Annotated in this window: 41 protein-coding genes and 1 tRNA gene (1 of these 42 cut by a window edge); 14 read left to right on the top strand and 28 right to left on the bottom strand. The window is 51.3% G+C overall.

Features of this window, described 5'->3' with window-relative positions:
* Positions 1–641: 641 nt before the first annotated feature.
* The 4 genes from cydB to RIC19_RS25170 all read right to left on the bottom strand — a co-directional run bounded on the left by cydB (position 642) and on the right by RIC19_RS25170 (position 4,158).
* Positions 642–1,676, bottom strand: a complete 1,035-nt coding sequence (gene cydB / locus RIC19_RS25185) for a cytochrome d ubiquinol oxidase subunit II (RefSeq protein WP_350181160.1) — start codon at positions 1,674–1,676, stop codon at positions 642–644.
* A 21-nt stretch (positions 1,677–1,697) separates the two neighbouring features.
* Complete coding sequence (locus RIC19_RS25180) at positions 1,698–3,077, bottom strand: cytochrome ubiquinol oxidase subunit I (protein WP_350181159.1); 1,380 nt, start codon at positions 3,075–3,077, stop codon at positions 1,698–1,700.
* 162 nt (positions 3,078–3,239) lie between these two features.
* Positions 3,240–3,695 carry a helix-turn-helix domain-containing protein gene (locus RIC19_RS25175; RefSeq protein WP_350181158.1) on the bottom strand — a complete coding sequence of 152 codons (456 nt, stop codon included), beginning with the start codon at positions 3,693–3,695 and terminating at the stop codon, positions 3,240–3,242.
* A 61-nt stretch (positions 3,696–3,756) separates the two neighbouring features.
* Positions 3,757–4,158: a hypothetical protein gene (locus RIC19_RS25170; protein ID WP_350181157.1), complete on the bottom strand. Its 402-nt coding sequence runs from the start codon at positions 4,156–4,158 to the stop codon at positions 3,757–3,759.
* A 103-nt stretch (positions 4,159–4,261) separates the two neighbouring features.
* Here RIC19_RS25170 and RIC19_RS25165 point away from each other — a divergent pair, with 103 nt between their 5' ends.
* Complete coding sequence (locus RIC19_RS25165) at positions 4,262–5,224, top strand: ion channel (RefSeq protein ID WP_350181156.1); 963 nt, start codon at positions 4,262–4,264, stop codon at positions 5,222–5,224.
* A gap of 223 nt (positions 5,225–5,447) precedes the next feature.
* Here the strand turns inward: RIC19_RS25165 and RIC19_RS25160 are convergent, their stop codons facing one another.
* The 10 genes from RIC19_RS25160 to RIC19_RS25115 form a co-directional block, all read right to left on the bottom strand.
* Complete coding sequence (locus RIC19_RS25160; RefSeq protein WP_350181155.1) at positions 5,448–7,166, bottom strand: SulP family inorganic anion transporter; 1,719 nt, start codon at positions 7,164–7,166, stop codon at positions 5,448–5,450.
* A gap of 166 nt (positions 7,167–7,332) precedes the next feature.
* Positions 7,333–7,986 (bottom strand): Crp/Fnr family transcriptional regulator, encoded by a 654-nt coding sequence (locus RIC19_RS25155; RefSeq protein ID WP_350181154.1) that lies wholly within the window; start codon positions 7,984–7,986, stop codon positions 7,333–7,335.
* 5 nt (positions 7,987–7,991) lie between these two features.
* The gene (locus tag RIC19_RS25150; protein WP_350181153.1) at positions 7,992–8,168 is read right to left on the bottom strand and encodes a hypothetical protein; all 177 of its coding nucleotides are present in this window, start codon (positions 8,166–8,168) and stop codon (positions 7,992–7,994) included.
* Positions 8,155–8,769 (bottom strand): class I SAM-dependent methyltransferase, encoded by a 615-nt coding sequence (locus tag RIC19_RS25145; RefSeq protein ID WP_350181152.1) that lies wholly within the window; start codon positions 8,767–8,769, stop codon positions 8,155–8,157. The genes RIC19_RS25150 and RIC19_RS25145 overlap by 14 nt, the downstream gene beginning before the upstream one ends.
* A gap of 81 nt (positions 8,770–8,850) precedes the next feature.
* Entirely contained in the window at positions 8,851–9,165 is a 315-nt protein-coding gene (locus RIC19_RS25140) for a rhodanese-like domain-containing protein (RefSeq protein ID WP_350181151.1), read from the bottom strand.
* 83 nt (positions 9,166–9,248) lie between these two features.
* A complete protein-coding gene (locus RIC19_RS25135) occupies positions 9,249–9,563 on the bottom strand; it encodes an ArsR/SmtB family transcription factor (RefSeq protein ID WP_350181150.1) in 315 nt (104 codons plus the stop codon).
* 126 nt (positions 9,564–9,689) lie between these two features.
* Entirely contained in the window at positions 9,690–10,007 is a 318-nt protein-coding gene (locus tag RIC19_RS25130) for a hypothetical protein (protein ID WP_350181149.1), read from the bottom strand.
* Between the two features lie 364 nt (positions 10,008–10,371).
* A tRNA-Leu gene (locus tag RIC19_RS25125) sits at positions 10,372–10,455 on the bottom strand.
* Positions 10,456–10,574: 119 nt separating this feature from the next.
* Entirely contained in the window at positions 10,575–11,588 is a 1,014-nt protein-coding gene (fbp, locus tag RIC19_RS25120; RefSeq protein ID WP_350181148.1) for a class 1 fructose-bisphosphatase, read from the bottom strand.
* A gap of 139 nt (positions 11,589–11,727) precedes the next feature.
* Positions 11,728–11,973 (bottom strand): hypothetical protein, encoded by a 246-nt coding sequence (locus tag RIC19_RS25115; protein WP_350181147.1) that lies wholly within the window; start codon positions 11,971–11,973, stop codon positions 11,728–11,730.
* Positions 11,974–12,237: 264 nt separating this feature from the next.
* Between RIC19_RS25115 and RIC19_RS25110 the strand changes: the two genes are divergently transcribed.
* The 7 genes from RIC19_RS25110 (at position 12,238) to RIC19_RS25080 (ending at position 21,872) form a co-directional block, all read left to right on the top strand.
* A complete protein-coding gene (locus tag RIC19_RS25110) occupies positions 12,238–12,801 on the top strand; it encodes an RNA polymerase sigma factor (protein ID WP_350181146.1) in 564 nt (187 codons plus the stop codon).
* Between the two features lie 3 nt (positions 12,802–12,804).
* On the top strand, positions 12,805–13,560 hold the full coding sequence (locus tag RIC19_RS25105; protein WP_350181145.1) for a tetratricopeptide repeat protein: 756 nt from the start codon (positions 12,805–12,807) through the stop codon (positions 13,558–13,560).
* Between the two features lie 106 nt (positions 13,561–13,666).
* On the top strand, positions 13,667–15,811 hold the full coding sequence (locus RIC19_RS25100; RefSeq protein ID WP_350181144.1) for a S8 family peptidase: 2,145 nt from the start codon (positions 13,667–13,669) through the stop codon (positions 15,809–15,811).
* Between the two features lie 84 nt (positions 15,812–15,895).
* Positions 15,896–18,631 carry a CHAT domain-containing protein gene (locus tag RIC19_RS25095; RefSeq protein WP_350181143.1) on the top strand — a complete coding sequence of 912 codons (2,736 nt, stop codon included), beginning with the start codon at positions 15,896–15,898 and terminating at the stop codon, positions 18,629–18,631.
* 73 nt (positions 18,632–18,704) lie between these two features.
* The gene (locus RIC19_RS25090) at positions 18,705–20,507 is read left to right on the top strand and encodes an ABC transporter ATP-binding protein (RefSeq protein WP_350181142.1); all 1,803 of its coding nucleotides are present in this window, start codon (positions 18,705–18,707) and stop codon (positions 20,505–20,507) included.
* Between the two features lie 150 nt (positions 20,508–20,657).
* On the top strand, positions 20,658–21,299 hold the full coding sequence (locus RIC19_RS25085; protein WP_350181141.1) for a hypothetical protein: 642 nt from the start codon (positions 20,658–20,660) through the stop codon (positions 21,297–21,299).
* A gap of 177 nt (positions 21,300–21,476) precedes the next feature.
* Positions 21,477–21,872 (top strand): DUF3276 family protein, encoded by a 396-nt coding sequence (locus tag RIC19_RS25080; protein ID WP_350181140.1) that lies wholly within the window; start codon positions 21,477–21,479, stop codon positions 21,870–21,872.
* A 297-nt stretch (positions 21,873–22,169) separates the two neighbouring features.
* Here RIC19_RS25080 and RIC19_RS25075 read toward each other — a convergent pair whose 3' ends face one another.
* Together RIC19_RS25075 and RIC19_RS25070 are read right to left on the bottom strand one after the other, a co-directional pair.
* A complete protein-coding gene (locus RIC19_RS25075) occupies positions 22,170–22,730 on the bottom strand; it encodes an outer membrane beta-barrel protein (protein ID WP_350181139.1) in 561 nt (186 codons plus the stop codon).
* 734 nt (positions 22,731–23,464) lie between these two features.
* The gene (locus RIC19_RS25070) at positions 23,465–25,561 is read right to left on the bottom strand and encodes a hypothetical protein (RefSeq protein WP_350181138.1); all 2,097 of its coding nucleotides are present in this window, start codon (positions 25,559–25,561) and stop codon (positions 23,465–23,467) included.
* Between the two features lie 231 nt (positions 25,562–25,792).
* Here RIC19_RS25070 and RIC19_RS25065 point away from each other — a divergent pair, with 231 nt between their 5' ends.
* The gene (locus RIC19_RS25065; RefSeq protein ID WP_350181137.1) at positions 25,793–27,070 is read left to right on the top strand and encodes an asparagine synthetase B; all 1,278 of its coding nucleotides are present in this window, start codon (positions 25,793–25,795) and stop codon (positions 27,068–27,070) included.
* 10 nt (positions 27,071–27,080) lie between these two features.
* Positions 27,081–28,250: a S1C family serine protease gene (locus RIC19_RS25060; protein WP_350181136.1), complete on the top strand. Its 1,170-nt coding sequence runs from the start codon at positions 27,081–27,083 to the stop codon at positions 28,248–28,250.
* Here RIC19_RS25060 and RIC19_RS25055 read toward each other — a convergent pair whose 3' ends face one another.
* The gene (locus RIC19_RS25055) at positions 28,251–28,850 is read right to left on the bottom strand and encodes a pyridoxamine 5'-phosphate oxidase family protein (RefSeq protein ID WP_350181135.1); all 600 of its coding nucleotides are present in this window, start codon (positions 28,848–28,850) and stop codon (positions 28,251–28,253) included. It abuts the gene before it with no gap.
* A gap of 552 nt (positions 28,851–29,402) precedes the next feature.
* Between RIC19_RS25055 and RIC19_RS25050 the strand changes: the two genes are divergently transcribed.
* On the top strand, positions 29,403–30,032 hold the full coding sequence (locus RIC19_RS25050) for a MarC family NAAT transporter (RefSeq protein ID WP_350181134.1): 630 nt from the start codon (positions 29,403–29,405) through the stop codon (positions 30,030–30,032).
* 18 nt (positions 30,033–30,050) lie between these two features.
* Here the strand turns inward: RIC19_RS25050 and RIC19_RS25045 are convergent, their stop codons facing one another.
* The 11 genes from RIC19_RS25045 to RIC19_RS24995 form a co-directional block, all read right to left on the bottom strand.
* The gene (locus RIC19_RS25045) at positions 30,051–37,733 is read right to left on the bottom strand and encodes a T9SS type B sorting domain-containing protein (RefSeq protein ID WP_350181133.1); all 7,683 of its coding nucleotides are present in this window, start codon (positions 37,731–37,733) and stop codon (positions 30,051–30,053) included.
* A gap of 322 nt (positions 37,734–38,055) precedes the next feature.
* On the bottom strand, positions 38,056–38,322 hold the full coding sequence (locus tag RIC19_RS25040; protein WP_350181132.1) for a hypothetical protein: 267 nt from the start codon (positions 38,320–38,322) through the stop codon (positions 38,056–38,058).
* Complete coding sequence (locus RIC19_RS25035; RefSeq protein WP_350181131.1) at positions 38,315–38,824, bottom strand: MOSC domain-containing protein; 510 nt, start codon at positions 38,822–38,824, stop codon at positions 38,315–38,317. Before RIC19_RS25035 ends, RIC19_RS25040 begins: the two co-directional genes overlap by 8 nt.
* Entirely contained in the window at positions 38,811–39,329 is a 519-nt protein-coding gene (locus RIC19_RS25030; RefSeq protein WP_350181130.1) for a hypothetical protein, read from the bottom strand. The genes RIC19_RS25035 and RIC19_RS25030 overlap by 14 nt, the downstream gene beginning before the upstream one ends.
* Positions 39,330–40,113: 784 nt before the next feature.
* Positions 40,114–40,851 carry a S24 family peptidase gene (locus RIC19_RS25025; protein ID WP_350181129.1) on the bottom strand — a complete coding sequence of 246 codons (738 nt, stop codon included), beginning with the start codon at positions 40,849–40,851 and terminating at the stop codon, positions 40,114–40,116.
* 112 nt (positions 40,852–40,963) lie between these two features.
* Entirely contained in the window at positions 40,964–41,521 is a 558-nt protein-coding gene (locus tag RIC19_RS25020) for a GNAT family N-acetyltransferase (RefSeq protein ID WP_350181128.1), read from the bottom strand.
* Positions 41,522–41,531: 10 nt separating this feature from the next.
* Entirely contained in the window at positions 41,532–42,716 is a 1,185-nt protein-coding gene (locus RIC19_RS25015; RefSeq protein ID WP_350181127.1) for an aminotransferase class V-fold PLP-dependent enzyme, read from the bottom strand.
* Positions 42,717–42,721: 5 nt separating this feature from the next.
* On the bottom strand, positions 42,722–43,954 hold the full coding sequence (locus RIC19_RS25010; protein WP_350181126.1) for an Nramp family divalent metal transporter: 1,233 nt from the start codon (positions 43,952–43,954) through the stop codon (positions 42,722–42,724).
* Positions 43,955–44,043: 89 nt separating this feature from the next.
* Positions 44,044–44,289 carry a YkoF family thiamine/hydroxymethylpyrimidine-binding protein gene (locus tag RIC19_RS25005; RefSeq protein WP_350181125.1) on the bottom strand — a complete coding sequence of 82 codons (246 nt, stop codon included), beginning with the start codon at positions 44,287–44,289 and terminating at the stop codon, positions 44,044–44,046.
* 127 nt (positions 44,290–44,416) lie between these two features.
* On the bottom strand, positions 44,417–45,172 hold the full coding sequence (locus tag RIC19_RS25000; protein ID WP_350181124.1) for a LytR/AlgR family response regulator transcription factor: 756 nt from the start codon (positions 45,170–45,172) through the stop codon (positions 44,417–44,419).
* Between the two features lie 10 nt (positions 45,173–45,182).
* Positions 45,183–47,531, bottom strand: a complete 2,349-nt coding sequence (locus RIC19_RS24995; protein ID WP_350181123.1) for an ATP-binding protein — start codon at positions 47,529–47,531, stop codon at positions 45,183–45,185.
* A gap of 4 nt (positions 47,532–47,535) precedes the next feature.
* On the opposite strand from RIC19_RS24995, the gene RIC19_RS24990 reads away from it, so the two are divergent.
* From RIC19_RS24990 to RIC19_RS24980, 3 genes are all read left to right on the top strand, one after another.
* Positions 47,536–47,715, top strand: coding sequence for a hypothetical protein (locus RIC19_RS24990; RefSeq protein WP_350181122.1), 180 nt, complete (start codon positions 47,536–47,538; stop codon positions 47,713–47,715).
* 279 nt (positions 47,716–47,994) lie between these two features.
* The gene (locus RIC19_RS24985) at positions 47,995–48,933 is read left to right on the top strand and encodes a DUF8740 domain-containing protein (protein ID WP_350181121.1); all 939 of its coding nucleotides are present in this window, start codon (positions 47,995–47,997) and stop codon (positions 48,931–48,933) included.
* Positions 48,934–48,994: 61 nt separating this feature from the next.
* A protein-coding gene (locus tag RIC19_RS24980) for a LamG-like jellyroll fold domain-containing protein (protein ID WP_350181120.1) crosses the window boundary here: on the top strand, positions 48,995–51,041 show its beginning. 5,186 nt of this gene lie beyond the right edge of the window; 2,047 of the gene's 7,233 nt are visible here — the first part of the coding sequence; its start codon is at positions 48,995–48,997; the stop codon falls past the right edge of the window.

The following is a 51,041-nucleotide window of genomic DNA, read 5'->3' as shown; positions in this document are numbered from 1 at the left end:
GTCTTAATCCTACTCTGGACTGGATATGTACTCTGACAGCAACCTTTGCAATTCACTGATAATCAAACCATTAATGTCAAAGAACGACAAATTTTAACACTTTTTAACAGGGGTTTTTTCAAAACACCCACTGCATAAAGCCATAGAATTGAAACCGAACAGCTGTACGGTTTACAACTGCCGGATATGAACAATATACGATAAATTCCGGGAAAAAGTTCCTGTCCGGCGCTGAAAATATTAGAGCTTGTTGGGATTTTGCTTTTGGAGCGAACGCAGCCAAATTTTGTTCTACTCAAGGCGTGATACATTCAAGAATGGGATTAAAGGGGCCCATTCTTGAATCACATAGCCTTAGCTACGTGACCGAAGAACAACAAAGAGCAGGACAAAATTTGGCAAGAGCAGCCCGAAGTGTAAAATCCCAACACGCTCTAAGCGCGGTAGCTGCTGGGGTAGAGCTTCCCGCTCTGCTCCAGCTTATCCACGAATGCTGCCAGGCTATTCAAGTAGTGCAATTTGTTATACACACCTATGTTTAGCATCCAAGCAATTTTTTTGAAAATTTCATAGATTAGCACTACCCAAAAAGGGGAGTTTTCGACTGGAAGACCAAAGTCCTGGCAGGCTCTTGATTTTTCTTAATAGCTGGTCTCATCCAGTTCCACTTTACCCCGGAAAGTCCAGAAGACAAAGGCGGTATAGGCGAGTACCAGCGGCGTGCCAATGGCCGCAATCGTCAACATGATGCCGAGCGACTTCTCGGAGGAAGCTGCATTGTAAATGGTAATATTATAGGCTTCATCCACCGTTGACAACAGCATTACCGGGTAGAGTTCAATGGCTACAACGATGAGCAGCAAACTCATGGTAATGGCGGAAAAAATAAACCCTTCCCGGAACCGCCGTTTGGAAATGAGGCGCGGGATATTGGCAATGCTCAGGAAGGCCAGTACGGGCACAATAAACAACCATGGGAGGTCCTTAAAGCGGTCGGTCAGGTGGGGAATGTAGATCAGGGTGTAGAGCGTAACCAGGCTGAAGGTCACAATAAAAAAAATGATTGCCCGCTTGGCCAGTATCGATAGCTTGGCGTACAGCCGCCCTTCTGTTTTCATCAGCAGGTAGAGTGCCCCGTGAGCCGAAAATAAGGCCAGTGTGGTCACGCCCACAAGCAGGGCATAAGGGTTGAGAAACTCCAGCCAGTGCCCCTGGAAGTTGCCCTGCGGGCCGATTTCGATACCAATCAGCACATTGCCCAGTACCACGCCCAGAAGTACCGATAGCGCGATACTCGCCACACTGTAGCTGATATCCCACATCTTACGCCACCATTTCATTTCTTCCTTACTCCGGAATTCAATGGAGACTGCCCGAAAGATCAGGAACAGCAGAAATAACATGAACGGGATGTACATACCGGAAAACAAACTCGCATAGACCACTGGAAAACCTGCAAATAAGGCACCTCCGCCGATGACAAGCCAGACCTCGTTCCCATCCCAGACCGGGCCTATCGCATTGAGCGCGATGCGGCGGCTTTTTTCTTTCTTGAAAAATAAATGTAATGCTCCGGCCCCCAGGTCAAATCCATCCAGTATGGCGTAGCCGCTAAACAGCCCGCCAATAATCAAAAACCAAAGAGTCGGATAGTCTAATCCAAACACAGTTGCCATATCTTTTTTTCTTAAGCTTTTCTAAAATTTTCCCGCTGCTTCTGCCATCTCCTCATGCCGGGAGCGGTGGTCTTGCAGTTGGTCCTCACTCGGGCCATGCTTGATCTTCTTGTTCAGCATATAGATGAACAGGGCGAACAGCAGGGCATAAACCAGGAAGAACATAATCAGGGAAAAAAGGACCTGATTGGCCTGTACGGCTGCCGATAGAGCATCACTCGTGCGCAGATGGCCGTAGACGACCCACGGTTGCCGGCCCATTTCGGCAGCAAACCAGCCAAACTGATTGGCCAGGTTGGGCAGGAGTACGGCAAAAACGAATACCCAGAGCAGCCAGCGTTGCTCAAATAATTTACCTCGCCACCATAGGAAGGATGCGTAAAGGGTCAGCGCAATCATGAGCATACCGAAAGCTACCATAAAGTGGTAAAACTGAAAGATCGCATTGAGTGCCGTGGGGCGGTCTTCTTCGGGGAAGGCATTCAGGCCGGTGACCGGCTCGTTGAAGTTGGAATGGAGCAGGAAGGAAAGGCCGCCGGGGATCGGGATGCCGGTCACCTCTTGTGATTCCTTATCTACCCAGCCCAAAAGGTACATATCGGCTGGCGCATGAGCTTCGAAGTGCCCCTCGAGCGCTGCTAATTTGGCCGGTTGGTTTTTCGAGACGCCATCTGCAGAAGCATGACCGACCACCAATTGGCCAAGGGAGACAATTGTAGCAACGACAAGGGCAATTTTGAAGGCTTTTTTAGACAATTCTACGTGGCGGTTGCGCAGCAGGTAGTACGCATGTACACTCATCACCAGAAAAGCCCCGGCCAGGAAAGCGCCCAGCCATACGTGTGTCAGCCGCTCTACACTTGAGGGGTTGAACACCATGGCCCAAAAGTCGGTGATTTCAGCCCGGGCGTCCAGCCCTTCCCCTACGATGTGAAAGCCGGCAGGGGTCTGCTGCCAGGAATTGGCCACCACAATCCATACGGCACTAAACATTGAGCCCAGCCATACGCCAAGGGTTGCAATGAAGTGTACCCGCGGGCTGACCCGGTTCCAGCCAAAGAGCAAAACGCCCAGGAAGCCGCTCTCCAGCGCAAAGGCAAAGATGCCCTCTGCCGCCAGTGCACTGCCGAATACATCGCCTACATAGCGGGAGTAAGTCGCCCAGTTGGTGCCAAACTCAAATTCCATTACGATACCTGTGGCAACCCCAATACCAAAAGTAAGCGCGAAGATTTTGGTCCAGAACTTGGCCAGCACATGGTACTCCTTGTTGCCGGTGCGCAGGTATTGCCCTTCAAGCGCTACCATGATCAAGCCCAGCCCAATACTGAGCGGAGGATAGATGTAGTGGAACGCGACGGTGAAGGCAAACTGAATCCTGGAAAGAATTTCAACATCCATCGTTATCGGTTTTTATGTAAAGATAGCACGCTTCCGGTAAAGAGCCTGCTAACATTAGAGCGTGTTGGGACTTTAGTAATCGGTTTGTCCTGGTGCACCGGGACACTTTGTTGCTTATACTTCGTCCAGGAAATCCTTCCCGCAAACGGCGGGACGGGCTATCTAACTCAGGCTAAACTCTGGTTTTCGTGCCTCGTCTAACCAAAAAACGGTTAGTTTTCGACTAGAAGACAAAAGTCCCAACACGCTCTTAGTGTTTTGTGTGATTGTGTATTTCCCTAACGGCCCCGGGCTAATGCCCTCGTGTTTTTTGAAAAACCGGCTGAAGCAGGAGTTGTTCAAAAAGCTGAGATAGTACCCGATTTCGGCGATGGTGCGGGCGTCGTGCAGCAGCATCCGACGGGCTTCCAGCGTAACCCGTTCCCAGATGAGCTCGCCCGCCGATTTGCCGGCTACCTTATTCCAAACGGCATTCAGGTAATGGGGCGTGAGCAACAGAAGCTCCGCATAATCGCGTACTGTTCTCTCTAAGCGCCGCACGATTAATACCATATTCTTATCTCTGGATTTGTAGGCAGCGGCTTCCCGGCCCTTGTAGAGCCGTTTGTATTCTTGCAAAACAATACTGAGGTAAGAGCGCCGGGTTTTCAGATAGTCCTCCGGGCGTATGTGGTACTTTTCACTTTTTCTCCTGCCGGCGCTGCAATTCCTGACTGATCATCTCGCCAACCCGGTCCAGGTGGCCCTGCCCTTTGAAAAAGGTATTCATAAAGTAGAGCCCGAAGAAGAATAGCAGAAAGGAAAACGGAAAGAGTGCCAGGAAGATAAACCCCAGGCGTGGCAGCCCAGCCTTAAGGCAAAGGCCCCAAAGGAGGAGCCAAATGGGGGAAGTGGCTACCGCACCAACGAAGAAACGCTGGAACTTCCTGAAAAGCGTATGCTTGATTTCCCATTGCCCACGCAGCCGCAACAGTTGCCCGGTTGGGTAGAAAGCAGCACCCAGGGATTCGAGTTCGGAGAGCTCGTCAGCGGCACCTTGTTCGAGGTTCTTCAGTAAATGGTCGAGTTCATCAGGGCGCATGGCTTGGTGGTATGGTCCGTATCTTTGTAAATAAACGGTAAGCCGGGCAAAGAGTTGAAAACCAGCGGTGCGGACTTTCGACCCTTTCTGCTAAATTAGAGGCATGAAACTCAGAGACCTCACTTCATCATTAACCGGCAGGGCGTCCCAGTCTGAGAATGACTTGGGTTTCGGCAGCGGGATCACTTCGGGCGAAGACCGGCTGATCAACCGCGATGGTTCTTACAATATCCTGCGCCGGGGCGGTAAAGCATGGCGGCCCTATCAGGTACTTGTAGAAATGTCCTGGTGGCGCTTCTTTGTGCTCATTACAGGGATCTATGTGGTTGTCAATGCTTTATTCGCAGCCATCTACCTGATGATCGGGCTGGAATATTTATCTGGTGCGCAGCCTGCCAATACACTGACCGGCGACTTTTTTGTGGCTTTTTTCTTTAGTGTGCAGACTTTCACCACCGTAGGGTACGGTGCGATTAGCCCTACCGGTATTGCCGCAAATATCGTAGCTTCAATTGATGCGCTCGTGGGCCTTATGGGGTTCGCATTGGCAACCGGGCTTTTCTTCGCCCGCTTTGCGCAACCACAGTCCAGTATTTTGTTCAGCAAAAAAGCTGTGATCCGCAGCTACCAGGATACGCCTTATCAAAGCTTTCAGTTCCAGATTGTCAATCAGCGCAACAATAAGCTGATCAACCTATCTGCTAAAGTCAGCATGTCCTGGGTGGCAGAAGACGAGAAAGGGCGCAAGGTCCGCCGCTTCACCCTGCTGGAGCTGGAACGGGAAAAGGTCTTCCTTTTCCCGCTCAACTGGATCCTGGTGCATATCATCGATAAAGACAGTCCGCTCTGGCAAAAAACGCCGGAAGAACTGGAGGCTATGCAGCCGGAGTTTTTGGTCCTGCTGCAGGGGTACGATGAGACGTTCGCACAGGATATACACGCCAATAGCTCTTACATCTTCCCAGACTTGACCTGGGGCAAAAAGTTCCGGCGCATGTATTTCCAGGAAGATGGGCATACGGTGCTGGAGTTAGACTGGATTGATGAGCTGGAGGAAGAAGCCTAAAAAAAATCGCCAGCCTGCTCCATAGAGCAGACGGGCGAAATTGAAAATTACTGATGTGTTATACTCCCCTCGGTCATGAGAGGTGAAATTTTGACGACTTTATTTTTGTGCCCCGCAAGGCAAAAAGCACAGGCATAGCCCAGCTACGACGAGCATTTTTAACGCCGCAGGGTGCAAAAAGAAAAAGTCAAAAATCACTTATTGTGCCCGAGGGGAGTATATATTAGCTGTTAGTCTGCAGCACATAGTCTTTATAGCGCTGCGGATTTTTTTGGTCATAATTGTCCATAGCGGTTTGGATGTGCATGAAGAATTTTTCCTTGCCCAGCTTTTCGTCAAAGTGAGCTTTCTGAAGGGTATCCCGCAGAGGCCCCTTTACACTCGTCATGTAAAAATCAATGTCTAAAGACTGCAGGTAGGTGTTGATTTCTTCCAGAGCATGCACTCCGCTGCTATCTACGCTGTTAATACTGTTAGCGTCAAGGATGAAGAGTTTGAGCTTATCTTTGCGGCGTTCAATTTCTGTTTCGATGGTTTCCTTAAAGAAGTTGACGTTCGCAAAGTAAAGCCTTGCATCGAAGCGCATAACGAGGACGTCATCGCGTTGCTCCAGATTGTCGAAGCGGGTAATGTTTTTGTAGTGGTCTTCGCCAGGAATACGGCCCAGTACTGCGAAGTGGGGGAGGGTAGTCCGGAAAATGACCACCCCTAAAGAAAGGGCTACACCAATCAGGATCCCCTGCTCAATACCCAGAGAAAGTGTGCCTGCAAAGGTAGCGACCAGCATCCAGAAGTCTGCCCGGTCGGTCTGCCAGAGGTGCTTGGCTTCTTTGATGTCAATGAGCCCAAACACCGCCACCATGATGACGGAAGCCAGGATGGCTTTGGGCAAATAGTAGAATAATGGCGTCAGGAACAACAGGGTCAGCGCAATCAGTACCGCACTGATAATCGCAGCCAGTCCGGTTTTGGCACCCGCCTGATCATTGACGGCCGTACGGCTGAACCCGCCGGTAGTAGGATAAGATTGAAAGAAAGAGCCGACAATATTAGCAGCACCCAGGCCAATCAGCTCCTGGTTGGAAGAGATTTTGTAGTTCTTATGTTTGGCCTGAATGGCTTTAGCCACTGCAATGCTTTCCATAAAACTCACCAGCGCAATCGTCAGCGCGATAGGGAGTAAAGCTGAGAAATCTTCACCAGAAAATGTTGGGATGACAAAGGAAGGCAGCCCCTCAGGAACCGTGCCCACAATTTTCACGCCCTGGTCCACCAGCCCTAAGCCATAAACCACAACAATACCAAAGAGGACTGCCAGGAGTGGCCCCGGGATCGCTTTATTGATTTTCTTCACCCCCTTGATCAGGAAGATACCACCAATGCCTACCCCGAAAGTGAACCAATTGACTGCACCAAATTGCTCAATAGCATTCAGCAGGATTTCGTGCACATGATGGCTTCTCGGAATATCGACACCCAGCAAGTGCTTGAGCTGTGATAAACCAATAATCAGTGCGGCCGCTGAGGTGAAACCGCTGATGACCGGGTGAGAAAGAAAGTTGACCAGGAAACCTAACCGGAAGGCACCGAGCAGGAATTGGATGATACCCACAAATAGCGCCAGGGCTACCGCCAGCATAATGTAAGTTTCCGTCCCTCCTTCTGCCAGTGCACCTATACCGGCTGCCGTCAGCAGAGATACCATGGCTACCGGCCCTACTGCTAACTGACGCGAAGTGCCCAGGATTGCGTAGATGATCAGAGGGATTGTTGAAGCGTAAAGCCCGTATATTGGAGGCAGGCCTGCAATCATAGCATAAGCCATACCCTGCGGGATGAGCATCACCCCAACGGTTAGCCCGGCGGATAGATCGCCCTGCAGGTTAGCCTTTTTATAATTTGGAAGCCAGTCCAGAATAGGTAGAAATTCTTTAATTCGCATCGTGGAAAACTATTTGAATTTGTCAAACACGCCTTGACAAATACTCATTAACAATTGGCTAATCAACAACACAAAAGTCTACCTTTTTGCTGGGGCTTGCAGTGACGAACATCACAATACCGTTTTTGCCCTGCTCCGGACCAGCATCTTGTTCCCTGTTGTGGGATTACAGGAGCTCAATACGGTTGCGGCCAAGTTTGACCACACCGTCTCGCTCCAACTGTTTGAGCAGGCGGGAAACCGCCTCCCGGGAAGCGTTGAGGTCGTAGGCTATTTCCTGATGAGTCGCGCTCAGGGTTCGGTTGTTGTTGGCTTTTGCTTTTTGCTCCAGGTATTCCAGCAGCCGCTCGTCCATCTTCTTGAAAGCAATGCTGTCAATAGTGCGGACGAGCTCCAGCAATCGGTTGTCGTAGGAGGTCATGACATAGTTTTTCCAGCTCGGGTAGCGGCTCATCCATTCATCCATAAACCGGGTAGGGATACCAATCAGGGTCGTATCTTCTTCCGCGACGGTCCGGATTTCGCTCTTCTTGTCCATCAGGCAACAGGTAAATGACATAGAGCAGGTCTCGCCCGGTGTGAGGTAATAGAGGAACAGTTCATTGCCCTCTTCGTCCTCCCGGGATACTTTGATGCTGCCTTTGATGATCAGCGGCATGATTTTAACATAAGCGCCGAAGTCCATGATCATGGAGCCGGATTTGAAGTGCATGATTGTACCTTCTTTGGCGATTTCCTCCTGTAGATTGCGCTCTGCCAGTTGGGGGTAATGCTGACGGATAAGCGATAGGATTTCGGGCCTGGCTTTTTCTGTAATCATAGATTTTAATCTTTTGCTTCTAGTTTTGCTTCAATTTGCTTTAGCCGCTCTTCCAGTTGAAGCAGCTTATCCAGGATGATAATGTGGGTTTTTTTGGCATCAATGCCGACCGGGCTTTGGTCGCTGTGGATTGCTTTGGCAATAGCGTCAAAGGTGGCTTTGGATACTTTAAGGTTTTCCATCATTGGTGTTTTTTGTTGCAATAATTCGGACGGTTTCGGCAGGGCCATTGTGATAAGGCCCTTCTCTTAAAATAACACGTTGTTGAGCTGCAAAGTCCAATGAAAGACCTTTAAAGTCCGGTTTTAGTTCTTCGAGGCTAAACAGCAGGGCTTCGTTCTTGGGGCCTCCTGACTCAAGGGAGAGCTGCCGCTTATGAAAGCCTTCCAGCAAGAGGACCCCGCCGGGGCGAAGAGCCTCGGCACAGGCGGCATGCAATTGCTGCCGGAGCAGTGGCGGCAGGTGCACAAAACACAAGGCAATCAGGTCGTACTGATGCTGTCCAAACGGGAACGTCTCTACCGAGGCCACCTGATAGTGCAGACTGACATTATTGGATTTTGCCAAATCCAGGGCTTTTCGCCGGGCGGCACTACTGTAGTCAAAGGCTTCCACTTCCCAGCCCAGGCGGGCGGCATAAACCGCATTACGCCCTTCTCCCTCAGCCGGGAAAAGGGCACGGCCGGGCTTCCGGTTATCTATCTCGGATTGCAGGAAAACATTAGGTGCTTTGCCGTAAGCATAACCCGCCGCTCCGTAGCGCTCTTCCCAGAATTGTTGCATATACTCTATTGCTTTTGGACAAAGGGGGAATCATTCCTTTTGGTTGTTTAAGCCTGAAAGTCAGGCTTTCGTACGGCTTTACTACTCGAAATCCTGAATTTCTTTTCGGCCGCCGACTAAATACGCGACTTGCCTGAAGCCAAGCCGGGCCATCAAAGAGGCGGCCAGTGGCGCCCTTTTACCGCCATCGTCGTACAGAAAATAAGGGCGGAGCCGGTCCATCTCCCGGATAGACTCATCGAAATCATCACTGAGGTAGTCCAGGTTCAGGGCATGGTCCATTAACTTATCCTTCCGGATTTCCCGTGGCGTCCTCAGGTCAATCAGAACGGCATCTGCAGTGAGTGCCAGTTCAACCATGAATAAATCCACGGGCAATGATCGGTAAGGAGCCATAGAGAATAAGGTTTAAATTCAAATATAGTTTGTTTTGTTCATGTAAAAAAGAAAAACAAAAGGGGTTTTTAAGGTTGTCTCTTTTACATATTGCAGTTGCAGTTCTCCAGGCAGGAAATGATGAGGGAAACGTCGCGCTCCTTGAGGCGGTAGAGCATGCTGCGGCCGTTGCGCTCCGCATGGAGGATGCCCTTGAGCCGCATATTTTGCAAGTGGTGGGAGGTCAGGGACTGTTCTGAGCCCAGCATAGTGCAGATTTCTGTGACAGAAAGTTGAGGGTGTTGCTCAAGCAGATGTACAATACCCAGCCGGATGGGGTGCGCCACTGTTTTGAGGATAAAAGCAATGCGCTCCAGTTTTGCTGCTTCTTTTTTGCCGATTACTTTTTTGTCTGGCATAGGTTCAGAAGTGTGAGGTGATTGAGGCAGGCAGCTCTGTCTGCCTGCGTAATGCCATGAAAAACGCAAGTGAGCCCTCATGGTTGAGGGGATATGGAAAAATCTACAAAAAAGGTAGGAAAATGATTAACGCTTAAACCATTTCTTCATCCGGTCTTTAATAGAACCATTAGGGGGAATGATAAAACTACGTATGCCAGATACCTGCCCCAACGTAACCCAGGCATTGTAGTGGCCTGGAGGCAACTGGCCAAGCCGGATCGCTACTTTGTGTGGACCGGAGGTCAGGCTTGCTTTGTGTGTGCGGTACGATTTGCCCTGTTCATTCAGGATATCGACATTGAGCTGCGCTCCTTCTGCACAAAAGCAGTGGAGGTGAGCTACCGTAGTTTGCGGCTCTGCCACTAGAAAGTTGCCAATTTTAGTTTCCGGAATTTTCTTCATTTAGATTAGGGTATCTGCTTAGTTGCTTTGTGCAACTTAATAAGATAGTTAGACATTACTTTGGACGGCACACCGCGTGCAGGGTCACATTTGATGTTGTACAGCACGGCAGGACTCATATGATGCCACAAAGCAGAAGCTGTAAGAAGTGTTGATTAGTGCAACCCGTTCGAAAGTGATCACTGCCGACTAGGAAACAATCAAAATGTGGGTTCGGTGTTGTAAAGAATTGAAGAAGAAGCTTAATGCTGCAGGAAAAAGTTATTTTCCTTATCGTATCATAAAAGTACAATTTTTTTGCGAATTCTCCAATTGGGGCAAGCCAAAAAAAAGCCTGATTACATCTAGGCAATCAGGCTTTAAGTGCCCAGAACAGGAGTCGAACCTGCACATCCGTAAGGATACTACCCCCTCAAGGTAGCGCGTCTACCAATTTCGCCATCTGGGCATGTGCTTAGTAGCGCTTATTTAAAAAGCGATGCAAATATACAGTTCCTGTTTGGACAAAAGCAAGGTTTTAAGGCATTTTTTCCAATTACTTTTCCGGGTATAATCTGTGCCGGCCTGCTAGCCGTTGAAAACAGGAATAGCACTGTAGCGTTCCACAAAGGCTTTCATCTCGTCAACCATACCGGGCGACCCAATAGCGATAGTGGCGCGCTGATGCAAGTGCTTGACCTCCAGCTCCAGGATGCGCTCCAGTTGGCAAGTGATGGCTTTGCCTCCAGCCTGCTCCACGATGTAAGCCAGCGGGTTGCATTCGTAAACCAGCCGGAGTTTGCCTTGTGGATATTTACGGGTATTGGGGTACAGGAAGATGCCCCCCTGGAATAAAATCCGGTGAATATCAGACACCATAGACCCAATGTACCGTAGCCGGAGGTTAAGGTCTGAGCAGTGGTCGATGTACCGCCGCATTTCCACATCAAATTTCAGGTAATACCCCTGATTGACGGAGTAATAGTTGCCCCGGTCCGGAATCTGTATATCGGTGTGGCTCAGGCAAAACTCGCCAATCGTGGGGTCCAGGGTGAAACCATTGACGCCCCGCCCAGTCGTATACACCAGAAGGGTAGACGTGCCGTAGAGCACATAACCTGCCGCAACCAGGTCTACACCTTTCTGCAGGAAATCGTTGACTTCCACCGTGGCTTCCGCGTCACTCAGACGGCGGTAGATGCCAAAAATGGTGCCTACTGAAACGTTCACGTCGATGTTGGAAGAGCCATCAAGCGGGTCGAAAACAACAACGTACTTTGAGGCTTTGGAAGCCACTGAATTGATAGGGATAATGTCTTCCAGCTCTTCGGAAGCGACCCCACAGCACTCCCCGCTGTTCTTCAGGCAGTCGATCAGTTTCTCGTTGGCGTAGAGGTCAAGCTTCTGCACATCTTCGCCGGAAGCATTCTCTGAACCGGCCTTCCCCAGAATGCTGACCAAGCCTGCTTTATTGACTTCGCGGTTGACGATTTTGGCTGCTACGCCAATGTCCCGCAGCAGCCCGGTTAGCTCTCCGGATGCAAAAGGAAAATCTTTTTGCCGTCGGATGATAAATTCATCTAAAGTGACGATTCGGCTCATAATTTGGATATTTGTGGTTAGGAAGGGTAAATATAAAAACTGAGCCGGAGTAAAAGGGTGACAAATGGCATTAAAAGCTCCCTGACCGATACCGTTGTACCAGGAAAGGGAGCAGCAAACACTATTTAGAAATGCAATTTTAATTTTTGCAATCCGGGTCAATTGCACAAGCGATCTCCCGCAAGAAATGAGCGATTGCCTTTTTCACATGATACCAAAGTCTTTTGCCCCATTTTCGCAAAAGACCGGGCGATTTCTGCGACATTATCATGTCTGCGGCATAGCTTAATAGTTCACTTGCCTGTTTCATCTCTGTGGCTACGGTGCGGTCATCTACCTCGTCAGCGTCAGGAGTGTCATAGACTAAATTTTGCTGATTGGTCAATCAGCTTTGACAGGATTGCTTTTCTTCAGCAGTCATAATTAGGTTTTTTGAGGCCTACTCTGTTAATAAGGCTTTTCGGCGAACGCCTTTATATTGGGTTATACAGGATTATATCGCAGTATTAGAAGCATCCTTACCCATGCTGGTCAACTTTTTTAAAAGATCTCCAGGAAGGGGTGAATTTTCAGCATTGCAGGTTGGATATCTTACTTCAGGAAAAGACAACCTTTAAAAGTCCGTAAAGAATCTTATTATTGTGAGGTAATGGAAGCACATTCAGACCACAAACACTTACAGGCACTTCGTCAGGGCGACTACAGTATTCTTGAGCACCTGTACGAGGCGGAGGCCGGTGCCGTACTGCGTTACGTATGCCGGAATAGCGGCACCGCTGCTGATGCCCAGGATGTTTTCCAGGAAGGCATTCTTGCCCTGCATCAAAAAGCACATGACCCGGACTTTACCCTCACTTGCCCAATCGGGGCTTTGTTGTTCCAAATCTGCCGGAATAAGTGGCTTTCTCAGCTTCGTAAAAAAAATCGGGAAGTGGAGGTAAGAAAAGCCGAAGCCGAACGATATGAAACTGAGAACATCGTTCATAACACCCTGGAGAAAATTGAAGAAGAAGAAATCCGGCAGCGTAAGCTCGACCAGGCATTTGGCCAGTTGAGTGAGCTCTGCCAGCAACTACTACAACTTTTGGCTTCCGGAATGGCTTCCGCCGAAGTCGCCGAACAACTTGGTATGAATAATGCCAATACGGTGTACCGTCGGAAGAACGCTTGTGCAGAGCGGTGGCGCAATTTGTTTAATGCTCAAACCGCCTGACGTATGGAAGCATCAGACTATTTACTCATCGACCAATACCTGCAGGGAGAGCTGCCCGAAGAAGCGCAGCCTGCTTTCGAGCAACGCTTGCAGCATGACCGTGCATTTGCGGAAGCGCTCAGGGAGCGGCAGCAGATGCAAAACTACTTGAAGCATCAAGTGCAAAAGCCTGCGCTGGAAAAACGCATGGCTGATCTGGGGGCACGGTACTTTCAAGACGAAGCAAACACGGATTCCGCTGACCCGAAAGAGGGAATAGTGGTGCCGCTTTGGCGACGAAAGCCGATATGGCTCGTAGCGGCTGCCGCAGCCATCGCCTTGATATTATTGGTTTGGAACCCGTTCCAGACTTCTGCAAACTTGTACGAACAGTACGCCCTGCACCCCACGCTTGCCCTGCAAGAACGAAGCGTGGACGGCAACAGCCTGGAGACGGCAGAACAAGCCTTCAACCAAGGGCAGTACGAAGCTGCCTACACCCAACTATCTGCTTTGGTACAGCAACTACCAGAAAATCCACAGTTGAAGCTGTCTTTAGGCATCGCTGCATTGGAAACCGATCGGGTTCAAGAAGGCATCGCTCAATTTGAGGCACTAGCTGAAGGCGATACTGCCCTGCAGGAATACGGCCGCTGGTATTTGGCGCTGAGCTATGTCAAAACGGGCGACAACGAAGCAGCCCGGCCCCTACTGCAAGCACTGGCCGAACAGCCCTCTGCTTTCCAGCAACAGGCACAAGATTTACTCCAGCAACTATAATCCCTAGCTGAAAAAGCAATAATCCCAACACACCCTGTCAGCACCAGCCATTTGCCTGCTCAAAGCCAGGCCTGGGCTTATTTTCTAAACCTCAAAACAACGCATTATGGAGACTCTACGCTTTTGCATATTTCTAACCTGTTCATCCCTGCTCGCTACGTTTTCCTTCGCCCAATCCCCTATCATCGCTTTCCCCTTTGACAACAACGATGATTTCATGGAATGGGATACCCCAGAGGGCAACTGGCAATGGGTAGAAGATGGTAAGGCTGAAGTGTTTAATACAACGCTATGGGACGGCAGAGACTCCATCCTTTCCCGATCCCAGGGGGGAGCAGCGGCGATTGCCGGCACACCAGGAGTGCTGGTTAGCCCTCCTATCGACCTCAGCGGGGAGAGCCAGGTGTTTCTCCGCTTTAATCAGTACTACCGCGCGCTGGAAGGGTCGACTGTTGTAAGAGTACGGAACCTTTCAGGTGGCGGTCAGGAATTCTTTACCATCAACCAGAATGTACTGCCACAAGTAGAAACTGGCCCTAGGGCAGTAGAAGTTATCGACATCACCAGTATAGCGGCAGACGCTACCGTTGAGGTCTCTTTCTTTTTTGAAACCAGCCAGTATTTCTGGATCATCGACGATGTGGAGCTCTACAATACGTTTCCCTACCCTGAGACTCGGCCCGCCCAATACCGGGATACCTTTCCCGCTTTGGGCTACGCCTACACACCAGATGACGCCGGTTGGCCCTACATCCCTAATGAAATTGTGGTACAGATCGTACCCGGCACCGATCCCGATAGTGTGGTAGCCCTGCGGGACACGCTCGGGGCAAAACTTATAGACTCTTGCGTCTGCAACTCCCTCCAACTTTGGGAATTGGGCGACAGTGTCATCACCAATCAAAATGGAATGCTGTTCCCTGTAGGGCCGACTCTTGATATCTTAGAACGCGTTAAAGGCGCCAGTTCTTCGGTGATCATCCAAGAGGCAGACCCCAATTATTACACCGTAGCACAGTTGCAGCCTGAGATGATTACGGACAACCCCTCGCTTACGCAAAATGATCTAGCAGGCATTCCTGACGCCATTGACGATGCAGTGCGTATTGCGGTATTGGATACTGGCGTGGATTACAAGCACGTAGGACTAAGTGACTACATCTACAAAAAGCCGGATGCCCTCAACAACGCCACAGACGATGATAACAATTGCGCTGAGGACGACCCTATCGGCTGGGATTTCGTTTCTGAAGTGGACATCAGCAACAACCCGATGGACGACCACAGTCATGGCACGCATGTGGCGGGCATCATCGCTCAGACACTCGATCAGGCTTGTACTGAAGGTTGTCGCTTTCAAATCATCCCGTACAAAACACACGATGCTCAAGGGGTCTCCAGTTTATTTCAAGTCGCCTGCGCCACTTACCAGGCAATAGAAGACAGTGTGGCCGTCATCAACGACAGCTGGGGCTTTTACGGCAGTGGCGAAGGCAGCGATGGTGAAAACGACATCCTGAAAAATGCGATCGACTCTGCAGAACTCAACAATATCTTGGTCGTTTCCGCAGCCGGAAATGACGCCCTTATGCTTGACACCCTATTGCAATACCCGGCTTGTTTTGACGACACGCCTAATGAAATCACCGTGGGTGCCGTATTTGATAGTTTAAATGTAAATGGCGTACGGGTATTAGGCCGTGCAGATTTCTCCAACTTCAGCGACACTTGGGTGGATATTTTAGCGCCGGGTGTGAATATCGACAGCTATTTACCTCAGGATAGCTCCGGCCTAAAATCCGGCACTTCCATGAGTGCGCCGGCGGTGAGCGCAGCGGCGGCAATCGTCTATTGTAAGCTAGGAAGGCAAACACCCTACGCGGATGTCAAATCACTCCTGCTCAATACGGCAGACAAGATACCATCGTTGGACACCGTCGCTGTTGACGGCAACTTACTTAATATACTGGCCTTGTGTGCAACCCCGACGCAAGCTGCCCCGCTATCCAAAACCATCCACTTCTACCCTAATCCGGTACGGGATGTGGTTCAGATAGAATTGCCACCGGTTGAGGAAGCAGCACTGGAAGTCTTCCACCTCAGCGGCCAGCGTATGGGGCAATGGCAAGTCTCCTATTCCGCTTACCCCCAGACGATGGATATTGATGTACAGTATTTGCCAGCAGGCACCTATCTGCTACGCCTCCGGTACAAGGGACAGCTTTGGGTAGGCCGGCTGATTAAACTATAACAGTCAAATACCCTATATTACGGATAACAAACCCTCCTGCCCCAGTTCGCATTTCGTGAGCTGGGGCATCAACCCTTCAAGTCTATGCTTACACACCGCCTTCCATACCTCCTGCTTTACCTTCTTTTCAGTTTTTCTGCTTTCGCAAAATGTCCGGAAAAACCTATTCTCCCCATAGTAAAGTCTGGAGACCGGGCGGAACTTGAAATGCTGGCTGAAGAGCTGAAAGACTGCCCTAAGTTGCTAGATTCGCTCGGCTTGGTCTATCACGAACTTGGTGTATTATCCTTTAGGAATGGAGATATTGAAAAAGCCGTACAAGAGATGCAACTAGCCGTAGATTATCGTAAAAAAGCATTTGCCGGTGAGGCACACGAAGACCTCGGCCGTTCCTACTTTAATCTTGGATTTTTCTATGAAAGATCGAAAGACTACGGACAGGCGTCGACTTGCTACCGAGCGGCGGCTGACATACAGCAAGGACTCAACAACAGGGTATTGCACCGAGCGACTGCGCTCCGGGTGGCAAAGATGGATAGCTATGCCGGCGATTTCGACAAAGCAGAACGCCTGCTGAGATGGGTAATCGAAGACACAGAGGAAGGGGAAGCACTCAATCTGGCGAAAGCAAGATCAGATTTAGGGCTTTTGTACACAGAACGAAAGGCTTCTCAAAAGGCCATCCAACAGCTTCAACTTGCCCTGCCCTACTTCAGTCAACAGGAGATGCTTCAAGATGAAGCCGCCGCTTTGCTGAATTTAGCGAAAGCCCACTATCACTTAGGCCATTTCACAGAGACCAAGCAATTTGGTTCACAAGCGCTGGCCAGTTACCAAGCCCTTGAAGATATCGACTACCAAGCCAGAGTGAAAAACCTTTTGGGGCTTGCCGCAATGAAAAGCCAGCAGCATGACTCCGCAGCGCAGCTATTAAAAGAGGCGTTGGAACTCGCTCGCAAAGCAGAGGCAAAAGAGGATGCTGCTGCCATCATGGATAACATTGGGGAGCTTGCCTTGCAGCAGGGTAAACCGGATCAAGCCGCCGATTGGTTCTTGAAGGCTATGCAGACTTTGAAAGCTGATTTCTATCCTGACAGCCCCTTGCAAAAAGCCGAAAGGCAATATTTGGAGAAGACGCCATACAAGATAGATTTATCTGTTTACCTCAATGACCTGCTCCGGGCATTGCTCGCCCAACATGAGCAATCTGGTGAGGAACAGTACCTACAGGCCGCTGTACCCTGGCTAAAGGCTGGCGATTATCTCATCGACCAGTTGAGAAGTGCCCATAGTGATGCCGGCACAAAACTGTTTTGGCGGGAAGAAGCCCTGCCTTTTTATGAGCGGGCCGTCCGTATTTGCACGGCGCAGCAAGCCACAGCCGATGCCTTTTACTTTTTGGAAAAAAGCCAGTCCGTTTTATTGCTGGAAGCTCTGGCGGAGGCAGATGCCCTTTCCACTATACCAGACTCATTGCAGCAGCAGGAGCGAGCCCTGCGGAGGCAGTTGAACCGCCTGCAACTGGAGCTGGATCAAGCCGGCTCTGAAAGCGTGGCCGTAGTGCTCGACCAGGCACTTGGCGTAGAACAAGAACTGGAACGCCTTACAGACTACCTTAGCCAGTCATTCCCCGTTTACCAAAGACAAACAGCTGGTGCAGCTGTGATCAGTTGGGAGCCCTTCCAAAGTAACTACCTCAAAGGGCAGGGCCGAGCACTGATACACTATCTATTCGGTGAAGAACGAGCCTATCTGCTTTATGCCAATGGCCAGGAATCGCAACTCCTTGATTTGGGTAGTAGTGATACGCTAGCCAGGCAAGTGGAAAGTTTCCTGCATTGGTTTAGCGCTCCCGCTCTCATTGAGCAGGCACCAGCAGCTTATAAGGAACAGGCGTATGCCTTGTTTCAAAAGCTACTACCCATCTCCGGTCCGCTTAAGGCAAAGGCACTGCTTGTTATCCCCGGCGGCCCACTTGCTTATGTGCCTTTTGAAGCCTTGCTCTCTGCACCTTATCCTGGTACAGACCTCAGCACAGCACCTTACCTGGTGAACAGCCATATAGTGAGCTACAGCTTTTCTGCAACTTTATACGATCAGCTGGAAAATAACACAGGCAGTCCAGTCATGCAGGCTTATGCCATGGCTCCCTTCGCTCAGCAGTCAAAGGGTGGTCATGGCACCCTGAAATACAGTCCTGTCGAGCTGGAAGCTATAGCTGCCCATTTCCAGATGCACTCCTTCCGTGACGGTGCTGCGACCCGGCAAGCTTTCATAGCAGCCATGGGGCAGGCAGGTATTTTGCATCTGTCTACCCATGCCTACGGTGCCTACGATGGCAAACAGCCGTATATCGCACTGGCAGACTCTTCCATCTTCCTGACCGATCTGTACCATTGGGATATTCCTGCAGAACTCGTTGTACTGAGTGCCTGCCAAAGCAATATTGGGCGCCTGGCGCGGGGAGAAGGCGTGCTTGGCCTGGGTAGGGGCTTCTTTTACGCTGGCGCAAATAGTATTGTGGCTAGCCTATGGAACCTCAATGATCAAAGTGCCAGCCAAGTCATTTCCGATTTCTACGCAAGCCTGGCGGAAGGGCAACCCAAAGCTGCAGCCCTACAGTCTGCCAAGGCACAATACCTGCAAGATACCAAAGTGGCTGCTTTCCGAAAATCTCCTTACTACTGGGCGGGCCTCACGTATTATGGTGACAGCAAGCCATTGAAAGCCGAAGGGACAGGCTTCCCCCTATGGTGGGCCTTTGGATTGATTGCGTTCCTGGTCATAGCAGCTTACTTTTTTGGGCGGCGCAGAGCCTGAAGATGCCTGGCCCACTCAACCAATCTTGCAATTAAGGGTTTACAATTCAGAATATACTGAAGCCAGACCACACGTGAAGCAATTAGCCTACCTTAATAAGTTTTTCCTCCGCTACAAAAGGCATTTCCTTTTGGGCATCCTGTTTGTGTCCCTATCCAATTACTTCCGGGTATTGCAGCCACAGATGATACGGGAAGCCCTGGACCTGGTGGTGGAGAACATTGGCCTGTTTGGATTGCTGAATGGTTTTGAGCTTCAGCCTAAGTTGTATAGCATCCTTGGCAAGTCATTGCTGTATTTCGGGGTGCTCGTACTGTTGTTTGCCTTGCTTATGGGGCTTTTTATGTACTTCATGCGGCAGACCATCATCGTCATGTCACGCCTGATTGAGTACGATATGCGCAAGGAGATCTTCCAAAAGTACGAAGACCTGAGCATGGCGTTTTACAAGCGCAACAAGACCGGGGATATGATGTCGCGCATCACTGAAGATGTCTCAAAGGTGCGGATGTACCTCGGGCCTGCTATCTTGTATGGCATCAACCTGGTTTCCTTGTTCGTGATGGTCATCTACGCTATGCTGCGCGTAAATGTGGAACTGACGCTGTATGCACTCGCCCCGCTGCCTGTGCTATCCGTTTCGATCTACTACGTCAGTAACCTGATCAATAAAAAGAGCGAAGTCATTCAGCAGCAGCTGGCGCACCTGAACACCAATGCGCAGGAGATTTACTCCGGTATCCGGGTGGTCAAATCTTACGTGCAGGAGTTGCCCATGCTGTCTTTTTTCCGAAATGAGAGTGATATCTACCGGGACAAAGCCCTGGACCTGGCCAAGGTCAATGCCTTCTTTTACCCCCTGATGGTGCTGTTGATCGGTGCGAGTACCGTGATCACGGTTTATGTAGGAGGCTTACAGGTGGTACGCGGCTCGATCAGCACTGGTAATATTGCCGAATTTGTCATTTATGTCAATATGCTGACCTGGCCTGTTACCGCTATTGGATGGATTGCCTCCATCGTGCAGCAAGCGGCAGCTTCCCAAAAACGGATCAATGAGTTCCTGGACCTGCAACCGGAAATCACCAATCATACTGATGAAGAAGAGACTGCAATCCGGGGAGATATTGCCTTTGAAAACGTTTCTTTCATTTATCCGGACACGGGCACTGTAGCCCTCAAGGACGTCAGCTTCGAGCTGAAAGCCGGGCAAAAGATGGCGATTATCGGGAAAACCGGGTCGGGCAAAACGACTATTGCCGACCTGTTAGTCCGCATGTACGATGTAGAGCAGGGGCGCATTACCGTTGATGGGAAAGATGTGCGTGACCACAACCTCTACCAATTACGGCGCACTGTCGGTTACGTACCTCAGGATGTTTTTCTTTTTTCTGATACGATCGCTCACAATATCGCCTTTGGCAAACGGGATGCAGACCGGACTACCGTAAAAGAACACGCCCGTTATGCGGCCGTTTATGATGATATTATGGAGCTCTCCAATGGCTTTGACACTTTTGTCGGGGAGCGCGGAGTGACCCTCTCCGGCGGGCAAAAGCAGCGCGTGTCCATTGCCCGTGCCTTCCTTAAGCAACCTGATATTGTGCTGCTCGACGACTGCCTGTCGGCGGTGGATACCAAGACCGAACAACAAATCCTGGGCTACCTCTCCGGCGCATTGGCTAAAAAGACGGCGATCATCATTACCCACCGTATTTACTCCTTGCTTGAATTCGATAAAATCCTTGTCCTCGAAGATGGCCGCATCGCAGAGTCCGGCACGCATGAAGAACTGATGAAACACAATGGCTACTACGCAGAAATGGTAGAAAATCAGCGCCTGGAAGAGATCGATGAAGGAGCAACTGCCCGCTGATAAAAATCATTTTTTTTACTGATTTTCAACAGTGCTTCTTTGGTGTAATTCCTATAGGATTGCAGTACGAAAGTCCTCCGGTTGAACTGGAGTCCCGCCTCGCTAAAGACCAGGTTCGAAACCAATTTTGGTCTATCAAATAAAGAAGCCATGAAAGTATACCAAGTTATTCTTGCAGTGGGCTTTACCTTACTTTTTTTACTCGTATCGAGCTGTCAGAAAGAAGAAGTGGTGGTGCCTGATGCGTTGAGGCCTATCCCCACCCTGATTAACAGGTATGTGCCCGGCCCGGGCAGCTCTGATTGCCTGTTGATGGATTGCGAAACCGCCATTGCCAATGCAAAGGAAGAGCTAATGAAGAAAGCCGAAGAGGAGTGTGGCATTTTCATGTCTGCCATTCGGTGCTGCGAAGCTAATCAGGAAGTTTTTTTGATGTACCGGGTGAGTTCGGACTGCGAAACCAGCCTGGAAATGGATGCGCCGGTGATGGGTGGTAATACCGGGTATGCCGCGCTTGCGCCAAGCCCTATTGGCATTGAGCTGCTGGAAAGCAGCTGTATTAACGGTGGCACGTCGCTCCGCGTTACCCTCAAGGGCGGTGCCCTGCCATTACCACTGGGCCCCTTTGAAGTACACTGGTGGGTGGACTACCAGTATCAGGGCAACGATACTCAGATTGACTGCGTGTACGGCACTGCGGCACAGTTGCTGATTATTGATCACTGGAACGATAATGCCAAGCAATGGTACAAGGTCGACTTGTATCAGGAGAAGGCTCCGTACAGGTATTGATACCGCAACAGGAATAAGCAGTACAACTTTCTTTCAGTCACCACCTTGGCAGGTTTTTGCAGCACCGAAAGTTGTGCTGCTTATTTTTTTTGTGCCACATTCTGTTTTTTGAAATATCCCGCAAATATTTACTTTTGTAAGGCACGGTTTTATTTACGTAACTAAACCTCACAAGTAGTGGATAACGGGAGTAACCAAAGAAGATTTGAGAGCGAATTCTCGCTCAAGATGAAGGCTGGCAAACGAAGAACCTACTTCTTTGATGTGCGGCGAACGAAAGGCGATGACTTTTATGTTACCCTCACGGAAAGCACCAAGAAACACGACAGTGACAGATTCGAACGGCATAAAATCTTTTTGTACAAAGAAGATTTTAATCGCTTTTTAAGCCACCTCGAAGAAACCATCGACCATGTCAAAGAACATCTGATGCCAGATTATGACTACGATGAGTTTACCCGCCGGCATGAAGAATACGATGAAGAGTACTCCTCAGATGATCGTTTCTCAGACAATGGAGGTTCGGATAAACCGGAAACAGGTTCTGATATCGACGACGATATCAGCTGGTAGTATAGGACAGAGGACTAAGAGCGTGTCGGGACTTTGGTCTTCTAGTCGAAAACTAACCATTTTTTGGTTATGCGAGGCATGAAAACCGGAGTTTAGCCTGAGTTAGATAGCCCTTCCCGCAGTTTGCGGGAAGGATTTTCGGGACGAAGCATAAGCAAAAAAGTGTCCCGGTGCACCGGAACAGACCGATTATTAAAGTCCCAACACGCTCTTAGTGAAGAAGTTAGAGCTTGCCCCGCATTTCTGCGGGGTTCATAAAGCCTTGATTTGCAATAGGAACGAGCTCCAAACATGCTCTCAGAGCCTCACGCTGATGCCGACGGTTGCAATCGACACGCCGAACCCTACTTCTCCAAACAGGCCTATTTTTTTGCCCAGGCAATACCGGGTGCCCAGAAATGCGGTGTAAAGGAAATTGCTGCCGGTGCGGCCTATGCCTCTTTCTGCCTTGACCTTCTCTTCTTCTCCTTGCATCATCTCAATATTGGAATCGGTATAGCCTACATTGAGGCCACCGTAGATGTTCCAGCAGCCCTGAAGCAGGCTACTGTGGGCTGCTGCCCGCATGGTTACGGTAGAGAAGTTGTTGCGCCACTGCGCGGTCGTACCGTCCAGGAACTGATGAACGCCAGACTCCGTGACAGAATAGGAGGCAGCGAGCCCCAGACTGAAGTTTTTGGTGAATTTGTAATCGGCAGTCAGACTCATCGGGAGCATTTTAGCCTTACCATGGTCCTTTACAAAGGTAGGCAGGACGCCAATGCCAAGGTTGATGTCAATATGTGGCTCAAAGCGCTGGGCTTGTACGAACTGAATGGTCAGGCAAAGTACAGTAAGGCTGAGGAATAGCTTTTTCATGGTTTTAATATTTTGGTGTTCTAAAGTTTATTGCCGGGCGGCCTTTTGGCGCGCAATCGGCAGTATATCGTATGTTTAAGCATGATTTTGCGCAGCGCCTGCCCGGTGCTGATGAACGGGCACTACTCGCCCGGTGCAATGCATTGACTGTATTGCACACGATTGAGAAAAAAGCAGTGAGGGGATGGTAAAGGCATAGTATTACCATTCGGCTCATTGCCGGTTTCACGATTTCCAACTTTGTACCCCAATTGTATTGATAGCAATAGAGCTATCTTATTTGTAGACTGAGCGCTTGTGTTCCTTGTTCATATCTATGCACGAAGCTCAATTTATTAGCATTGACGCAAAAAATCAAGTCTTCGTTGGGTGTTTAGTCAGGTATGGGCACTTTTTTTAAGTTTTTTTAATCAAGTGCCGTTTTTTATTTAGATAATGGTAAAACGAGTGTTGCCTTGTTTTGGTGTGCAGGCAGAAAAAATTAAGATTTACCCAATCACCTCTCTTGTTACAAGTTACAAGATAAGAGGTCGCTCACAAAAGGTCAATGATAGAAAAGGAGATAAGTCAGCTTTCTGACTAAGGTAGCTGAAGTTTTCAGCAAAGGTTACTTACTATTACTCTATGCAATTAACTATTGAAACGTTGCACTGCCACCAAAAATAAGTTATGCATAGAGTGCCAAAAGCGCAGAGAAGAAACCCCAAAGCCTATTATTTTACAACCAACACGCTCTAATAGGCGCCAAAGTAACGCCGCATGCCCCATTCTGCGACAAGCAACAACAGCAGCAGGCCAAACAGCCATTTGAAGTTGAGGACAGGTTGTGTCTGTGCCGTTTCATAAATAACAGGTTTGACCGTATCCCTGCCCCGTATCGCTGCCGCAATTTCGGGAATGGCATCCGGGTAAAAGACAGCCCCGCCGTATTGTTTGCTCAGCAGGCGCAGGGTATTGTGGTTGGCAGTCGTTTCGTATTGCTCAAGCTGAATAGGCTGAATGCTGAACTGCCCGTCGTAGGTAAACTGCTCACCGGAAAAGAATACGTTTCCTGTAAATTGGTAGTTGCCTACTGGCAGAATGCCTGCATTGAGGCGGTAAGCATTGCCGGCTCTGTTGAAGGTGAAGTTGTATTCTTTGCCGGAGGCATCCTTTACGGTCAGGCTGGCATCCGGTTCATTGATGAGCTCAAAACTTTGGTTGTACAGTTCGGCATCGAAATAGACCGGTTCGTTTTCATCGAAGATGTTTTTATTGAGGCTGACCCGGAACCGGCGTTTGTCTTCTTTCAGGCTCAGGTACTGCACGACTTTGCCAATGAGCTCATCGAAGCGCTCATGGTCCTGATTTTGCAAATAGTCAAACAGGCGCCAGCGCCAGATGCCTTCTCCACCGAGCACGCCCACTTTGGTGCCGCTGCCTTCGCCAAGGACCAGGAGAGGGTAGTTGGTTTCCACCTTGCCGATACGCTGGTAGAGCAGAGCGGAAGCGCTGCTCTCAATATCATAGTCGCCAAAGACTGCCGTTAGCGGAGTGTAGCCCGGCAGTTGCTCCTTCAGGTCTTCGCTAAGCTGGAACAGGTTGAAGCCCGGCTTGATGTAGGCCTGAACCTGATTGGCTGAATTCCCGCGCTTTTGGATACTCAGCACGCGTTGAGCCTGATTGAACTGCTGCAGGTCCGTTTGGTTGCCCACTACAAACAAGTGCGGGACTTTGTCACGGGCAATAGCATTCAGGACCGTCGTTGCCGCGTTGGCACGGCTCGGCAAATTGTGCAGAATGATAAAGTCGTAAGCAGCAGGGGATTCCTCCAGATTGGCAATAGTAGCTGTTGTCACCTCATAGTTTTGGTTGGAGGATAAAGCCTGCCGGAAAGCGGTGAGGTCAGGATGGGGCGCATTGCCCAGCACCAGTATTTTCTGACGGGCGTCCAGTACATCAATAAAGATATCTTTGCTGTTGTTGACGGTAGTAGCTTCCTCCGGGATTTCGCTTAGGCTAATCCGGAACCGCTGCACTCCGGCCTGATCGGTATTCAGGATGTACTCCCGGGTCTCAAACCAGCTGTTTTGGTTGATTGTGACCGGCTCCTGCTGTAACAACTGAGCTTTCCCATTGACGATTTTGTAGATATTGACCCGGCTATCGCTGCCCGCTGCGTTATCGGCGGCAAGGTCGACCTGAATGCTGAATTTATCACCGAGGTAGACAATGCGGTTGTGAAAAACGCGCTTGACCAGCAGGTCGCGCTTTGCGGTAGTATCGCCCAGGGGAATGGTGAAAAGGGGCGCATCCAGTGGTGCATTCGCGTAAAGCGGGTTGCTGCCCTTGTTGTAGATGCCATCAGACGCCAGGACGATAGCCCCGAGGTTTTGACCGCTGTAAAGATCATAGAGCGTAGAAAGAGCTTCCGCAATATTGCTTTGCTTGTCTTCGAATGCTGTGTCCAGCCCTTCCCGGACCTCACTGCCAAAACCGTAGGTTTTGACTTCGAAATCGCCCTCCAGTTCTTCTTGCAGGGCCTTGAGGCGGCTAAGGTAGGCGTCTTTGCCCTCAGCAAGGGCACTGCCCACCGATTCTGACTGGTCTTGTGCAATAAGAATGATGGGGTTCTTGACCTCTCTGACAACGTGCCGCAACAACGGCGTGAGCAGTAAGATCGCAATCAGGCTTACCGCCACGAACCGAAGGAGGCCCAGGGCAATATTTAGGGTACGGCCCTGTGATCGGAATGCAGTAGACCGGTAGTAGAGGACCCCTGCGAAAAGCCCGCCAAGCAAGAGGCAGAGGAGAAGATACCACACTGGATACTGAAAGCTTAAATTGTCCATCAATTCTTTTGTTTTTCTGCGCCCGTTTGCAGCGCGCACAATAATAACGGATTTTTCAGGAGACCACCTGAACCTCCTGTTAGTATTTTGTTAAAACACTAACTGAGGCATACATTTGAATGCGTAATCGTTTATTATCTATATTACGAGCTAACTATACAATTGCATCCCGTAAAATGTTGGAACCGGAGGGACATCCTTCAGGAACAGCAAAAGAAATCTGAAGTATTCATGAAGAAATTAATGCAGATCGCGTTTTTCCTACTCCTCGCCGCTCAGGTGCAGGCTTCTTATATTCTGCTGCCCATGGACCATGAAGTCCAAAAAGACCACCTCAAAGCCTACGGGATCACCTACTGGGTGTTGTCGAGCAACGTTGAAGCCTGGTGGCTGCTCAATTACCGGGGCGGCAGCTTCGCTTTCCCCTACAATCGTACCTTTGAAAAAGAGTGCCTCACCCGGGGCGTAACCTATGAAGTGGTAGCAGATGGGCAGTTCAATGCCATTCTCAATGAAATTGCAGACCCGGAGGTCAACATGGAGGCCATCAAACTGGAAAAAGCCCCTAAAATTGCGGTGTATACGCCAGACTTCAACGCCCGGGGCGAAAAAATACAACCCTGGGATGATGCCGTTACGCTGGTCCTCACCTACGCCGAAATCCCTTACGAAACCATCTACGACCGCGAGGTGCTTAACGACGAGCTGACCAAATACGACTGGCTCCACCTGCACCACGAAGATTTCACAGGGCAGTATGGCCGGTTTTACCGTACTTACCACAATCAGACTTGGTACAAGGAAAACCAGCGCAAAATGGAGGAACTGGCCTACGACCTGGGCTTCAGTAAAGTGTCTCAGCTCAAACTGTCTGTGGTGAAGCGTATCAAAGAGTACGTTGTCGGGGGCGGCTTTATGTTCGCGATGTGCTCTGCAACGGATACCTACGATATTGCCCTGGCCGCGGAAGGCATAGACATCTGTGCGGAAATGTACGACGGCGACCCTGTCGACCCTAACGCACAGTCTAAACTCGACTATTCCAAGACTTTTGCCTTTGAAGGCTTCGAGCTGGAGCGAAACCCTCTGGAGTACGAATACTCCGATGTCGACCACTCCAGGGGCCGGAGGGTGAACCCCGAACAAGACTACTTCACCTTATTCGACTTTTCTGCGAAGTGGGACCCCGTGCCTACCATGCTCACCCAAAACCATACCCGGACGGTAAAGGGCTTTATGGGGCAGACCACGGCTTTTCGCAACAGTACCATCAAGTCGAATATCCTGATACTGGGAGAAAACAAACCCGCTAAAGAAGCGCGTTATATCCATAGCGAGTACGGGCAGGGCTTTTTCACGTTCTACGGTGGGCACGACCCTGAGGACTACCGCCACTATGTACAGGACCCGGAGACCGACCTCAACCTGCACCCTAAGTCGCCCGGCTACCGCCTGATCCTGAACAATATCCTGTTCCCTGCTGCTAAAAAGAAAAAGCGTAAAACATAACATAGACCGTATGAATAACCGATTTAGCATCTTTATTTGGCTGGCATTGCTAGGCTGTGGTTTTTTTGCTGGTGCAGCCTGGACCTCGCGCGCAGATGCAGATCCATCCGGAGAACCGGAATTAGTAGCTGAAACTGCCGACCCTGATGTTTCTGCAAAGAAAGGCACCGGCAACCTTCCTGCCACACGGGAGCCTGCTGCTTCCCATGGGCTTAACCCTCAGGAACGGGCCAATATCCGGCTGTTCGAAGAGTCTGCGCCTTCGGTATGTTACATTACAACTACCAATGTGCGGCGTGATTATTTCAGTCGGAATATTACCGAAATCCCCAGGGGGAGCGGCTCTGGTTTTGTGTGGGACTACAAAGGGCATATTATTACCAATTACCATGTTATACAGGGGGCAGACCGGGCTACGGTCACTTTGGCTGACCGGAGTACCTGGCAGGCGGTGCCCGTTGGAGTGGCCCCGGAAAAAGATCTGGCGGTATTGCGCATAGAGGCACCCCGCAGCACCCTGCGTCCGATGCCGGTCGGCACTTCAGACAACCTGCAGGTAGGGCAGGCGGTCTATGCGATCGGCAACCCTTTCGGATTGGACCAGACGCTGACTACGGGCATTGTAAGTGCACTGGGCCGGGAAATTGAGTCAGTGGCCGGTATTCCCATACGGGATGTGATCCAAACAGATGCTGCCATCAACCCCGGAAATTCAGGAGGGCCACTGCTGGATAGCTCAGGGCGCCTGATTGGCGTCAATACAGCCATCTACAGCCCTTCTGGCGCTTCAGCCGGTATCGGTTTTTCCATTCCGGTGGATGTGGTAAGCTGGGTGGTTCCCGAGCTGATTGAGTTTGGCCGGCTGAAAAGGCCAACTCTGGGTGTGGAGTTGGCCCGCCCTCAGATCGTAGAGCGCTTAGGCCTTGATGGCGCTCTAGTTATCGATGTGATAGAGGGCAGTGGTGCTCAAAAAGCAGGTATCCGCCCCACCATGCGCGACCGCTACGGCAGTATCATTCTCGGAGACGTCATTACAGGCATAGACGGAGAGCCGGTGAACTCTACCAATGACCTCATCCTCATCCTTGAAAAGTATGAGCCCGGAGATGCTGTTGAAGTGGAGCTGCTACGCGACGAAAAGCGCCTGAAAGTACAACTTCGCCTCGATCCGGCCCAGTAGTTAAGGTGTAACCCAGTGCCCCTGCCAGCTGCCGTCTTGGTATTCAAACTGAGCTCGCTGATGGCCCTCATGGTGCAAATGCAGCAGATCTACCTTGAAGACCTGACAGGTAACGACCATAAAATGCTCAAAAGCTGAAGCGGTTTGCTCCAAATCCATATCGGCATGCCAATAATCCGGCAGGGGCACGGTATCCTTTTCCTGAGGGGTACCCGGTGCAGAAACAGTGGCATAACTAGTACGCCCTTGTACCGGCAAGCGGTCCCAAAGCTTTTGGCACCGGTCAGAACCTTGCTCCAGCACCACTCTGCCAATCATGCGGATCTGTACTTTCTTCCGTTCATCCCAAAACAGCCAGGATAGGAGAGGGGTATCCTGAAGCGCTTTTACTTTTTCCGAGCGGGCATCCGTAAATAGCGTAAGCATTCGCTGTTGCAAGTCAACATCGCGTAACACCACCACGCGTTGCTGAGCAAATCCATCCGCATCGATTGTGGCAATGATCGGTTTTTGGTAATCGCCTTTACGTTTAGCCGCAGCTTTGATGAGCAAATGCCAGGCATCGTGCAGGAACTTATCGGGCTGGTCAAATCTTTCCATAAAAAATAGTTTTAGCGGCACAGTTACAAAAATTGTGATTGAGATCACCTGAATTCATTGGTGGCAACCTTATTTTTGTGAAGGGTAAAAAAAAGTAATAAAAAACGTGACCTCGTCATTGTCCCGTAGTCTAAAGGGTATCTATGGACTGGTATTCATTCTGAACGTAAACAGAGCATTACCGTTCATAGAAAAGGGGAATGACGTTGATGCCAATTTGCGGGTATTTAAAGCTTGCAATTGGCTCAACATTCCGAATAAAAATACAGCATGAAAGTTTTTTCATGATACGAATATGGGTTTTAGGTGTTTTTCTGGGGAGCGAAGGTTTTCGCTCCCCTTTTTGTGGTGCCACTGCGCATTGTTTAGCTAGTGAAAAAAAGTAAAAAAATTAACCTGCCTCCAGAAACTTTCGGGATGTAAAGCATGTATATGAAGACTTGGAGGATAAGTTGACCGTCAATTATTTTGAATCCGGTGCTTATTCTTCTTGGTACAGAATTTTATTTTAACAAAAAAAAGGTGGAAATCCACCCAAAAGTACAAATCACTATGTTGGAGCTGTTTTTAGCAGTGCTGGCATCCCTCTTTTCCATGGTCAACCCGCTGGGTGCTATTCCGGTATTTCTGGCAATGACCCCGCACTACACCAGTCAAGAGCGGACACAGACGGCTTTACATACAAGCCTGTATTTTACTATGATACTGCTGGCGTTCTTTCTGGCGGGCTCGCTCATCCTGAGCTTCTTCGGAATTAGTATTAATGCCATGCGCATTGCAGGAGGGCTGGTCATTCTCCTGTCCGGATATTCACTCATGAGCGGTAAGTTTGCAGAAGGCCGGGCCGTGGACAAAAAGGTGAAGCAAGAGGCGCTCACCAAAGACGACATCTCTTTTTCGCCTATGGCTATGCCGTTGCTTTCGGGGCCGGGTTCCATTTCCTATCTGATTAGTATTCAGGCGGAGCATACCGACTGGGAGCCACGGTTACTGATTTCGGCAGTGGTGGTCACCATGGGCGCTATTGTTTATGCTGTATTGCGCTACTCGCCCTATTTGCAAAAGTTGCTGGGGGTAGCAGGGTTAAATGCCCTGAGCCGCATTATGGGATTCCTTGTGATGGCAATCGGCATCCAGAATATCATCACGGGCATTGTAGAGCTGGTAAAAGTATTAGCCTAAACTCTAATACGCTCTAAACTATCGCAGCAGGAGGACATCACCTGAGATAATGGTGGTGCCTCCGCTTGCTAAGTTAATTTCGGCATAAAAGGTGAATACATCACTGTCCATTTCACTTCCTCTGAATGTGCCATCCCAACCACAGTTTTCATCATTGAGGGCGCATTCCCGGACTTCGTGCACGAGGTTGCCCCACCGGTCAAAAATCCGGAATACCGTCAGGGTGCCGAGGTCTTCCCGGCTGTACAGCACAAAGCGGTCGTTATTGTTGTCGCCATTAGGCGAAAAGACCGTAGGGGCATACACAGGAGTGTCTTTAGTCACCTTCACGGTCACCTGCGCCTGGTCCTGGCAACCATTGCCATCCTGAGCCCATACCTGATAAAGGGTGGTAAGGGTTGGGGCTACGGTATAATCTGCGCCTTCCTGAATACCGGGCGATGGCCACCACCAAATAGAATCCGCAACGCCCGACAGGGTCATTGCCGAAAGGGTGATTTGCTGCCCTAGTTGAATAGTCGTATCAGGCCCCAGCTCAATATCAATCCCACTGGAAGCCGCTATGTTGACGATGGAGCTCCACTGACAGCCATTGGCATCTTCCAGCAAAATAGGGTAGGAGCCTGCTGTCAGGTTGACAAAGGCATTGTCCATCGATAGTGCACCTCCATTGATGGCAGAAACGAAAGGCGGGGTCCCTCCGGCCACTGCATCCAGTGCAATAGAACCATTCCGGTCTCCGGGGCAGGCCGGGCTTTCCGTCTGCCAATTTACGGTATCGATCAAAGGAGAGGATGCTGTAACTTCTACACTGTCGGTAAGTGCACAGCCATTGCTTTGGTCGGTGAGGGTGAGTACGTACCAGCCTTCAGCAGTAACCATGGTGGTGGGCTGGTCTGTTGGGCCTTCTATTGCAGCGCCGGCGCCGGCAGACCAGTTGAATAGCAGGGGCCCCTCTCCGGAGGAGGCCGTGGCGTTGAGGGTAATGCTGGTTTGGCTACAGCTCAACTCTGCAGGGGCCGCAATAACAATTTCCGGAAAATTGGCATCACTGTCGACGATCACCGTCTCGCTGGAAGAACAGCCGTTCGTGGTATCCGTGACAAGCAGGGTGTAAGGGCCGGGCATACTTACCTCTATGCTGGTGGAATCCTGGGCAATAACGATCCCGCTACTGTCCTGCCAGGTGTACATCAGACCGGGGCCTGTCTCCGAGCCGCTACCATCGAGCAGAACAGTTGTCCGGTTGCAGTTGAGCCTTGATGGGGGCACCACTTCAACAGAAGGGGCACTAAAGTCGCCATTGATTTGGAAAACGAGGGTGTCCAGGCACCCGGAACCCTGATCCTGTACAATCAAGCGGTAGCTCCCTACCTCTGAAATCCATTGCTGGGGTGCGGTCCCAATGGTGTTGAATGCACCACGCCGCCATTGGTAGTTGTACCCGGCTCCGGTACCACCCGTTGTTGCCGTGCCATCCATAAGCAGGCTGTCCATAGCGCAGTTAAGGGTGAGCAGGTCGGGATTGGAAAGACCGGCTTCCGGTGCAATCTGCCCGTCGGCAACAAAGGTAGAGTCCACCGCGCTACAGCCACTTTCCGGATCGGTAACGGAGATGAGGTACCAGCCTGCAGCACCAATCTGTGGGGTGGCGGTTGCTTGCCCGGAGATGATTTGCCCGGCTTCCGTTGTCCAAAGCAGGTCGCTCATCCCACTATCTGTTATTGCGCTGGCACTGAGCCGGATTGGATTGTTGTTGCAGGTGATCAGCGTGTCAGGGCCGGCTGTGACCACCGGGATGCGGTCATCGGCTTCTACGGAGACCGTGCCCATTACCGAGCAGCCATTGTCTGTGCGTTCTACCTGAACCTGGTAAACACCGGGCTGGAAGACCGTAGCCGTAGCCTGATCCGCTTGCTGTATTGGGAAGCCGCCCAAGCTACTCCATTGATAAATGAGGTTGCCCTGCGGATTACCGGTTGCGGTGATGTTTAAGCTGTCGGTAGCACAGGGGAACAGTAGCGTATCTGCCAGCTCAAGCGTAGGGGAGAGGGTGTCCTGGGTAACTTCTACGGTAACAGTACTGGTGCACCCCGAGGTGTCATTCTGAACTTCGAAGCCATAGAGTCCGGGGAGGCTGACGTCGATGCTGAGGGTGGGCACACAGGGGCCGGTAGGGTCACCATTCTCATTCAGCCGGTACCAGCAGGAACTGTAACCGGTGTCGCCGGGCAGGCTCCCCTGTAAGACTACCGATGGGGAGCCGCAGGTTATTACGGTATCGGGTATGGAGGGGATGGCTGGCAAATCGGTATTCTGAGTTACAAGCACGCTGTCGACATTCGTACAGCCGGTGGTGGTGTCCGTGACCATCAGTTCGTACCAGCCGGCTGTGTTGACGGATGGGTTGAATGTGGTACTTCCAGGGATATTGGCTACAGGGCCGCTCCAGGCGTACAAAATGGCATTGCCAAAAGCTGATCCACTACCGTCCAGGGTTACCGTAGGCGTGTTGCAGTTTAAAACTTGTGTCGGGCCGGCATCGGTGAGCGGGGGAAAGGTGTCAGCTTCTACTAAGACCTCATCTATGGCTTCGCATCCCGTAAAGCGGTCGGTTGCTACAATAGTGTACAGCCCCGCCTGGGTAACAGTGATGGAAGTCAGGGTATCTTCGGCAGGTGTGGCACCGTCAGTAGTGGACCATTGAAAGGCCAGGTCAGCGCCGGGAAGAGTAGAGGTGGTAAGTACTACAGAGGTGTCCCGGCAATTGAGTACCTGATCCGGGCCGGCGGTTAAATCCGGTGGCGTCGCCAGTTCAGTTACAGTAACGGTGACCTTGGCTGAAAACCCAAGGGTGTCTGTAGCATTGAGGGTGTAAAGGCCGGGCTGATTGACTACAATTTCCAGACTGTCGGGATCGCTTAGGATGTTTCCTTCGGTGGTGGTCCAGTTGACGGTACAACCGATACAGGGCTCGCAAAAACTACCACTGAGGGCGACCTGCAGAACGTTGCAGGTAAGGGTGTCGGTGGGAATGCTATCCAGACAGGGGACACACTCTTGTTGAGTCACCAGAACATCCCGAAAGCTTGAGCAGTTGTTTGCGGGATTGGTCACCGTGAGCCGGACGGTACCTGCAGTATCCAGCAAGACGGTCACACTGTCTGCTCCATCAAGGATCACATTGCCTTCCCAGGCGTATACGTACTGCGGCCCCTGAGGCACCACAAAAGCCTGTAGCCAGAAGGAGTCCTGCATACAAGGGATGATGGTAGAGCTGAAGTTCAAATCAGGGAGGTTGTCACTGCGTTGTACCACGACGATATCCTCAGCAAAACACCCGTTTGTGCTATCCAAAACGGTCAGAAAGTAGGTGCTGGCGTCATTCACGAAAATACTGAAGCTGTCCCTGACAAAAGTCTCGTCATCGAGCTTGGTCCAGGTGTAACCAATACCGGGGCCAGAGGAGGAGCCTGCTGCACTTAGGATGGTGGTGGGTTCCGGGCAGGTCAGGGTATCCCCGGCGCCCGCTTCGGCGATGGGGGCAATGGTGTTGGAAGGCACCACTACGGTCAGGGTATCGCTCAGGTTGAAGGTGGTATTGGTGGCAATGAACTGATAGGTGCCCGGGCAGCGCACAATGGGCTGCAGAGTGGTCTCCCCGGATTCTATACAGCCGGCATTCGGCGGGATCCAGGTATAGACGATGTTCGGGCCACTTTCACTCCCTGTGGCATCCAACATGATATCCTGTACGGTACAGGTGAGGGTATCAGGCGCGGCGATGACCAAGCCCGGGCTACAGTCGAAAGTGGCGGCAACAGAAGCCGTGTCCGGGCAGTCGCCGGCGGTATTATTGGCAATGAGGGTGTAGATGCCAGCACTGTCGATCGTAAAACTTAGCCCGGCTGGGGTGATGGGGCTGTCGTTAAAGAACCAATCGAAGGTAGTGCCTTCGGAAGCTGTTGCATCCAGTAAAGCAGTGCCTTCCGTGCAGGAAAGTACGATAGTATCCGGTAAAATGGCATTGGGGCTCAGGGGGTCGCGGGTCACGGTGACGGTATCTGTGGCGGTGCAACCATTCAGAGAGTCCGTTACAGAAAGGATATAAATGCCGTCGCAGGTAGCGGTGATGTCCTGACCGGCCGGATCACCGGATAAACAGGGGCCGGACCAGTTGAAAACTGTATTTTCGATCGTGCTGCCCGTTGCACTCAGCATGACCTGTTGAAGGGCACAATCCAATTCCTGATCGGCCCCGGCAATGGCATCGGGGAAATTGAAGTTTCCGGTTACTCCAACCGTATCGGTAGCTTCGCAACCGGTAGTGGTATTCCGAACATGGATGATGTACGTCCCCGGTGCATTGGCTACTGCAAACCTTTCGTTGGCAGGGCCGGTGATCCCTCCGTTTGGCCCGGACCAGTTGTACACTATTTCCGGCCCCTGACTGGTATTGCTGCTGCCCAGCAGTACCGTAGGTTGCAGGCAGTTGATCAGTGTATCCGGCCCGGCATTGGCTACCGGGGGCAGGGTATCCTGAAAGACCTGAATCTGGGTGGTTTGCGTACATCCGGTGCTATCGTTCTCTACCTCCAGTTGATAGATGCCGGCTGCATTGACTGTGGGCATAAGGGTATTGGTGCCCGAAACAAAACTGCCGTTACCGGTTGTGCTCCAGCTGAAGCTAAAGCCAGGGCCGGTATCGGAATTACTACCGTCCAGTGGGACCTCCGCTACCGTGCAATTGAGCCGCAGGGGGGCTGCCAGTGCAGCTCCGGGGGAAAGGGTGTCGATATTGACAACAGCGAAAGCGGTGTCGAAGCAGCCGTTCTGCGTATTCGTCACCACCAACATATATACGCCGGGGCTGCCTACGGTGGCCTGCAGGGTGTTGGTGTCTACCAGGCCTGTCCCTACGATCTCCACCCAGTCATAGTCAAATTGAATACCCAGGCTGGAGCCGCTACCATCTAGTAAAACAGTTGTGCTATCGCAGGTCAGTGTCCGGTCTGGCCCGGCAGTTGCCAGAGGCTGCAGGGTATCTAGCGCAACGGTCACAACAGCAGTATCTGCACAGGAATTGGTGGTGTCGGTTACAATCAGTTGATAAGCGCCTGGCGCATCAACGTTGGCATTGAACCCATCGGTGGAAGCCGGCGCCTGAGGGTTGCCAGACCAGGTGTAGGTAATGTTCGGGCCAGAGGAGGAGCCGGTGCCCATTAGGGTGAGATTTGGCTGAGCACAGCTTAGGGTGTCTGGAGCAGGCAGCACTGCGTTGACAACAGTAATGTCTTCGATTACGGTGGTATTAGCCGTACCCTGGCAGCCATTCAGGCTGTTTTCTGCTATCAGGGTGTACACGCCACTTTGGTCTACGGTTATGGTCAGCGCATTAGGGTCGGTCAGAATATTGCCTTCGGTAGAAGACCAGGCGTACACCGGAGCGGGGCCAGCGCCAACCACACTCCCGGAAAAACTCACCGTGGGCTGCGTGCAGGTCAGAATATCAGGTATCGGAAGGTTAACTCTGGGAGCAATTGTATCGTATCCGACCATTACCGTCGCCGAGTCCCGGCAATTCGTCAGGGTGTTTTCCACCATAAGCTGATAGGTGCCGCCCTGACTGACCACCGGAAATAACGTTGTGCCATCCTGAAGCAGATTGCCAGCCTCATCGCTCCACTCATAAGCAAAATTTGGGCCTTCGGAGGAGCCACTGCCATCCAAAGTGATTTCGGGAAACAGACAGGAGAGCAAGGTGTCGGTACCGGGCTCTACGGAAGGTAAATCCTGGTCTTCCAGCACAGTTGTCATAGAGGTATCACTGCAACGGTTGTCTATATCGGTTACTACGAGGAAATAACTGCCTGGATCGTTGGCAACGGCGGTAGGTTGAAAAACATCGCTCACAATATTACCATCAGGTGTATACCAAAAGTAAGTATAGTTGGGGTCGGGGGTGGTTATGCCGCCAAGCTCCACCTGTCCCTGTGTGCAGTTGAGGGTGTCCTGCGGGCCGGCATCGGACACAGGGGGGATCGTGTCAATTTCCACCACAAGGGTATCAAAGGTGGTACAGGTGGTCATGTCTGTCGAGACTTGCCTGACTTCCAGGACGAAAGCGCCTGCCTGAGCGACGGTTTGGGTTGGTGCTGTGCCGAGCGTTGTGCCATCGGGCGCATACCACTGATAGCTGAGCTGACCGGCGGGCGTGGAACCTGTGCCATTGAGTTCTACGGATGACGTGATGCAGGTCAGGTTAAAGGCAGGGGCGATACTTGCAATGGGCTCCAGTACTTCCAATGTGATGTTGAGGGTACTGTCGCAGTTCAGGGCGGAAGTGAGGAAGAAACTATAGAAGCCAGCTTCAGTCAGCAGGCTGTCCCTAACCGCGAAGCTTTCTCCCTGGCAAATAGTCACGGTAGTGTCTACGATATTAGGTGGTGGCACCGTGAGGTCAAGAGTGACGATGCTGTCACAGCCAGCTGCGGAGGTAATCGTATCCCGGTAAGTACCAGTCATATTGTAAATATTGCCCCCAACCTGAATAAACTGCCCCGGGCATAGGGTATCCACAAGGTTGACTTCAAGGGGCGGCAGTACGGTCAGGTCTACCTGCACGAGGCTGTCGCAACCGGCATAACTCATTAATTCGATTTCATAGAAGCCGGTGTTTTTCAGGATGGTATCCCCAACGATAAGGCTGTCGCCCAGGCAAAGGGTTTCCTCCAGGAGCTCGGTGGCAGGAAGGGGTAAGATGGTCACCTGAATGCAGCTATCGCTGAGTGCTCCGCAGAACCGTGGCTCCAGGCCATCGAGGTTGTTGCGGATGCTGTCCAGGGTAAGGGTACCATCGGGCATAGGGATACTGTCTGCATCTTCGAGGTGGTAGCCCAGTCCGCATATCTGGTAGCTGCCCGGCGCGAAGCCCGTCAGGTCAGGTTGGTCAGTGGTATCGAGGAGGATGCCATCTTGTCCAAGCAGGTAGGTGTACCCGTAAATGGCGGTATCCGGCGTTTGCCCATCATCGAAGGCGAGCAGTGGGTCTATGTCCAGGGTGCTATCGCCTTCGCAGGTCAGGATATCTTGTGCAAACAGGTTGCCGCCCTGCGCAAAGCAACAGTCGATCCCCCGGGCATCGCAAAACTCAATACGGAAGTACGTGATTTCCCCAATGTAGTCTGAAGGCGTATTCCCGATGTTGAGAGTCCAGGTGCCATTAGCCGGCCCTGCATTGAAGTCTTCCAGGCAGCCCTGATAGGGATAGTAGGAGCCGGTGTAGAGGTTAAGGTTGGAAAAATTCCCCGTTTGGTTGTTGTCCCAGCCAAAGAGGGAGCCGGGATCAGGGTCGGGGGTTTCCAGGCAGGGCACAAAACTGATATCCCAGATTGAGCCAAAAGTGAACTCAAACTGCTGATCTGTATTGGGGCCGATAAGGGTGACGGCCTGCCCGTTCGGTGCAGTCAGGGTAAGTACGAGATTGTCGACATACTGATGGGCAAAGCGGATTTCTACGCCACATATGCCCTGGTCTGCTGCACTAAGGTCATCATTGAAGATATCTACAACCTGATAGGTATAGGTAGGGCTTGAGTTTAGAGCAATGCCCAGCGTGTCTGTAAGCCCGCAGGGCTGTGCGAAAAGCAAAGAAGGCCCCCACAACAGGGCTGAACAAAAGAGGAAACAGGTCCGCCACATATTTTTTATGTCCTTGGGATTGATGGAACAGTTTTCAAAGTTACTATTATTTGGGGGAAAGCGGAAGCCCCTTAACTTTTGCCAGCCAATTTATGCATAAGTGCCTAACTATTTAAGGCTCAGAGTATATTTGGAGGTGATTTACCTTTAAAAACCAGTGATTTATGGTTCTGGCTAAACCTTTTTTTGCGCGTTTGGCGGAGCCTGCCCTGCAGAATTGCGGGGTCAAATAAGCTAAAAAAGGTGACGCCAGAGCCCGCCCCGCATTTCTGCGGGGTTCAAAAGTCCTTGGTTTGCAATCGTAGCAAGCTCCAAACATTGTCTAAGCAGGCAGCAAAATAGTAAGCTGTTCCAGTTCTTCGACCAGCCAATCGTCGAGCCCGCGGTACCAGTCGAGGTGCGGGCTTTCGGTACCACATCCACCAGCCGGGGTGGGGCACTGGGTTTTTTCCCATTGTTTTTTGCAGGAGGGGCAACGTGCAGCAGTTTCGAAAGTGTTCCAGCGATGCCCACAGGTGCAAACCCACCAGGCTTTACCATCGGGTTTCCAGTCACACTTAGGGCATAGGATTTCTACGGATTTAGGCATTTGGATTAGTTTTGGATTCAAAGACACAAACGGTGTCCCCTAACCGGATGACTCCCCCTTTGACGACGCTTGCGGTAACGCCACCGTGCCCGCGCATGGCACTATAGCCTCCATCGCCCAGGTTGTCTTCCATCCGGGAGCAGGGGTGGCAATGACCAGTTACCTCAAGGACAACCTCCGCTCCAATTTGTACTTGCCGCTTCAGCAGCGACAGCAGATTGATACCGGAGACGACCAGATTGCGGCGGGTCAGAGCGGGGTCAATACCGTCTTGCCCTAACATGGCACCTACCGCATGCAGGTGCTCTTCCTGTATGAGGGTGACTTGCCGCTTTCCACCCTTACGGCTGTAGTGGTCGCCCTCAATGCCTCCATCAGGGGTAATGCGGATGGCTTCACAGGGGACTAAAGGGCTTCTCTTTTCCGGGCGTTTACCGAGCCACGATATGCGGCCGGTTTGTGGAACATAAGATTGGAGCTCTTTCAGGTTAGGAAACTTCACGAATGCTGGCTTTTGCTTCTTTTTCAACCAGGGCGGCATCCATAAAGTTGCGTAAGCGGTGCATTTCGTCTTTGCCCAGGCGCTCGCCGGCTTTTGCAAAGAGGTATAATGTCAGGGCGATGACCGCTGCAACGGGCAGTGCCCACAGTGCCGGAGCTGACATGCCAAGGCTCAGTTGTGAAAACCCGGTGATGGCCACAAAGAGACTGATCGCCCCAAGGGAGGAATACAAAAAAACGAACATGAGCCATACGGAAGACCGGGGCCCGTAGAGCCCCCGGATAAGGGCCCCCTCGTCCGCTTTGTCTTCGATCGTGAGGCTGAGCTGAGGGGACCAGTAATGTTGTTCTTCTACTGGTATGCGCAGTACAATGTGGTGGTCCATTACGGAACCCTGTACACTTCCATCGCTTTGTTGCAGGGCTTCACTAAGGCGCTCTATCACCTGCTCGGCGCTTGCGTTGTGTTGCCGTTGGAACCGGGGCCTGATTTCAACTGTCGTCATTAATATTCTGTTGTGGTTTGACTTGGCACTGCGACGGAAGGGCTCCGCTTTATTTTTTATCTGCGACGCCTGACCATCAAAAATAAGTAAAAATTTAGAAAGGTGATGCAAAGATTCGGTAGAACTAGTCTGACTAGTCCGAAATCATGCAGCATGTTTCACGCTTGGAAGCTCTGGGTTTGCTGCAATTTTACGTTGATCCATTTCCTGCAGCATTCATAAACTTTATTAAGCGCATAAAAAAACTCCCGGGTGTTTTACCCGGGAGGCCAATCAAAAAACAGCAGGATATTAATATGTTCTTGGGGCATAGCAAGGTTAGGGTTCAACCGGCTCTCTTCGAACCCATACAACCCATTGGTAAAAGCCAAAACCGGCTTCTGCTATGCAATAAATAAATACGTGTAAATCAGGGAGTCGTCGCCCTCCTTTTATCGATCTCAATGCAAAAGAACAAGCCCTCAGAGCTTTAGAGTATGTTTGGAGGTGATTTACCTGTGAAAAATCAGTGATTTATGGTTCTGGCTAACGGTTTTGAAGGGAATTTAGCGGGCTAAGTGACCGAAAAAACCGTTAGCCATAGCCTGCCCCGCATTTCTGCGGGGGGGCATAAAGCGCTAATTTGCAACGTAAAGGTGCTCCAAAAATAGCATCTCTCAGATCCTGCCCAATCAAAACCTTTGTTGGCTTCATTCCGGGGCCGCGCTCAAAGAACCGGGAAAACCGGATAACATGGGTTTATGAAAGTATTGATTTGCAAGGAAAAGTGCTCCGGGCATCCCTTTTAGAGGTCACTAATCCGGCGCACCACCTCATAGAGGCGGGTATATTCCCCCACTTCTTCCACAAAGGGGTCGTGTTCCAGATGGTTGGCTGAAATTAGCTTCAGGCGTGTCACTCTGCCACGGTTATCGGTTACCCGCTGAACATACTTGACCCAGAGCTGACCATTGTTTTTAATTGCATAGATTTTGTTGTCCCGTATTTCATGTAGGCCACTGATTTCACGGCAGATCACCATGTCGCCATCAATGATAACCGGCTCCATACTGTTACCGTTAATCGGGAAGGCGACCAGACTTGCACCGGAAAGCCCCGGAATGCTAAAGAAAGTATTCTCCTCCTTGGAGAAGCTTTCTGCGCTAACGGTGGAGCCCGCAAAGGCCTCGGTCGTCGTAAACATAATGTTGCCGCCCATGCGGGGGGCTTCCTCCATCACCTGATCGTACTTAGGCGCTTCCAACCCGAAGGGCTCGCCCTCTCCGTCGATCATATAAGACTCATTGACACCGTACTCCCGGCAAAGAAAGCGGGCGTGGCGGTAATCAATACAGCGTTTATCATCCGGGTTGAGGAAGGCACGAATAATATGACCATAGGCACGGTTGCCCAGGATGCGTTCTGCAAAATCACCCATGCCTTTTCCGTTGCGGTCGTTTTTGACGATCTCGCCCCGTTCTTCCAGCATTTTAAAAACCGTAATAAACCTTTCATTCAATTCCCGCCTGTCTTCTCGGATCATAATTTTGAGGATTTAATTCGTGCTGATCACAGCATGAAACAAACAAAAACAATCAACTTGACTGCAAGTTAAAACAAATTTTTGTTGCAAACAAATCAATGGAGCGGGAATATCAAAAAAAATCTTTTTTCCATTCGTTGCGCAAGAGGCTGAACAGCTGTAAATGCTGATAAGCACCCTCTTTGTGAAGGGCTTCCCGGAGGTGGCCTTCACTCGTGAAGTTGAGCCTTCGGGCCAATTCCAGAGAACGTTTATTGTTTTCTGCAGTACGCAGTGCGATCCGGTTGAGGCAAAGCTCTTCAAAGGCATAGGCCAGCAAGCGTGCGCAGGAATGCGTGGCAATGCCCTTGCCCTGAAAGCTGCTGCCCAGCCAGTAGCCGAGCTCTGCCCGGTGGTGGGCCCATTCGATGCGGACGAGGCTCACAAGCCCGGCGAGTTGTTGGTCGGAGCGTACCAAAAAGGTGCAACGCTGCTGCCCTTCGTTGAAACGGATAGCGTCAAATAAAAAACGGTGGACCTCTTTGGGCGTATGAATTTGTTTCACCCAGCCCATCCAGGGCTCGAGGGCTGCCCGGCTCTGATCGATAAGGTGGAACAGGGGCGTGGCGTGCGACAGCTCGGGGCGGACGAGTTCCAGTTGAGGGTTGACAGGTAATAGTTCAGGCAGCATCGGTAGCGTTTTACTGAGACATAAGTGCTTGCAGGGTATCTGCGACCTGCTCCAGCTCTGCAGGGGTGTTGTAGTAGTGTGGGGAAAAGCGCAGCGCCCAGTCTACGCCTTTTTTCTCAAAGTCGATCATAGCACCTGATTTTCCGGAAACGGAGGCATTGATGCCGTGCTGATTCAGGTCGGGTATGATGGCCTTCGGGCTGTAGCCTTCCAGCGCTACGGTAACAATACCGCACAACTGTTGCCCATGATCAAGTACCCGGACTCCGCTCAGCCCGGCCAGCTTTTCCCGCAATTGGGCAGCAAGCATTGATACACGCGCGGCAATGGGCTCCAGTTCCAGGGCTAAAGCATAATGGGTAGCGGCGCGGGCTGCCAGGACGAGTGCATAAGAGCGCTCCCAGGTTTCAAAGCGCACGGCACTCTTCCGGGGGCGGTAGGCGTCGGGTGCTGTCCATGCGGCGCTGTGGAGGTCCATGAACCGAGGCTCCAGCCCTTCTTCCAGTACCCGGCCGGCAACGTATAGAAAACCAGCCCCACGCGGGCCGCGGAGGAATTTCCGGAAAGTGGCGGTCAGGAAATCACAGTGAAGCGCGGCCGCATCGAGGGGCAGTTGACCGGCCGACTGACAGGCATCGACCAGGTAGTAGCCGCCGTGGGCCCGGCAGATTTCTCCTATGCCCATGATGTTTTGGACCAGGCCAGAGTTGGTAGGCACATGCGTCACCGCTACGAGTTTGGGGCGGTGGGTATGAATCAGTTCTTTCAGGTGTGCGGTATCGGCCCCGCCTTCAGGTAGGGTGCGGGCACGGAGCAATTTAATGTTGTACTGTTTGGCGAGTTGCAAAAAGGCAATTTGATTGGAGACATAGTCGTCTTCGGTCGTCAGAATAGTGTCTCCTGCCTGAAAAGGGATAGCGGATAGCGCCGTATTGTAAGCCTGCGTAGCGCTGCCGGACCAGGCAATTTGATCCGGTTTGGCATTCAGCAGTTGGGCAACAGATTCGTAAAAGCCGATACTTTGTTCCCGGACAAGGGCGGCGGCTTCATATCCACCGATTTCTGACTCTAGTTGCAAGTGGCGTTGTGCGGCTTCCAGCACCGGGTTGGGCATCAGGCTGGCCCCGGCATTATTGAGGTGGATACGGTGCTGTACACCGGGCGTATCGGCTCTGAGTTGTTCGATATTGAGCATAGTTGTCAGGTGATTTGGATGAAGAAAAGTGCCAGGAAAAGCAGAAGGCTTAGGGCGAGCCCGATATTGGCCAGCCAGCCGTTGCGGGAAGTACCGGTCCAGGCAGGGTAGTTGTTCATATACAACAGCAGTGCTGCCAGGAAGGGCATGAAGAAGGCCCCCGTCACCGCGTACAGGATACCGATCCAAGCGGGTTTGCTCCAACAGACGATAGCGAGCGGTGGCACAGCCAGAAAGCCCAGAAATAAGCGGTAGGGAAGGGTAGGCCGCAGGAGCTGTTGCTTGACTGGCTTGCCGCTAAATGTGCGCACAAAATCAGCAAACAGGTAAGGCACACCGTCCCAGACGCCCAGCATAGAGGAAAAAACTGCTCCCCAAAAGCCAATCAGAAACCCCCAGCGCCCAATAGGCCCGGTAACCGTTGAGAGCTGATCTGCCAGGCTCAGGATCATGCCGTAGCCTTCCATGCGCTCTGGGCTTGCCCCGGCCGCGATGATGATCAGGGCAATGCCAAACAAACTGGTCAGGGTGTAGGCGATACCGAGGTCGATGCGGGCGTGGTTTAGAAAGCGGGGCTTCGTCCATCCCTTTTCGGCAAGCCAGTAAGCATAGCTCAGCAAGGTGACGCTACCGCCTACACCACCAATCAGCCCCAGGGTGATGAATACCGCCTCCGGGTCATCGGGCAACTTTGGAAAGACCAGTGCCGTGAGGATATCTCCCCAGTCGACGGCCAGTCCCCAGGCGCTGCTGATGACTACCACGAACATCAGGCCAATGAACCCTTTCATCAGCCGTTCCAGCAGTCGGTAGCTGCCGGCCAGCACCAGGGCTACGGCCAGCCCGGATTGTATGGCCCCCCAGATAAAAGTGCCGGTGCTTTCGTCGGGGTGAATGGGGAGTAACGTTTGTGCCGCCAGCCCGCAGAAGGAAATCAGTGCGCCTGCCACTACAAAAGACCAGAGCAAAAGGTAAACCAGGAAGTAGTAGGACACCCACTTTGGCAGGTATTTGATCCAGCCCTCGAGTAGGGTCTCCCCGGTGGCGAGCTGCCATCGGGCCACGCCTTCGTTGAGGGCAAACTTCAACAGTCCCCCCAGCAGAGCCGCCCACAGGATGACCGTGCCATAACGTGCGCCAGCTACGGAGGCTGCGATCAGGTCACCTGCGCCCACACCCGTGGCTGCGACGATAAAACCAGGCCCGAAATAGCTTAGCCGTCTTTTTAGATTGCTCATTGGGACAAGATACAAAAAACAAGGTCTGTTGGCCCTGGGGTAGAGCTTCCCCGCTCTGCTCTAGGTTCACTGTGACAACCTGCCCAAAGCTAGCCTTCGGGCACATGCAGCACCTTCATCACCATCACGGTCACCTGCTCTTCCGAAAAAGCTTCCTTGATGGCCGACTGCAATTTGGGCATGACCGTATCAAATGCCCCGAAGATTTGGGTGCTCATGTCGTTGACTTCAACCCTCAGCCCCTCCGCCTCTTTTAATTGGTCAATGAAGTCAAGAATAGGTGGCTCGTAGTCGGGGCGGAAGGGGTACATGGAGATTTCTATGGCGATTTGCATGACTGTTTTGTTTAACTTAGAGATTGTTCCGTCTCCTTTTGCGAAGAGGGGCTTATGAGAATAGAGCGTAGATGCTAAAAATAGGACCAGGCTCCAAACATAGTCTAAAAAAGCATGCATCTCTTTACTACCCCAGCTTCTGAACATGCTCCTCCAGCTCCTTACGGTTGGCCTGACTTACAGGAAGCTCTGTATCGTTGATCAGGAGGGTGCTATCCTGAAAATTTATGGCATAAATGTGGTTGACGGCAACGATATAGCGGCGGTGGATGCGCAAAAAGGTTTGTGAGGGCAGTAACTCTTCAAGTTTTTTGAGCGAGATGCGTAGGGTGAAGGTATCCGTATTAAGGACTTGCACCCTGACGTAGTTGTCATCCGACTGGGCGTAGAGGATGTCCGGAATGGCGACCTTGTAGTAAATATTTCGCTTCTTGAAAAAGAAAAACTGCCGGGTGATAAAATGCTCATGGTTCTCAATACTGATATCCTTTTCGCTTTCCTTCTGCGCCTGTACTTTGGCAATGGCCAGGTCAATAGCTGATCGAAGGGTAAGCGGTTGCACCGGTTTAACCAAATAACCAATGGTGTTGGACTGCCGGGAAGCTTCCTGATAGGGGGCATCCTGCAGGGCGGTGATGTAAAGAACGGGAATGTCGAGGTGAGCGATTTTTTCTCCTAGTTGCAGCCCGCTAAGATTGCCGTTGATATCAATATCCATCAGGATGAGGTCGGGCTCCTGACTGTAGATGTAGTCGAGTGCGGTGCCGGAGTGGTCGGCGCGTAGGGTGTCGGTATAACCCATCTCATCCAGTAGCATTTCCAGTTCGAGGGCAAAAGAGAGGTTGTCTTCAACGATCAGAATTTTTAGTGGTGTTAGAGACATCAGTATGAGGTTAAGTTGCTTTCAGGGGCAGGCTGAGGGTAAATATAGTGCCTTTTCCAATACGACTGCTTACGCCAAGCGTGGATTGATTCAGTTTTGAAAGTTCCTGTGCGAGGTGTAGGCCCAGCCCGGCTCCTTTTTCACCAGCAGTACCGGCTTCGGTACGACCTTCTTTGAGTAGGAAGAGTTCCTTTAGTTTTTCGGGCGGTATGCCCACGCCGGTGTCTCGGACTTTTAGCCTGAACAAGCCGTCATCGGTGGTGCCTTCGATGGTGATCCGGCCGCCTTCCGGTGTGAACTTGATGGCGTTGTCGAGCAGATTGCGCACGATGGTGCTCAGCGCATTGGCATCACTAAATACGATTGTGTCATCGTGTATGGCCCATTCCAAATCCAGGTGCTTGTTTTGCAGGGCGGTTTGAAATGGCGCAGCGGTATCTTCCAGTAGTGGCAGAAGCTTCACTTGGGTAGGCTGATAGGGCATGACATCGCGTTGCGTGAGGGCCCAGTTGAGCAGGTTTTCAGTGAGCTGACTAAGCCCGGCGGCATCCTGCTCAATTTCTTCCCCGAGCTGTTCCAATGTGCGGAAATCCTTCTTGCGCAGCAGGTAGTTGACTTTTTTGGTGATGCCCCGGAAGGCAATGGCCGGCTTGCGCAGGTCATGCCCGATGATGGCAAAGAGGCGGTCTTTAGTTTCGTTGAGGCGCTGTAGCTGATCGTTCTGTCTGGCGATAGTCCGATTCCTACGTCGGGTATTCCAGAAAAAACCAAAGCCAAGGGCAGCCAGAGCAAGCCCGCCAAGAGCGATGATCATATTCTGAGTAGCTCTGGCTTTTAGAATGGCCTCCTCTTTGGCTTTCTCCACCTCCAGCTTTTGCCTTTCCAATTGGAACTCAAAGTCTTTGCGCTGCTCGGCCAGGCGCTCCAGGTCTTGGCTTTTATTCAGGGTATCCTTAAGCCGGTTGATGATCTCCGCATACTCCAGTGCCTGCGCAGTTTGCCCCACCTCCTTATAGGCTTCGAGCAGGTACATGGCTTTCTCAAGCGCGATGACCGGGCGCCCCGTTTCCATATTGTAGTTATAAGCATCCGAGAGGAAGGGAATGGCACCGGAGTAGTCTTTAAGATCGAGCCGGAGCGCGCCTTCCAGAGCGTAGTAAGAATAAAGCAGTTTGGGGGAGGCAAAGGATTCGGACAAATCTGCAAGCCGCCTGGAAATAGCCTTAACCTCCTTTATCTTGCCCTGTTTGAGGCGTGCTTCCCCCAGCCCTACGAGGGCCAGATCCCGGTAGCGTTCGAATTGCAGACTGTCAGCAAGAGCAAGGGCGTTGTTGTAATAGTACGCCGCTGAATCATATTGCTCTGTCATTAAGTAGGTGTACCCCAAATCTGTCAGGATATTTGCTGTACCATTGGCATCATCCGCTTCGCCTGAAAAATAGCCAAAGGCTTCCGTTAGGTAGCTTCTTGCGTTTAGAGGGTTATCCCGATCGATTTCAATTGTGGCCATGCCCAGGAGTGCACTGTGCATAGCTCTTTTATGACCGTTTTTTTGCGCTAGTTCGAAAGCTTCAGAGTAGGCATCAAAACTTTCGTTACTGCGTCTCATGTTGTGAAGGGCATCCCCTTTACTACACAGCGTAAATGCGGCATTATCGAACCGCTGATTGCGCAGGTGGAAGTCGTAAATCGATTGGATTACCTCAAGCGTGCCAGGCAGGTCATAGTTTTCCCGCCGGAGTATAAGGAGATTGTTCATAGACCGCATCAGACCGCTGGAATCCTGCAACGCGTCGTACTTTTCAATAGAGGCTTGGTAGTACAGTTCCGCTGAGTCTTTTACGCCTTTGTAATGGTAAACCGTAGCCAACTGGGAAAGGAGATAAGCTTCAGCCTCTTTTTTACCATACTTTTCTGCTTTTTGCAATGCAGCCGAGTAGATAGCGGCAGCCTTGTCATTATTGCCCATAAGGCTGTACATCACCCCTTCGCGGGCCGAAGCCTGCAACGCATCCCCTTGTTGGTTACTATTGAGGTATAATTTTGCGGCACCGGCAAATTCGTCTGCCGCCCTTTGGTAGTCTCCATCGAGATAGGTTACAATGGCTTTTCTGTAGGTAGCATAAGCACTAATACTGTCTATGCTTAGCTGCTTCGCTAATTCGTCTAATTGCTCTATGTATTCAAATGCTGCTTCCCGCTCACTATTCCAGGTGACATCAATTAAAGCTTTTAAAGTATTCGCAGCATCTATGCCCCGGGCATCAGCCAGTACTTGTTTCAGGCTGTCAATATTAGGTTGGTCATTATTTGATCGCACCAGAAGAGGAAGCAGCAAAAGAAGAATTGCAAATCCCATGGCTTTGAACAATAGCGAGGTGCCAATAGAGCAGGGTATTCGGGCGCTGTTTAATTTGTATCCCGGAACAGCGCAAGCGAGCCAGGCAGAAATGAAAAAAATCGGGATAGCCATAGCCATGTTACTGATGAGCGTTTTAAAGTTTGCGATCATTCTTTATTGGGCGTTGTCTCCCCAAAAATAACGCCTTTCCGATATTTTTTCAGTAAAACCAGAAAAGGTGACCAGCAAAAGGCTCTCCTCCATTTCGTTTGCCACAGCTATCATCGCGTTTACCACACCTGGGGCAGCGTTCGCCACATTTTACCATTTCGCTTTTTTGTTAGATTTATTTTTGACCCAACAGGATTCCCTCCCTGCCAATCAATAATGTCAAAACTGATAACCTACTTAATTCAGATTGATCTTTCGTGGACTTCTCCCGTGGTCAACCTGCTCTTCGTTCTTCAACCAATCATAAATTATGAAAAATTTACTACAAACACTTTGTGCCATATTCCTGATTACGGCCCTGGCTTTCACCGCCACCGCTCAGGATGAAGACTTTAAGATCAGCATACAAGGTACGCTGAAAGATGCCAACAGCCTGGCGGTAGACGATGGGCAGCAAACCATCACCTTCCGCCTCTACGATGATATGACCGGCGGGACCGTAAAACATGAAGAAACCGCCGATGTACAGGTGCGCGGCGGGGTGTACAACTACCTCCTCGGTACCAACGAGGAATTGGAGCCAGAAGACTTCGTCACCGCCCTCTACCTCTCACTGGAGATCAATGGCAATGAGCTCTTCCCCCGCACCCAAATGACCTACTCGCCATACTCCCTCTCCGTGAGCACCGCACAGCAGGCCATCCGTCTGACTTCGGGCACAGAAACCTGCTCCGGCTCCGTGGGCGATATCAAGCACTCCATACTAAACCCCACCGATTTTGCCGAAGAAAACGGCGACTGCTGGGTACCTATGGATGGGCGGGCTATCCCGGGGACCAAGCTGGCGGACACCTATGGCTGGAGCAGTGTACCGGATATGAGCGGTTTGTTCGTAAGGGCTACAGAGTACAACGAGGGCAATGACCCTGGACGTGTCGCTATGTCTGCACCTTCGGTACAAGCTGATGAGTTTAAGGAACATCAGCATACTGGTGAAACGGATAACACCACATCCACCGTGCAGCATGGCGGAGAGCATAATCATCTTATCAGATATTCTAACGGTGATACTGGCCATGGAAATGTCGCTGATGGTTCTGCAAACGATGGTTTCTTGAGTACTCAGAATGATGGGGCGCATTCTCATACGATGAATCCACATAAACACTCCTTTACAACAGATAACACCGGGGGTGCCGAGACTCGCCCCAAAAACATGAACTTCTTCATTTACATCCGGGTCGACTAATCCGGGTTGAATCGGCCTTTTTTATCTCTCCGTATGAAAAGCGGAGCCAAAAAATAAAACAATGAAACACCTTTATATAATGGTGTGCATGCTGCTGCTAGGGAGCCCGGCCCTTTATGCACAGCTCGACACCACCAACTGTAATCCAACCGAAGGCCTGCCGGTAGCACAGGCTACGGTCCAATTCTACTACGGTAGTACGGCAGACGCCTTCAGCAACCTCAACCGGGCTAATGTGACAATCGGGCAGCCCCTCATCGGCAGTACGCTTTCACAAGAGAACACGGCTGATTTCGGCTTTTGGGCCTCCTTTGTCAGCCCGCCACAGCCACCTGTGGTCATGGCTACACAGGGCGACTTTCCTGACCGTGTAGAACTGATGTGGGAAATGGATGCCCTCAGCCCACAGGCTTCCGAGGGCTTCACCATCGTGCGCGATGGTGCTTTTCTGTCTGATGTGGACCCGGGTATTTTTCAATTCATCGACTTCAACGTACAGGCGGGGGAGTTTTATGAATATTCGATTGTGCCCAAGAACCAATTTGGCTCGGGCAGCGCGGGTAGAGACATCGGCTTTGTCAACCCCAATGGCGTGGTGCTGGGCAAAGTGACTACCCAAAACGGCAACCCGGTCGTGGGTGCTGTGGTTACCCTGACGCCCACGGTTGGGCGCTCCATGGCCTTTGACGGGCAGGGCGCCAACCTCTGTGTGTCCCACCACCCGGCTATCCCGTACGAGATGTTTACCGCATCGGCCTGGGTGAAGCTGGGCGATGGCAACGACCGGGCCGGTATTTTCGACCTCGGTTCGGACCTCAACCGCAACTATTGGATCCTGACCACGCCTGCGGGAATGGGCAAGGGTATTGTGGTCGGTGTAGGCAATGGCACCGGAGCGGAAGAAATCACGTATGCCTTTGAAGACGAGCCCGACGGCTGGCATCATTTGGCAGCGGTCTACGGTGGCGGCACCCTCATTCTTTACGTAGACGGGAAGTTCATCTCCACGGTAAACGTAGATATCACATCCGACGATGCCACCTACGCTATTGGTTCCCGCCGCGATCAAACCGGCTTTTTCAATGGTAATATCGACGATGTGCGCCTGTACAACCGCCTGCTGCCGCAGTCAGAGCTTATCCTGACGAAGGACATCACGGTTTCCAAAAATACAGAAGGTATTGTCGCTTACTGGAAGTTTGACGAAGGCCGCGGCCGCAAAGCTTTTGATCTCTCCAACAACGGTATTGACGCAGCCATCAACTCAGCAACTTTTAGCAGTGATACCCCCGACCTCCTCAACGCAGGTATTACGGATATCGACGGCTTCTACGCTATCGAAGGGGTGAACTACAGCACGGTGCAGTCCTTCACCGCCCGGCCGGGCAAGATTTTTTATGACAATTATGCATTAGAGTTTAATGCGGCTTATGAAGCTTATGCCACGCTGACCGATTACGACCTGGCAGACTCTGCTACGGTGACGCTCACGGTACAGCCCTTTGACATACAATCCCGCCAAACGCTGCTTTCCAAGGGCAGCGGCGATTTTGAGTTTTTCATCGACAACGGGCAGTATCAGCTTACGGTCAACGGGGAAACGCAAATATTGGGTATGCCTTCCGATACCGGCTATCAGCACCTGACGTTTATTATGGACGCTGGCAACAACGAAGTCCGTTTCTATCAGGAGAATGCCGATGTGGTTACCCTAAGCTACGGTAGCCTCACTGGCGACTGGACGGGCGAGCCCTGGGTACTGGGTGCTAAAGGTGCTACCATGCCTCAATATTTTTATACCGGCCTGATTGATGAGGTCGCGTTTTATGACGTCATCCTGCCAGATACCGACCGGGAATTAATTGCCTCCCGTTTTGGCGATGGAGGCACAGATACCGGCTACGACGGACTGGAAGTTTACTTCCCGCTCAATGAAGGCGAAGGCGAAGAACTATTCGACTTTGGTGCCTTGATGACCGGGGAAGGAGCTATTCAAAGTGCCGTCTTTTCCACCATCGCCAGGGTACAGGACGAACGCCCGCATGAATTCAGCCCCAATGTACGCGTGGTGAACATCAACAACACGAATACCGCGGTCAATAATGTGG

The sequence above is a fragment of the Phaeodactylibacter sp. genome, from assembly GCF_040219495.1.
Lineage (GTDB): Bacteria > Bacteroidota > Bacteroidia > Chitinophagales > Saprospiraceae > Phaeodactylibacter.
Note: the sequence above shows the minus strand (reverse complement) of the source record. Positions and strands in the feature narration are given on the sequence as shown.

Bases quoted from the DNA above. Each gene is read 5' to 3' on its own strand.
- cydB (WP_350181160.1), bottom strand. From the start codon at position 1,676: ATGGCAACTGTGTTTGGATTAGACTATCCGACTCTTTGGTTTTTGATT.
- RIC19_RS25180 (WP_350181159.1), bottom strand. From the start codon at position 3,077: ATGGATGTTGAAATTCTTTCCAGGATTCAGTTTGCCTTCACCGTCGCG.
- RIC19_RS25170 (WP_350181157.1), bottom strand. From the start codon at position 4,158: ATGCGCCCTGATGAACTCGACCATTTACTGAAGAACCTCGAACAAGGT.
- RIC19_RS25165 (WP_350181156.1), top strand. From the start codon at position 4,262: ATGAAACTCAGAGACCTCACTTCATCATTAACCGGCAGGGCGTCCCAG.
- RIC19_RS25160 (WP_350181155.1), bottom strand. From the start codon at position 7,166: ATGCGAATTAAAGAATTTCTACCTATTCTGGACTGGCTTCCAAATTAT.
- RIC19_RS25155 (WP_350181154.1), bottom strand. From the start codon at position 7,986: ATGATTACAGAAAAAGCCAGGCCCGAAATCCTATCGCTTATCCGTCAG.
- RIC19_RS25150 (WP_350181153.1), bottom strand. From the start codon at position 8,168: ATGGAAAACCTTAAAGTATCCAAAGCCACCTTTGACGCTATTGCCAAA.
- RIC19_RS25145 (WP_350181152.1), bottom strand. From the start codon at position 8,769: ATGCAACAATTCTGGGAAGAGCGCTACGGAGCGGCGGGTTATGCTTAC.
- RIC19_RS25140 (WP_350181151.1), bottom strand. From the start codon at position 9,165: ATGGCTCCTTACCGATCATTGCCCGTGGATTTATTCATGGTTGAACTG.
- RIC19_RS25135 (WP_350181150.1), bottom strand. From the start codon at position 9,563: ATGCCAGACAAAAAAGTAATCGGCAAAAAAGAAGCAGCAAAACTGGAG.
- RIC19_RS25130 (WP_350181149.1), bottom strand. From the start codon at position 10,007: ATGAAGAAAATTCCGGAAACTAAAATTGGCAACTTTCTAGTGGCAGAG.
- fbp (WP_350181148.1), bottom strand. From the start codon at position 11,588: ATGAGCCGAATCGTCACTTTAGATGAATTTATCATCCGACGGCAAAAA.
- RIC19_RS25110 (WP_350181146.1), top strand. From the start codon at position 12,238: ATGGAAGCACATTCAGACCACAAACACTTACAGGCACTTCGTCAGGGC.
- RIC19_RS25105 (WP_350181145.1), top strand. From the start codon at position 12,805: ATGGAAGCATCAGACTATTTACTCATCGACCAATACCTGCAGGGAGAG.
- RIC19_RS25100 (WP_350181144.1), top strand. From the start codon at position 13,667: ATGGAGACTCTACGCTTTTGCATATTTCTAACCTGTTCATCCCTGCTC.
- RIC19_RS25095 (WP_350181143.1), top strand. From the start codon at position 15,896: ATGCTTACACACCGCCTTCCATACCTCCTGCTTTACCTTCTTTTCAGT.
- RIC19_RS25085 (WP_350181141.1), top strand. From the start codon at position 20,658: ATGAAAGTATACCAAGTTATTCTTGCAGTGGGCTTTACCTTACTTTTT.
- RIC19_RS25075 (WP_350181139.1), bottom strand. From the start codon at position 22,730: ATGAAAAAGCTATTCCTCAGCCTTACTGTACTTTGCCTGACCATTCAG.
- RIC19_RS25070 (WP_350181138.1), bottom strand. From the start codon at position 25,561: ATGGACAATTTAAGCTTTCAGTATCCAGTGTGGTATCTTCTCCTCTGC.
- RIC19_RS25065 (WP_350181137.1), top strand. From the start codon at position 25,793: ATGAAGAAATTAATGCAGATCGCGTTTTTCCTACTCCTCGCCGCTCAG.
- RIC19_RS25060 (WP_350181136.1), top strand. From the start codon at position 27,081: ATGAATAACCGATTTAGCATCTTTATTTGGCTGGCATTGCTAGGCTGT.
- RIC19_RS25055 (WP_350181135.1), bottom strand. From the start codon at position 28,850: ATGGAAAGATTTGACCAGCCCGATAAGTTCCTGCACGATGCCTGGCAT.
- RIC19_RS25050 (WP_350181134.1), top strand. From the start codon at position 29,403: ATGTTGGAGCTGTTTTTAGCAGTGCTGGCATCCCTCTTTTCCATGGTC.
- RIC19_RS25045 (WP_350181133.1), bottom strand. From the start codon at position 37,733: ATGTGGCGGACCTGTTTCCTCTTTTGTTCAGCCCTGTTGTGGGGGCCT.
- RIC19_RS25040 (WP_350181132.1), bottom strand. From the start codon at position 38,322: ATGCCTAAATCCGTAGAAATCCTATGCCCTAAGTGTGACTGGAAACCC.
- RIC19_RS25030 (WP_350181130.1), bottom strand. From the start codon at position 39,329: ATGACGACAGTTGAAATCAGGCCCCGGTTCCAACGGCAACACAACGCA.
- RIC19_RS25025 (WP_350181129.1), bottom strand. From the start codon at position 40,851: ATGATCCGAGAAGACAGGCGGGAATTGAATGAAAGGTTTATTACGGTT.
- RIC19_RS25020 (WP_350181128.1), bottom strand. From the start codon at position 41,521: ATGCTGCCTGAACTATTACCTGTCAACCCTCAACTGGAACTCGTCCGC.
- RIC19_RS25015 (WP_350181127.1), bottom strand. From the start codon at position 42,716: ATGCTCAATATCGAACAACTCAGAGCCGATACGCCCGGTGTACAGCAC.
- RIC19_RS25010 (WP_350181126.1), bottom strand. From the start codon at position 43,954: ATGAGCAATCTAAAAAGACGGCTAAGCTATTTCGGGCCTGGTTTTATC.
- RIC19_RS25005 (WP_350181125.1), bottom strand. From the start codon at position 44,289: ATGCAAATCGCCATAGAAATCTCCATGTACCCCTTCCGCCCCGACTAC.
- RIC19_RS25000 (WP_350181124.1), bottom strand. From the start codon at position 45,172: ATGTCTCTAACACCACTAAAAATTCTGATCGTTGAAGACAACCTCTCT.
- RIC19_RS24995 (WP_350181123.1), bottom strand. From the start codon at position 47,531: ATGGGATTTGCAATTCTTCTTTTGCTGCTTCCTCTTCTGGTGCGATCA.
- RIC19_RS24985 (WP_350181121.1), top strand. From the start codon at position 47,995: ATGAAAAATTTACTACAAACACTTTGTGCCATATTCCTGATTACGGCC.